Below are 44,173 nucleotides of genomic sequence, written 5' to 3'. Positions count from 1 at the left end.
CGCGTGCTACTTTCAGTATTGAATGAGAAAAATACAAGAACAGGTGGCGAAAAACGATTCGTTTTTCGCCACCTGTTCTATTTTAGGGACTTATTGGACAGCCCCTTCTTTATTGCTTATATTTGATTGGGTTGGCATTTTTAGCGATATTGCTGCGCAAATGAATGCGATAACGACTATTCCTGCTCCAACTGTAGCAGTGCTGACGACTGATTCTGTTTTTCCTAATACGAATCCACCTACGCCTGATCCAATCGCAATGCCGATTTGGAGTGCTGAATTGTTAAAGCTTTGGTGAATATCCGATGTTACGGGATCTGTTTCAATAATATAGTCTTGTTGCGGCGGGGAAAGTGCCCAGCTCAATCCTCCCCAAATCATCATAACGATGACGAAGACAATTGTTGAGAAAGTTGAGTAAGGCAATATGAATAAGCTGATCGCAAATGCCCCTAAAATGAGTAAGATACTTTTTTTGGAACCAATACGGGCTGCAAGACCACCGCCGAATGCTCCCCCTGCAACTGCTGCGATACCGAATAAAAAGTAGAAAACGCTAATCCAGTAAGAACTTAGCTGTAGCGTCGTTTCTAAAAACGGTGTGAAGTAGGCATAGACAGTATAATGTCCAGCTAACATGAACATTGTTGCTAAATGGGCACCAGCAAGTTTTTTATTGCCAAGCGCTTTTATTTGAACAGACAACGATTGCGCTTCTCCTGTTGGAACAGCTTCCAAAAATATAGAAATCAATATGAACGAAACAATTGAAAGAACTGCAATCCCTAAGAAAACAGTGCGCCAACCAAACGCATTCGTCATGACGATGCCGATTGGTACGCCTAATACGAGGGAAGAGCTAATACCCATATAAATATAGCCTAATGCCTTTGCACGAAACCTTGGCTCAACAATTTTAGCGGTAATTGTCAAAGAAAGGACGATGAGCAAAGCAGCGCTCATTGCCGAAATGATACGAGCAAACATCATAAAGGCGTATGTAGGGCTCATAAACATTAAGACATTGCCGATGAAAAAGATGCCAAGCGTAATGAGATAAAGTTTTTTTCTCTCTATTTTCGCGGTAAGTGTCAACAAGACGGGCCCAGCAATCGCATAAACAAGTGCATAGATCGTAATGAGCTGCCCCGCCGTTCCAATTGAAACATTCATATCATCAGCGATAATCGGTAAAATTCCGCCTACAATCAACTCGACTAAACCAATAATGACCGTTGAGGCAGCAAGTATGAATACTCTAAAATCCATAAAAAGACCTCCTATAGAACAAATAAAAAAATCCTAACTACAAAATGAGCATTGTAGTCAGGATTTAACGGTTCCTGGTAGAGACCCTCAAACCATATTATTGAGGTTATACATCTTCATTATGAAATTTCCATTTTCCAATCTATCATGATTTTGAATAGTTAGCAAGTGTTATTAGGAAAATGTTATTGGGAGCTACTATTTACTTCTAAATTTGCAATAACACTCTATTTACTTTTCAAATAAAACATGAAAAGTTACTACACAACGGATAACAGACCCTAAGGATGGCGACAGCCCTTGTTTTCAATGAAAAAGGCGAAGAAATAAAATAACATTTCTTCGCCACTTATAGCTCTTCAATTAAACGTCAACTTCAATGCCGACCTTTTCTTTCACTGCTTTTTGATAAACTCCTTGGGCAACAGCGAGATCAAAATAGGAAGCTCCGACTGATTTAAAGAACGTAATTTCTTCATGATCGGTTCTTCCGGGAATTTCTTCTACGACCAAACTCATCAATTCACCATGTAGTTCATCGAATGTCCAGTCATTCTGGTTATTTGCGTAAATTAATTCACCTGCTTCTTCTTTAACTCCAAATTCATCATCTATAACAATTTTACTGCAGCGTTTAATAAATGTATGATCCATTTCCCGCATATGAGGCAAGTAAGAACCTACGCCATTGACATGCGTGCCAGGCCGAATATCATTTCCGTCAAAGACGGGTGTATTCGAGCGGGTACTACAACAAATAACGTCTGCCTTCTGAACAGCAGCTGCTACGTCTTTTTCAATTTCAATTGTAATTGTTTCATTGATACCAAAGGATTTTAAGCGTTCCTTAAACCGTTCTGCTTTAGAGGCAGTCGGATTTACTAATAGTATTTTTGTGATTCGCCGTACTTGCAATACGCCTAATACTTGCTCAAAAGCCATTGCACCCGTACCGATAATGGTCAGTACAGATGCATCCTTTCTTGCGAGAAAATTGGTAGCAATCCCACTTAAGGCTCCTGTTCGAAGTCGTGTCAAATAAGAAGCATTCATTAATGATAAATGAGTGCCGTCCTGCGCGTCAGATAATAGAATGACACCTTGTGTAGTCGGTTTGTTTACTAAAGGGTTTTCTGGAAAGATCGTAACAGTTTTAATCGTCGTTATTTCATTTGATAAATCAGAACTTGGCATATAGAGCACAGATGCACTATGCTGCGGAAATTCAATTACTGTACGGTGTGGATTGGCAATTTTGTTTTCTGCTTTCGCACGCAAAATATGTTCTATATCAAGGATTGCTTCATTCATTCCGTAAATAGCCTGGATTTCTTTTTCATTGATAATTAACATTGAAATCGCTCCTTTAACATTATAGATCGAGCGCTTCGTTTTTCCTGTCTTTTACTGCCCAAATGGCAATGAGTGAGATAACAGCAGTGAAAATAATATAAAGCGCAACTGGAATATATGAATCATTAAAATTTGCGAGCAATGCTGTTGCGACAAGCGGAGCTGTACCTCCAGCAACTGCTGCTCCAATTTGATAACCTAAAGAAATGCCTGTATAGCGAACTTCTGCCGAGAATATTTCGGAAAACATCGTTCCGAGAACTGCCGTGATAGGTGCCCATATAATCCCAAGCCCTATTATTGTGGCAATGATTAATAATGCGACGGACCCTTGTTTAATGAGCCAGAAATAAGGAAATGCATATAGAATCATTCCAATTGTTCCCCATACATAAAGAGGCTTCCTTCCAACTTTATCGGATAATCTCCCCATCAGTGGGATTAAAATCGTTGTAATAATGGTTGCAATCATGACGGCATTTAAAGTAGCAGTCCTTGTATAGCCAAGATAACTCGTGGCATAGGAAACGACAAATGTTCCAAAAATGTAGAATGGGGCTGTTTCAACAACTTTTGCACCGATGGCAATGAGCACTTCACGCCAATGGGTTTTAAAAGTCGTGACAATTGGGATCTTCGGAATTTCTCCGCGTTTCTGTACTTCTTTAAATGACGGTGTTTCGTCTATTCCTTTCCGAATCCATAGTCCAAATACGACGAGCAAAGCACTCATGATAAATGGTACACGCCAGCCCCAAGTCATGAATGAATCATCTGGCAGCAATGTCATAATTGACAAAGCTAATGTACCGAGCACCATCCCGATTGTAACGCCCATTTGTGGTACAGCGCCAAAAAGCCCTCTCTTTTCAGGTGGTGCATATTCTACGGCGAGCAGAAGAGCACCGCCCCATTCGCCCCCAATACCTAATCCTTGAATAAGACGCAGCGTAATCAACAGGATTGGCGCCCAAATACCAATTGCTTGATAGGTAGGCAATAATCCCATCCCAAAAGTGGCAATTCCCATTAAGCTTAGCGTTAATACAAGCGTCTTTTTCCTACCGATTCGATCACCTATATGGCTGAAAATGATGCCACCGAACGGACGTATAAAAAAGGCTAAGGCAAATGATGCGTATGATAGCAAAAGTCCTACTGTCGGATCTTCATTGACAAAAAAGATTTGGTTGAATACTAACGCGGCTACTGTTCCGTACAGGAAGTAGTCGAACCATTCGATCGAACTTCCGACTAAGCTGGCAACTAATACTCTATTTAACTGTTTCTTCTCCACAAACTCTTCCCCCTTTTGTATAATTGAAGTGACACTTCAATTAATGAGTAAAAAAATATGTAAGCGCTTTACATACTAAATTGAAGTAGTACTTAAATTGTATTAAGCTTATCATAGTTATATACTAATATTCTGTCAACATAAAATTTTTAGGAGAAATTAAAATGGCTGCGAATCATTTAGGAAATAAGATTAAAAGAATTAGAACAAAGCGAAGTATGACACTAAAAGAGCTTGCTGAGAAAACAGGTTTTTCAATTAGTTTTTTATCACAATTGGAAAGAGGAAAATCTTCAGCGACGTTGGAATCCTTGAAAAAAATCTCTATCGCCTTTGGGGTCAACCCGAGTTATTTTTTTGAGGAAAATGAATCAAGTGACGATCAAACAAATAGTTTTGACCAGCGGATGGAAGAACATAATATTTATTATAAGGATTTAGGCACCATGGTTCGTAGGCGCGATTTCGCACCGCTGTTAGTCATTTTAAAACCTGGGCAAACAGAAGGGAATCTTATTACGCATAGAGGACAGGAATTTATTTATGTTATTGAAGGAACATTGACTATACGTCTTGAGGATGAAATTTATACCCTCCTTCCGGACGAATCAATTATGCTTGATTCAACAAGACCGCATTATTGGTACAATTACACAGAAAAAGACGTGAAATTTCTTTGTGTATCCTCTGAAGTAAAAGGCGATTAATCAATCTACTGTTTTATTTATTGTTTCCCACTGCCTATATACACTATATAATTATAACAGCCGTTTTCAGCGGGAATTCTTTGAAAAGAAAAGGTGTAAAATAGATGAGTTTATTAACAGTATCGAATTTGAGTCATGGATTCGGGGATCGCGCGATTTTCGAAGATGTGTCATTTCGTTTATTGCAAGGGGAGCATATCGGGCTAATTGGTGCGAATGGGGAAGGGAAGTCCACATTCATGAACATCATTACCCGAAAATTGGAGCCTGACGCTGGAACGATTAGCTGGGCAAAGCGGGCTCGTGTCGGATATTTGGATCAGCATGTCGTGTTGAAGCAAGGCATGACGATTCGTGATGTATTGCGGACCGCATTCCAATATCTTTTTGATGTCGAAGCAGAAATGAATGAACTATTTGAGAGAATGGCTAATGCTGATCCTGATGAGTTGGAGCGTCTGCTTGAAGAGACGGGCCAAATGCAAGATGAATTGACGAACAATGATTTTTATATTATAGACGCCAAAGTGGATGAGGTCGCGAATGGTCTTGGATTGGATGAGTTCGGCATGGATCGTGACGTGCAAGATTTAAGCGGAGGACAGCGGACGAAAGTACTGCTTGGCAAGCTGCTCCTTGAGAAACCAGATATTTTATTATTGGATGAGCCGACGAACTATTTAGATGTTGAGCATATCGAGTGGCTTCGCAACTACTTGCAAAATTACGATCATGCATTCATCTTAATTTCGCATGATCTTCCTTTTTTGAATAGCGTCATCAACGTCATTTATCATATGGAAAACCAGCAAATCACCCGCTATCCAGGCGATTATGATGAATTTATGCGCGTGTATGAGATGAAGAAACAACAATTGGAAGCGGCATATAAGAAACAGCAAAAGGAAATCGCCAATTTAAAAGATTTTGTTGCACGCAACAAAGCGAATGCCGCGACGAGCCGAATGGCGATGTCCCGACAAAAGAAGTTGGATAAAATGGAAATGATTGAATTGGATGAGGAGAAGCCAAAGCCACAATTTGATTTTAAAATGGCACGTACCCCTGGAAGATTTCTATTTGAAACGAAAAATCTTGTTATCGGATACGACGAGCCGCTTTCGCAGCCATTGAATTTAACGATGGAGCGAGGACAGAAAATTGCGTTGTCCGGAGCGAACGGCATCGGGAAAACGACATTGCTAAAAAGCATATTAGGAGAAATCCCGGCACTATCGGGAACTGTCGAGCTTGGTGAACATCTTGAAATCGGCTATTTCGAACAGGAAACGAAGGAAGAAAATAATCGCACTTGCTTGGAAGAGGTTTGGGAAACCTTTCCTCATTATACACAATACGAAGTGCGAGCAGCGTTGGCGCGCTGCGGATTAACGACGAAGCATATTGAAAGTAAAGTAAAGGTGTTAAGCGGCGGAGAGCGTGCAAAAGTGCGTCTTTGCAAATTAATGAATGCCGAAACGAATTTACTCGTGCTGGACGAACCGACGAATCACTTGGACAAAGATGCGAAGGATGAATTAAAGCGAGCGCTCAAAGCGTATAAAGGCAGCGTGCTTTTAATATCCCATGAGCCTGAATTTTATAAAGACGTTGTTACAGATGTTTGGAATGGCGAGAAATGGACGACGAAAATGTTTTAATTCAAAAATCTGTTTGTAAGATGTTGAAAAACGCATAGTAGTGGAAATAGGGTATAGGACATTTTAGTTCTATGCCCTTATTTTTATTGTTTCCGTTGTGTTGCGAAGTATCTATGTTGTAATGCCCACGTTTTATATTATGTTGCAGTGGTTATACGTTACGTTGCACCTTTAGGATCGAGTCGCAGTTTCTTTAACCTAAAGCAGTCCTTTTATGTTGTTCAATTCAAAAAAAGCATGGATCATTCTAAATGAATGACCCATGCTTCTGCAAGGAATAATCCAATCGTTGGGTATTTATTGCTCCTTCAAAATTTGTTCAACGGTTGATTCCACTTCTGCGCGAGCCATTTTTTCTTGGCCGCTATTTAACGCGTTGAGTGTTTTCTTTGCGAGTGCAAGAGGTATTTTGCAGAACAGTAAAATGTTTTTAGTTTTAATGGATGTAATATAGGCATCGGCCTTCGCCAAGTTTTCTTCCGCATATTTGAACAAATCATCGCGTGTCCATCCGTCCGGCATGAAGTGGACACCACGGTCGGCGTCTTCGTCTTGGTTGCGAAGCATATTAACGGCTTGGAGTCCACGGCCATATCCAATCGCCAACTCACGGTCGGTTTTCGTGCCATCATAAGCTTCCCATATATCTGATAGCATGACTCCTACAAGTCCTGCCACATAATATGTATAGTCGTCCAAGTCTTCTTTCGTTTGTATATTGAACCCTTTTTCAACCCAGCTTGCCATGCCATCAGCCATGATGCTCGTCGATTCCTTCACTTTTTCGATCAAATTGGCAGGGCAGACAGATAGCCAGTCGCCTAATCGGATAGTCACTTCCGGAAGCAAGTGTTCATAAGGCTGGAGTAACTGGCGGTATGCGCTGTCATCGAATTTTGATTGCAACAGCTTGCTTGTAGAACGCAGCAAATGCTGTTTCACTTCGGGTTGCAAAGTTTCATGATCTTCAATTTCATCGATTGCACGCATGCATAAATAAGCTGAACCTACTGTCTTTCTAAGCGTATTGTTAAGCAATTTTATCGGAATATAAAAGGTCCTGCTCGTTAATTTGAGGACATGCATTGCATCTTTGTGCAATGTTGCTTCGTTTCCCAAGAAAGTCCCTCCTCATTTGATCGGATAAGTGGTTTTTACATTTATTCTTTTCATTATACACTACTTTCCCAAGTGATTTCCATTCCTTTTGTTGTTAGGCATCGCAAGCCGGATCTTCAAATTATAAATGGATAAACATTCGCGAGAGGACTTACTTGCGAATGTTTATTGAGTGAAACTTACTAAACATTTACACGGAAAAGATATTTGCTTAACAATCGCTTCGTACAATATGGGCTGTAAGGAGAAAAGAAGAGGAGGGTTCAGCCGGAAATGATATGACGAAAATCCTTTAGCCTGTTGACTATTTATAAATCGACTGGAGGGAACGAAATGAAAAACATTGGAAGAGTATTAGTGTTGATAGGAGTAGTATTCATGCTTGGTGCTTGTTCAAATAAGAAGGATGAAAGTTCGGAGCATAAAGTTTCAGCTGACAGCGGAAGAACGGAAATCACTTATTGGTATGCGTTTGGAGATAAGATCGGAGAAAACAATGAAAACTTAGTGAAGATGTTTAATGAATCTCAGGATGAAGTCTTTGTGAAAGCAGAATTTCAAGGTGGCTATGAAGATTTACATGCTAAGACACAAGCAGGGTTTGCCGCTAAAAATGCACCTGAAGTTACTTTGAATGAAATTGCTTCAATGGGTGTTTTTGCAAGATCGGGAATGACAGAAGACTTGACGCCGTTTATCGAACAAGATCCCGACATTCAGTTGGAAGACTTCAACCCTGGACTTATGGGCAATTCATACGTGGATGGCAAAATTCATGGGCTTCCCTATTTGCGCAGTACACCGATTCTTTATATGAATGTTGATATGTTAAAAGAAGCAGGGCTCGATCCAGCAGGCCCGAAAAATTGGAAGGAATTCGAAGACTATTTACGTGCACTGACAGTTGAAGGGAAAAGTGTAGGGATGAGCATGCCAGTTAGCATCTGGTTTTTTGAAGCTTTCATCGGTGCGAATGGAGGGGATATGCTAGCAGAAAATGATTCAGAAGTCACTTTCAATAGTGAGGCTGGAGTGGAGGCTCTTGAGTATTGGAAACGTTTAGCACAGGAAGGCATTTTGAAGATTCCTGCAGGAGATGAAGCATCTGCCCAAGCGGCACAAGATTTTGCGAATGGGCGCTCAGCAATGATTTTTGCTTCAACTGCAAACTTAACAAACAATATTGCGATTGCAGAGGAAAATGGTTTTGAGCTAAATACTGCTTTCATGCCTGCAAATAAAATGAATGGCGTTCCGACAGGGGGAGCAAACCTTGTTATGACTGCTGGATTGACTCCCGAAAAGCAAGAAGCAGCATGGAAATTTATTAAATGGATGACTGCAAAGGAACAGACAATTTATGCAAGTACATATACAGGATATTTGCCGAGCCGATTGTCTGCCGTTGATTCTGAAGATATGCAGAGTTTGTATAAAGAGACGCCCCAATATAAAGTTGCTGTCGATCAGTTGCAATACGGCAAAGCACGTCCAATGGCTGAAGCTTATCCAGAGATTTCAACTATTCTATCAGATGAGATTACGAGATGTCTTTTAGAAGATGACTTCTCTCCGAAAGAGGCTTTAGATCAAGCAGCTTCTTTAGCAAATGCGCTTTTAAAATAATTTGAAACGGGGGAGAGGTGATTCTTCACTTCTCTTCCGTTCAAAAGGAGATGTTCATAATGAAGTGGATGGATGAGATAAAAGTTGTTATTTTCGATTTGGACGGTACGTTGTATCAGGACGATACGTTTTTAGGGCGGTACATTGCGCATATGTTAAAGGATAACTTCAATGAGGAAGAAATTGCAGCCGCTGTTCATGAAGCGTATGACATTTTGGAAGGGAATCACCCTGTCCATTTTGGCTGCTATTTCGATCGGATTCAACATGATGTTTTTCTACATGAGAATTTTATACCAACGTCTTGTTATTCATGGGAAGGAATGAAACGCGAGCGGCATGTAGAGGATGATTCTTCTTTGCTATTTATTGGGGATGTTTGGGGCATTGCACATTTGTACGCGGCAAAGTTTAGCATCTCACAAGAAAAACGGATAGAGGCGTTTGAAAAGGTGCGGTACGAAATGATTGAGAAGCCATATGCCTTCCAACGTCATGACCGTTTGTTTGAAAGTATCAAATCGCTACATGCCGAGAAGAAAATTTTTATGACGAATACTGCGGGAGAGACAGGTCCTGCATTTGTATCTTATTTAAATATCGGATCACTTTTTAATGAGTATATATTTGATGCCAAGAAACCGGTAGGAATGGATCGCATTGTAAAACGATTCGTAAAGAAAGGGTATCAACCAAGTGAAATCTTGTCTATCGGCGACAACCCATTCAATGATCTATTGCCTGTTAAACGGTTGGGCGGTCGTACATGCCTCATTTCTCCATATAAGCATTATGGACAATACGAATGGGATGTTGCAGTGCAAACAGTTGAAGAATTATCCGATGTTTTGATGCACATGTCGGCCGTGAAACTGTAACGAAGGAGAGGATTAGAATGGCGGAAATCAGATTAACGAACGTTGTAAAAAAGTTCAATGAAGACGAAGTTGTGAAAAACGTAAATCTGACGATAGCTGATGGCTCATTTACAGTGATCGTTGGTCCTTCAGGATGCGGAAAGTCAACCACGCTCCGAATGATAGCGGGGCTCGAAACTCCGACGAGCGGTGATATTTGGATCGGGAATGATTGTGTAACGAATGTAGCGCCAGGAAAGCGGAATATAGCGATGGTGTTTCAAAACTATGCTCTGTATCCTACGATGACTGTGCGAAAAAATATTGAATTCGGTTTAGTTAATAAGAAAGTTCCAAAAGCAGAGCGGGAAATGTTAATACAAGAAATTAGCGATATTGTCGGGTTGTCGGAGCATTTAGATAAAAAGCCTCAGCAACTTTCTGGTGGGCAGCGGCAACGGGTAGCATTAGCACGTGCGATGGTGAAAAAACCGAAAGTTTTCATTTTGGATGAGCCTTTATCCAACTTGGATGCGAAGTTGAGAGGGCAAATGAGACGTGAATTGATCCAGTTGCATAAGCGGTTAGGTACGACATTCATCTATGTTACTCATGATCAGGTGGAAGCAATGTCGATGGGTGATCAAATTATTTTGCTAAATAAAGGCGTTATCCAACAGGTGGATTCTCCGATGAATATGTATCATGATCCAAACAATATTTTTACTGCAGAGTTTATCGGCACGCCTGCTATGAATATTTTGAAGAGGGAACACCTTGAATTTTTACTGCCTAATTTATTTGAAGATGTTGCTTATATCGGGTTCAAACCAGAACATGCAAAGATTATGTCAGAATTAGAGGAAATGCCTGATCATCTCATTATGAAGAGCGAAATTGTGACAACGGAAACGTTGGGTGCAGAAACGATTTACACAGTTACAAATCAGGCTGGAACGATGAATATTAAAAGTTTTTCCGAACCGATCACAAACAAAAAGCATGTGTATATTGCGTTGCATTATGACAAGCTTTATTTTTTTAATGCACAAGAAGAGCGGATCCGTACTATTACGTTGGATGAAAAAACGATTGACTCGAAGCCGGCGATTATCGGAGGGGTGTAGGATGAATTATACAAAGGTTAGGCCGTATTTAATGATCCTGCCGGCAATTATTATATTTGCATTATTTTTCCTTTATCCAATCGGCTATATGATTTTTTTAAGTTTCCATGATTGGAATTTTGTGAGCCCAGAAAAGGATTTCGTTGGGATAGACAATTTTAAAGTATTACTATCTGATGCGAAGTTCATGCAAGTGTTACGAAATACTTTCGTCTATTCAATTTTAACTGTGTCATTGACGATTAGCATATCCCTTTTGCTGGCGCTTTGGTTGAATCGGCAGGGAACAATTTACGGGTTTGTCCAAGGGGCAATTTTCAGTCCGCATATTATTTCCCTTGTATCCATCTCAATGCTATGGATGTGGCTTATGGATACGGATTACGGATTATTGAATTGGTTTCTTAATTTGTTTGGCATATCAAATATTCCATGGCTAACCGATCCGAAAACGTCATTGCTTTCTCTTATTATTGTAGCTGTTTGGAAAGGGATCGGTTACTATACACTTATTTTTATTGCAGGGCTGCAAAGTATCCCGAAGGATATTTATGAGGCGGCAGCTTTAGACGATACTGGCAAATGCCGGACGTTTTTTAAACTGACATTGCCGATGTTATCACCAACTTTGTTCTTCTTGACAATTATTGGGTTAATCGGATCCTTTCAAGTGTTCGAAACGATTTCAATTATGACAGGCGGCGGGCCGATTAATTCGACCAATACAATTGTGTACTACATTTACGAAAATGGCTTCCGTTTCTTTAAAATCGGCCATGCATCTACAGCCGGCGTTATTTTGCTACTACTTGTCGGCGTATTTACGATTTTGTACTTTAAGCTGCTATCGAGAAAAGTACATTATCAATGAGGGGGACGAATCTATGAAAAAGAATCCGATTTGGATGGTCTTGAATGCAGTTGGCCTGCTTTTGCTCATTTGCATATTTGCGCTGCCTTTCGTCTGGATGATTTCAACTTCATTTAAAACATTAGGTGAAACGATGACATTCCCGCCAAAATGGATACCGAATCAATTGCTTTGGGAAAATTTCGCAAAAGCATGGAATTCGGGACCGTTTTTAAAATACTTCATAAACAGTACGATCGTTTCAATAGGCATTTTACTGCTCCAATTTGCGACGATCATTCCTGCAGCGTATGCATTTGCCCGTTTCAAATTTAAAGGAAATCAATTTTTCTTTGGCATCACGATGATTACATTGATGATTCCGACACAGCTTATTTTCTTGCCGGTTTATTTGCAAATGAGTTCCTGGGGATTGCTTGATACGCTTTGGGCACTTATTTTGCCATTCGCTTCTAGTGCTTTTGGAATTTTTCTCTTGCGGCAATCGTTTAAGCAAGTGCCGGAGGAGTTGCTTGAAGCAGCCCGTTTAGATCAAGCGAGTGAATGGAAAATTATGCTGCGTATTATGGTGCCGATGGCGAAACCGGTATTAATTACATTTGGGATGTTCAGCTTCATCGGGCATTGGAATGACTATTTTTGGCCGTTAGTTATGACAACTTCTGATGCTGCACGTACATTGCCGCTCGGTATTACAAAATTGCGTGAAGTCGATGGAGGAGTCGCTTGGAATATATTAATGGCAGGAAATCTTATTCTTGTAGTGCCGATTTTATTCGTGTTTTTCTTCGCGCAACGACAAATTATACGGGCTTTTGTCTATACCGGCGTGAAATGACCGTTTGATTGTGAGTTTGAAAAAATGATGTCAAGAGAGGTTGATGTTTGAATGGAACAGCTGATGATTTCGTTCGTCGTCCCTTCCTATAATGAAGCGGGGAATGTTGAAAAGGTAATGGATGCTATTGCGAAAGAAATGCAACATCAGCAAGCGGGTTTTGAAGTGTTATTTATTGATGACGGCAGTTCGGATGGAACGATGGATGAAATTCGGCATGTGCTGCATTCGTATTCGGAAGCCGGGTATGTTTCATTCACGAGAAATTTTGGCAAGGAGGCAGCGATTTTAGCCGGACTGCAACATGCGAAAGGACAGGCAGTGATCGTTATGGATGCCGATCTACAGCATCCGCCTTCTTTAATTCCTGAACTATTGAAAGGCTTTGAGGAAGGATATGATCAAGTCGTCGCCAAACGAAACCGAAATGGTGAATCAAAAATGAGAACCTTTTTATCTAAGAGCTATTACAAGTTCGTTAATAATGCGATTGATGTGCGGTTAAGTGATGGAGAAGGAGATTTTCGACTGCTTAGCAGGAAGGCAGTTGACTCGCTGTTGCTATTAAGCGAGAGCAATCGTTTCTCAAAAGGGCTTTATGCGTGGATCGGTTTAGAGCAGAAGACAATCTCCTATGAAAATATTGTAAGGCAGCATGGGGAAACGAAATGGTCATTTGGAAAGCTGCTTAATTATGCGGTTGATGGGATTGTATCTTTTAATACGAAACCATTGCGACTATGCTTCTATATTGGTCTTTTCACATTAAGCTCCGCTCTTATTTATATTGTAGCTACTTTCGTTAGTATTTTTCTGAATGGAATCGATGTGCCTGGATATTTCACTACAATTTCTTCTGTTCTTTTTTTAGGGGGAATCCAGTTGGTCTCGTTAGGGATCATTGGTGAATATGTAGGCAGAATTTATAATGAGACGAAAAAAAGACCGCATTATTTAATTGGCCAAGCTAGCGTGGAAATGAAAGGAAAACAGGATCAGCATGCGACGATTCATCGATCATGAGTTTTACAAGTTTATGATGGTCGGCATTGTAAACACAGGTCTTTATTACGGATTGTATTTGGCAGGACTCCATATAGCTATATTTCCATATATTATTGCGCATAGTTTGGCGGTTGTCATTAGTATGGGAGCGTCGTTCTTTTTGAATTGCTATGTAACGTATCAAGTGAAACCGACATGGAAAAAGCTTGTACGTTTTCCGCTAACGCAGTTCGTGAACATTTTCGTAACGTTTATTTTATTGTTCATGTTAGTTGAATGGTTTGGCATGAATGATAGCATAGCACCGATTGCGGCACTTTTTGTAACGGTGCCAATTACGTTTGTTGTGACGGGGAAGGTGTTGAAGACATCATGACCATTTTCGAAAGACATCGCAAATTATTTGTCGGAGTCGCTTGCCTGCTTGTAGCTATCCTGAGTCACCACTTTTTCATATCCGAGTTTTTCAAAGGACGGTATATGACAGGGTTAAATGATGGGCTTTCGCAAATGATTCCGTTCAAGTATTTCTTATACAACTTATTTACGGAAGGGGAATTTTTTTATTCGGAAAGCTTTGGCTTAGGTGGGGGTGTCTTTTCACAATTAGGTTACTATTTTTCAACATCACTCATCTTTTATGCTACGGTTCTTCTAACATTTTTACTGGAGCAGATCGGCGTCCTTTCTACTCCTGATTTGTTTTATTGGGCAAATATCATATTAATGATTAGTATTTTACGGATGACATGCATCCTCTTATTAACTACATATTATTTTAGAAAAATACGATTCAACTTACTCTCGGCGTTTGTTGCTGCAACAGTATATGGAACGAGCATTATGTATTTCCGTCACGTCACGTATTGGGAATTCTTTGCAGATGCGATGCTGTTTCTTCCGCTCCTTCTCATTGGAGTGGAAGCTATTATAAAAGATGGAAAAGTTAGTTGGTTCATCTTTGCTGTCGCAATTAATATGATTGACAATTTCTATTTTGCGTACGTGAATTTTTTAATTGCATTCATCTACATTCTTTTTCGCTGGCTTTTTCCGCTGTTTCTCGAAGAAGTGGAGAAAAGGAGGCAAATCAAGCTGTTCCTCCTTGGAGGTATAACAGGGGCTTTGCTAAGTACACCATTTTTCATCCCTGCTGCGTACGGTTACTTGAACAATTATAGGCCACCTTATGAAGATTCGATTCCGTTATTTGGGGCTGTCGATAATTTGTTATTGCACGGTCGTCTCGTTATTTTGCCTGCGTTCGTGCTCTTTAGCTTATTAATTAAACCATTCTATAAAAAACGTTCGTTTCGATTTTTTGCCGCTTTAACAATCACATTATGCATATTGCATTACAGTCCATTTATTGGGAGTCTTTTTAACGGTCTATCTGCACCGCAATATCGATGGGAACATTTCCTTTCGCTTGTTGCTGGAGGAGTGGCTGGAGTCGCACTGCAACATGTGAAAATGGTCCGATTACGGGATATTTATGTTGCTGCTTTCGCTGGTAGTATGCTTTATCTTCTCTTTTTCATTGGGGATCCGAAGCTGAAAATAAAAATATACGAATCTTATTTAATGATTTGTGCTGCTATTACGCTGCTTCTCTTTTTCTTATTTGTTCAATATAAAAAAAGATGGACTGCCTGGTTGATAATTGGATTCCTTTTGTATACATCTATTTTGACTGCAAATAAATTTCAAGAAGAGAAATTAACATATCGAGATAATGGAAAGGGCAAAGGACCTGATTATGGTATTACACGGACCTATATGGAAAGTGAAGAGTACTATGGAATCGATCAGCGAAAATTGATAAAAAGAGTACAAGATATGGCAGATCATCCTCTTGATCGGATTGATTGGATGGTAGAGACGCGCAATAATACGCCAATTGTTCAGGATTTTAATGGGATTAGTGTTTATTCGAGCATTTTGAATCATCATCTTTTGTCATTCTATTTGCATGATCTTTCGATTGATATGAGAAGGGAAAGTGTAAGCAGATATGCGTCTCTTGGCGATCGTGCAAATTTGTATGCTGTATTGAATGGTGCTTACGTTATACGGCAAGATGGGGGAGATCCTGTTCCGTTCGGATTTTCCGAAGTTGCAAGGGAAGGGGAATATGTAGCTTACCGGAATGACTATAAGCTGCCTTTTGTTAGGACGACTTCGATCTTATATTCTGAAAAGGATTTGGAAGAAATGCCTGTGTTGGCAAAAGAACATGCAATGTTAGAAGGCGTAATCCTTCCTAAGATTGAAGGGGGTTCTTCCCGTCTTCCGGAAGTAGAGGACGTAATGGAGCAAGTCGCGGTTGAGCCGGTTGGAGGAACATACTCAGATGGCGTGTTGGAAGTGAAGGATAACACAGGTGGTGTAGATATCGTCTTGCACGACAAATCGATCGTGAAAGAAGATGCTTTTTTAACGTTTTTTATTAAACGTAAAAGCAATGACAAGGATTTTATATTATCGCTAAACGATTTTAAAACAGAACGGAAGAAAAACGATTCGATTTACCGTACAAATGTAAATGAAGTGACGATCCGGGTGCAAGCAGACGAACGAATACGACTCCGTTTACCTAAAGGGAATTATATCTTGAAAGATTTAAAGTTATATATGGAAGATTACTCATTGCTGAAAAATAGAAAAGAAGAAAGCAGAGGAATGCCTGCTGCAACTGTAAAATGGAAGGGACGTAGAGCGACGATTATAGTCGATAATGTGCATGGCGATTCACATATGATTCTTCCACTTCCTTACGAGCGTGGCTGGACAGCAAAAGTGAATGGGGTAAAGCAGGAGATTCTACGTGCTAATTATGCTTTCACAGGATTGCAAATCGAAAAAGGGAAAAATACCGTTGAGCTAACCTATTTACCACCATTCTTCAAGGTTTCTTGGATAATAGCAAGCTTTACGGCAATTTGCTTATTCGTGATTTGGTTAAGGCAGAGAACATATAGGAAAATCGGATCGCATTTGTAGATTTATATTGTCTTTTTATAAAAATAGACAGATGAAAGAAGTTGAATTGTTTCTTTCATCTGTCTTTCGTATTATTATGAAATAAATCAAAAGAATCGTTTCATACGGTTGTGCTTGCATGAACGAGAGAGACTTCGCAGTTGCGATGTTCGTGTTCACCACGTGCGTCCGCTCTATGAGTGAAATGATTGATATTATCATAAATTCGCTGGGCATTTTGCCGAAGTGTTTCATCGTCCACATCAATCGCAGTTACAGTAATTGATTCATCCGCAATGTTAATTAGCCGGAAAGCAGGTTGATCTAAGCAAGCAGCTGTTTGCACAAATGTCCAGTTTCCTTCTTTGACGATGGAATCACAATGCATGTGGCCATTGAAGTACATGCCAATTCCTTTCTTTTGATGAAGCAAAGAACGCATATTTATCGAAGGATGAATGGAGCCATTTTCCCTCTCAGACCCTGCTGTTGTATTGTGAACAGGATGGTGTGCGAAAATTAATAACGGTTTTTCTTCAGAATTTTGAATTACATGCTCTAACCAATCGAGTTGCTCGTCATCCATCCAACCGCCCCAGCATTCATGGTCAAGTTCACGGGCAGTATCTAAAAAGGCGAAGATCGCTTGCTCGGTTTCGAATGAGGAGTATCGTTTTTGACCTGTTATGGTAAGCAATTCATTTTTCGTCATCGAATAATTATCGTGGTTTCCTAAGACGTGAATGAACTCTCGTCGTTCGCCAATTAGTGAGTAAATGTTCTCTAATTCATGGCGCATGCCGTAGTTCGTCAAATCTCCTAATGATACGTGAAGCTCGGCGTCAACTTTCAAAAATTGATCGATAAATTTTTCATAGAATGCCGAGCGTGCCTCCAATAGACCTGAAATTCTCTCGTCAATAGCTGGATAGTGTAGATCGCTGAACAATGCAATTTTCATAGTTTGTGTCTTCTCCTTTCAAGATGTATTCATTTACAATCGTAAGAAATTATTATGAAGGCCATATAGGATTTGTGTTAATGGCTTGTAAAATCAATTGAATTAATATAAAAATACAAGGAGTTGAGTATTGTATGACAAAAGTATATTGGACAAAACTTAAAATAAATGAGTGGGAAATTCATATGGCCGCGACTGATAAAGGGCTTTGCTATGCGGGGACTCCTTTGGAGACATTTGACGATCTCAATCGCTACATTACGAAATGGTTGCCAACATTTGAATTGATTGAGAGTGAAAAGGAGATGGGTCCGTATATTGAGGACATGCTATCTTTTTTCAATGGTTCAAGCAAACAGTTTACGCTACCGATTGATCCGTATGGAACTGATTTTCAAAAAAGTGTATGGCAAGCATTGACGGAAATTCCTTACGGACAAACCGTTTCTTATTCGGACATCGCAAATCAAATCGACAAGCCTTCAGCTGTCCGGGCAGTAGGTAGTGCGATTGGTGCAAATCCTATCTTAATTGTCGTTCCATGCCATCGTGTAATTGCTAAAAACGGTAAGCTTACAGGCTTTCGAGGTGGTTTGGAAATGAAAAGACAGTTATTAGAGCTGGAAAGTAGATAGGTGATAGTTCATGGTAGTTTCTTTTAGGAAACTATGTCACTATGAAGTGCGTACTTCCAAATTTGCTTGCAAATGAGCATAATATATGTATAACAATCAATAGTTGAGTTACACTATTGAAGTAAGAATCAAATCAAAGGAGCTATACATCATGAAAATTACAGTGAAAGCTATTATAGGGAGCACAAGCCCTACTTCAAATAATCTTAAATTAGTCGAATACCTTCGCAAAAAGTATGCTGATCGTTTAGAGATCACACCTGTATTCATTAACGATGTTGACATGTTTTCGGTAGAAAAGGAGAGCGACCCTTCAGAAAACGTTAAAGAATTTATGGAAAATGTTAGAGAGTCGGATGCAGTGCTATTTGCAGTGCCGGAATATAACTTCTCAATTCCAGGGGCTCTGAAGAATGCGCTTGACTGGCTATCTCGCAGCAATTTTGCAATCAAGGACAAACCTGCTTTCATCATCGGTTCTTCGATGGGTGTCTTAGGAAGTGTTCGTGCACAAATTCATTTAAGAGAAATTTTATCAAATCCAATGCTTTCACCTGCATTGCTGCCAAATAATGAAGTTTACATCGGTTCCGTTCACGAAAAATTGAACGATAAAGGTGAATTGATTGACCAAGGAACAATCGATTTCCTCGACATGGTTGTCAATAACTTTATTGAATTCTATGAAAAAAATCGCGTTGCCGCACAAGTATGATTTTTTAAAAGAAGAGTTTGCCTAAATAGGCAAGCTCTCAGCTTGTTGACAAACGCTCGCATACTGCGTTGCTCGTCTCGCTCGTCCCCTCATGAACCTAAGTTCTATTCGAGTCTTCGCTCGACTTCGCGCCTTGTCTGGCAAGCGTTTTCAAGCCAAGCTGGGCAAACACTTATCCCATAACTAAAAACCTTTAAAAGACTGTAGACAAAGTAAAAAGATACTTTGTCTACAGTCTGAGAGTTTGCCTAAATAGGCAAGCTCTTTTTATTTTCTTGGAAGGAAAATAAAAACTTTATAAAAAGTATTGACAATTGCAAATTGGAAATGGTATCCTCAGGTAGTTAAATCATCAATTAGGAAATGGAGGTACGGAAAATGACTAATTTATTTACATCTCAATTTAACCAAATACAAATTCCGTGCCTGCCGAAGGTTTATTCTGCAAAAAATTAACCTTGGATGGCATGATTGCCGTTCTTTTTTTATGAGTACACGCTTATGTTAAAAGGCGTGTGCTTTTTTGCGTCTTCATTTTCCGAATTTTGGTGTTTCCACGCTTCGGCGTGTAACATAAATAAATTGAAAAGGAGTGTTGAGTATGTTTGCAATTCAAGCGCGAAAGTTCACAAAGGAATGGTCTATAGGAAGCGGGTAGCAAGGTTTCCATAGGCCGAGCAGTAGAAAAATAAAAAAGGAGGAAGAATAAAATGATTGGAAAACAAATTGTATTGTGGAAAAACGAAACGAAAAACAAATATAAAAAATTGGTGGAGTGGGAATCTCCGAGTTGTATTGAACATGATAGGCATTTGCGGAAATTAAGTTTTCTTTCATAATCAAGTTCTCAGGTTCCTCTCCAAGAGGAGAATAAAAAAATGTATTTTACTGATAGGGAAGTCGTCCAACGACATATGCAAGATATACAACAAGAAGTGAATGAGTACCGGATGGAGCGCAAAGCTAAAAACAATAGCAAAAGAACGAAGTCATCGTTCCGGGCTCTATTATCTTATTGGTTTTTGTAAGAAATAAAAAAGGCCGATATGAGGCCGTATTAGCTTGACGACAAGCGCTCACATACTTCGATGGGTTCGCAGGAAGCGGGTTAAGCAAAGCGAAGGCAGTTGAACATTGAAGAGGGCATTATAGGCTCTTCTGTGTGTGAAGCGTTATAAGTAAGTTGAGCAATTTGATCACGACTGTAGACAAAGTCAATAATGTATTGCTTTGTCTACAGTTTACGATAACTAATCATTATCCATGTTTAATTACCGTCGTTCGCTTTTCGGATCGAAAGCATCACGCAGGCCGTCACCGATAAAGTTAATGCTTAATACAGTTAGTAAAATGGCGAGTCCTGGAGGAATCCATGCCTCAGGGTGATAACGAAGTATTCGGAGCCCTTGCGCTTCAGAAATCATATTTCCCCATGTTGGTGTTGGCTGAGGGATGCCCATGCCGATGAAACTTAAGCCCGATTCAACGATAATCATCGTTGCCATCATTAACGTAGCGTTGACAATAATCGGTCCTATCGCGTTTGGCAGGAAATGACGCAAAATGATTCTGAAGTCACTCGCACCGATTGCTCTGGCACCTAAGACGAATTCTTGCTCTTTCAGTGAAAGGAAAGTGCCGCGAATGATTCGGGTCAAGCTCGGCCAGCTGACAATCGCTATGATGACAACGAACAAGCCAATCGTAACCTTTTTCATGATCGCAATAATTGTCAAGGCCAAAACGAGGAACGGCAATGCTAAGACAAGATCACTTAACCGCATTATGATGCTGTCGATCTTGCCGCCATAATAGCCACTGATCACGCCTAAAATTAGACCGATGAGTAGAGTGGATAACATCGTGCTAAAACCGATAACGAGTGAAATTCTGCCGCCGTACAGCAGACGAGCAAAATTATCTCTCCCAGAGCTGTCTGTACCTAAAATATGTTCGCTATTTGGACTTTGTTCGACTTTCATCAAATTATGCTCCAACGGATCGTGGTCGGTCAGCAACGGCGCAAAAATAGCAGCACAAATCATAATCGTCAAAACTACCATACCTGCAATTGCAAGTTTATTTTTCAAAAATCGCTGAAGAGATAATTGAAAGGGGCTTCTATGTTTGCGTACCATTTGTGTTGTGCTTTCTTGAGGTTGCAACTCATCTTCATTAATTGAATGCATATCAAATCACCGCCCTAATCATAACGAATCCTCGGATCAACAATGCTGTAAAAGATATCGGCTAATAAATTCCCCACTAAGACAGCTACCCCTAATAGAAGAACGATTGCCATAACGACAGGATAGTCACGGTTCACGACTGATCCAATGAATAAAGTGCCAATGCCGGGGAAATTGAAAACTTGCTCCGTAATTACTGCTCCGCCAAGCAACGGCCCTAATTCCATCCCTAATAAAGTAATGATTGGAATTAACGCATTGCGCAAAGTATGCTTATATAGTACATTGCGATCTGACATCCCTTTTGCTTTTGCCGTCCGAATATAATCGCTCCCCAATACATCCATCACTTCTGAGCGCATATAACGCATATACCCAGCTGTACTTGCAAGACCTAATGTCAGCCCGGGCAATATCATATGATGAAGCCGATCTTTAATTTCTGCAATGCCGGTTAATTTATTATTAGAAATTGTACCTTGAGCAGGAAACCAACCTAATTTAATGGCGAATAAATAGATAACAACTAAACCGAAAAAGAAATTAGGAACAGCGAGCCCGAAAAATCCAAATGTTGTTGTTCCATAATCCATTAAAGAATAAGGATGCCTTGCAGAATAGATCCCGATCGGTATTGCAACGATCAATGTAATGCCGAGAGCAAAGATTCCTAAATAGACAGTGTTCATAAAACGTTCTTTAATAAGGCTTTCTACTGATCTTCCTTTGTACGTAATCGATTCTCCGAAATTGCCGCGAATGACTTTTTTTGCCCAATTTATGTATTGGACAGGGATTGGTTTGTCCAAACCTAATTCAGCCCGCTGTTTCTCGTAAACTTCCATGCCGACATCAGGATCAAGAATCTTGCCTGAAAATGGATCGCCTGGAGCAGCTTTTGCGAGGCCGAAGACGATAATCGATAGCGCGAACAGCATCGGGATAAATAAGAGAATTCTTCTAATGATAAATTGAACCATCCATCTTCCTCCCTTAAAGGGGGAGAGTATGCATTTGCATACTCTCGCGTATCCTCCCTCAATTATTCTGCGTCTTCAACCCACCACTCATGGGAATCCTGATACATCGTGTGTGGAAGAATTTTAATGCCTTGAATGCGGTCATTGTATGCCCATAGGCTGTTTTGTGCATATAGAAGCAATGCAGGCAAGTCTTCAGAGAAGAGTTTCTGCCACTCAGCATAAACTTCCTCACGATATTTTTGATCAAATGCTTCTGGCGCTTTTACCGCTTTTTGAAGCAGTTCTTCCGACTTTGGATTGTTCCATCGAGAGAAGTTGTAACCCGCTCTTGTTGCCCATAATCCGGATGGGTCTGGATCTGTACTGCTCAGATTCCAGCCGATCAAATATAGATCCCAATCTGTATTGTCATCTGTTAGTTCAGGAACGTAAACAGACATTTCAGATGGCTGGCGCAAGTTCACTTTAATGCCGACCTTTTCTAAATCGGCTTGGATGATCGGAGCTGAGCGCTCGCGCAATTCATTTCCAAGAGGGTAATCCATGTTCAAGACCCACTCGTTGCCATCTGGATCTTCTCGGAAACCGTCTCCATTCACGTCAACATAACCCGCTTCATCTAACATCGCTTCAGCTTTTGCTGGATCATAATCATATTTTGTAACTGCATTTTCATCGTATGCCCACATTTGTTGGGCAATCGGCGAGTTAATCGGTTGCCCTCTGCCGTGCAATAATCCTTCGCCATGCCCTTCACCGACTAACCCGACACGGTTGACAGCGTAAGCGATCGCTTGACGCACTTTCGGATCAGACAGTTTTTTGTTCGGAACCCAGTTATCAGGTGTCAACGCGCCTGATTCAACGTCTGCTGTTGTTCGATGGTTATGTTTAAAGCCTAAAAGTTGATAGCCGAAATCAGCTTGCTCTACAATGACAACATTGCCAAAGTCATTGACGATATCATAATCTGCAGGTGCAATGCCGCCAGGACTTGCCACAAAATCAATTTCTCCTTTTTCAAGTAACCCGATCATGACCGATTGTGCAACGACTTTCCAAACGATTTCATCTAATAGCGGTGCACCTTTCCAATAATCGTCATTGCGGGATAAAACATATTGCTCACGTTCGATCATATCCGTAAATTTGAATGGCCCTGTACCGATTAATTTATTTGGCTGCAATGATTCAGGAGCTTCCGGAATGTCTTTTACCGGAATATCTTTAAAAATATGCTCCGGGATGATCGGGAAGCTTGCATAATAAAGAGGAGAGACGTTCGGCTCTGCAAACTTAAACGTTACTTTATAGTCTCCGTCTGCGACAACACCAACAAATTCATCTGTTTCGCCTGATTGATATTCGTCGTAGCCTAATAACGGCTGCACATAGTTTGCTCTTACACCGCCAGCAGACTCATAATCCGGATCAGACATCGCTTTGTACGTATAGACGACATCATCAGCTGTAAATTCCTCGCCGTCATGCCATTTAACTCCTTCTTGCAAGAAAAATGTGATCTCTGTCTGATCATCATTTGTCTCCCACTTTTCAGCTAAGCTTGGTATGAATTCCAATGATTCGTTTTGACTTACCAATCCTTCAAATACAAAATCGATAATGTTTGCTTCATAGGAATCTTCATAGAAAATCGGGTTGAACATACCAGCCGGCGCAGAGTACATCGCACCGACAATTGTACCTCCCTTTTTCGGACCTTCTTCTGCAGCTTTTTCGTCTTCTTCTGTTTCTGCCACTTCTGACGGTTTTTCCGTTTCGGTAGCAGTATCACCCGTTGCATCATCCTTAGAATTACATGCAGCCAACACCATGCCAAACATCAACAATAGAACGATAAGAGTAAATCTGTGCATATATAGCTTTGTCAACATCATGTCCCCCTTTACTTTTTTTCGACACATCAATGAAGAGTGGATATGGATCGATGCATCACCTCCTAAATTCGCAGTAATGACTGTGACACCGGAGTAAAACAACTATGCATTTGATAGATTATATCGTTCCTTCGCTATATAAATGACAAGCGACAAAATGATCTGTTTGAATCTCTTGCAACTCTGGACGGTCAATGGCACATCTATCAAAAGCTTTCGGACAACGCGTTCTAAACGCACAGCCTGAAGGTGGATTAGCAGGGCTTGGCAAGTCGCCCGGCAGTTTAATTTTCTCCTTTTTGGTTTGTGGGGTTTCATTTAGATCAATCATTGGAATTGCAGAGAGTAATGCCTTTGTATATGGATGCATTGGGTTTTCATACAACTCTTTTTTCGGGGCAATTTCTGCAATCCTCCCTAAATACATAACTGCCACACGATCACTAATATGTTTGACGACGCTTAAGTCGTGGGCGATGAATAAATACGTTAAACCCAATTCATCCTGCAAGTCTTTCATTAAATTCAAAACTTGCGCTTGAATGGAAACGTCCAATGCAGACACTGGCTCATCGCAAATGACAAATTTCGGTTCCAATATGAGTGCCCGTGCGATGCTAATTCGCTGCCTTTGTCCTCCAGAAAATTCATGAGGGTATTTTTGCAAATCATCGACACGTAAACCGACTTTCTCAATCATCGCTTTTACACGTTCTTTTCTTTCTTTTTTAGAAATCGATCCTTGAACAATTAAAGGTTCCTCCACTAATTGTTCCACGCTCATTTTTGCATTCAATGATGCAAAAGGGTCTTGGAAGACGATTTGCATGTTTTGGCGGATTGGCCGTATTTGACGCTGACGTAATTTCGTAATGTCTTCGTTATTAAAAAGGATTTGCCCTTCTGTCGGGTCTAATAATCGTATGAGGACGCGTCCCAATGTCGATTTCCCGGAACCCGATTCACCGACGATCCCTAATGTTTCCCCTTTGCGTATGCTAAAGGAAACGCCGTCAACTGCTTTAAGTTGTCCAATCGTACGCCGCAAAACGCCGCCTTTTATTGGAAAATATTTTTTTACATCCCGAATGACGACGAGTTCATCGCCGGTTTTTTTCTCAATCGCTGTTGTTTGGACCATCGTCATTTCGCTTCACCTCCAACGTCGTATAGGAAGCAGCGTACGTAGTGATCTATGTCGTATTGAAACAGTTCGGGGTTGGACTGACTGCATTTTTCCATCGCATACGGGCAACGGGTAGAGAATCGGCAGCCGACAGGGAAATTGTAGGCGGGCGGAACGGTTCCTTTAATCGTTCCTAAACGATCTACATCTTCCTCCAAATTTGGCAAACTGCTCAACAAACCTTGTGTATAAGGATGCTTTGTCAATTTTAACAGTTGCTTCGTCGGGGCTTGTTCAACGATTTGTCCACCGTACATGACGATGACCCGATCAGTATATTCATAAACAACACCTAAGTCGTGTGTAATGAGAAGAAGTGCCATATTGTAGCGCTTTTGCATTTCGATTAATAAGTCTAAGATTTGAGCTTGGATCGTTACGTCTAATGCTGTGGTAGGTTCGTCTGCGATGATGAGTTGAGGTTCACATGAGATTGCCATGGCGATCATAACACGTTGTCGCATTCCCCCGGAAAGTTGGTGGGGGTATTCCTTGATGATTTCAGCGGGGCGGGGAATGCCAACAATCTTTAACAATTCAATCGCCTTTTGCTTGGCGATATTTTTGGATACTTTCTTATGCTTACGGATCATTTCAATTAGTTGATTACCAATGGTGAAGACAGGATTTAAGGCTGTCATCGGTTCTTGAAAAATCATGCCAATTTGGTTGCCGCGGACCGAAGTCATTTGTTTAGCCTTTAATTCAAGCAAGTTGCGGTCATTCATTTGAATAGTTCCTTCTACGATGCGTCCGGGTTTATTAATAAGCTGCATAATTGAAAGGGCGGTAATGCTTTTTCCACTGCCTGATTCTCCAACGATTGCAACAGTTTCTCCCGGATAAACTGAAAAAGAGACGCCGTCAACCGCTTTTGCGATCAAATCTTGTTCCAAGTAAAAATACGTTTTTAACGCTTGGACATTCAAGACGGGTTGATTCATAGAGACCCTCCATTCGTGTTAGTAGCAAAAAAAGAAGAGCGGTAATCAATTATTCTATGATTAGTCTGATAATTATATACAATCCTAATCATAACACTCAAAGTTGTCAATCACTTTTTTGTAATATATCGGAAAAGATGGTTCGAACTTATTCTACAGGAATCAACAGGAATTTATTTCGATTTTATGAAGTTTCGATTTATGAAATAACTGTATAATAGCAATGGAAGTATTGAAGTTATGTGGCTTTAGCAGGATTATGCGTTGTTGGAGAGCTTTATCTATGCATAGAGTGAGTTAATGGTTTTTAAAGAGGTTTATGTGTTTTTCTGTCGATTGATATGGAAAAAGCCCAGAGGCACCGGGCTCAGCTTGTTGACAAACGTTCGCATACTAAGTTGAGGCCAGTAGGACGCTGGTCATGCAACCGTTGCTGCAGGAGCAACGAGCTTAGGTTGCCTCCTTTGTTCCTTCCCTCATGAACATTACGTTCTATTCGGGTCATCGCTCGGCCTCGTGTGAGCCTGCACGAGGCGAGTCATGCAGTCAATCGAGCGGCGAAGGGTTCGATTTGTTGTATTTACGCGCATTTTGCGGAAATTAAGGCACTACGGACGTCGCGCACCTATATTGTCTTCCACGTGGCAAGCGTTCTCAAGCCAAGCTGGGCAAATTCCTCTCACATGACTACGAACCTTAAAAAGACTGTAGCCAAAGTGAAAAAACACTTTGGCTACAGTCTGGGCACCGGGCTTTTTTATGGAAGGATAGCAAACGATCTAACCGGGAAGCCCGATGCTTTTTCTGGCTTCGGAACAATATTAAAGATGATTGCTCCTTTAGCTGGCAATAGATGTAAATTCGTCATTAGTTCAATTTGGTATGTGTCTTGCTCCAATACATAATATTCACCGATCAGTTTACCGTTTTTGCGGAAATCAATTGCAGAGTCGGTATCGAACGTTTCGTGTCCGATAGCTTTGATTTTCCTATGTTCGAATAGTAATTTGAGTGCTTCTGGACCCCATCCGGGAATGTGATTGTTTCCATCGGCATCTTTGTTATTAAATGCTTCGTGGTCGGGCCATCTTTTGCTCCAATCCGTGCGAAGGGCAACAAAGGTGCCTTCTTCTATTTCTCCGTGCACAGCTTCGAAATCCAAAATATCTTGAACAGATAATGTGAAATCATTGTTTGCTGCTGCTTCTGCGGATTTGTCTATAACGACTAAAGGCAATACTAATTCTTTCAGCTGTAGCTCTTCCAAATAGCGTGTGTCGCGCACAAAATGGATTGGCGCATCAATATGTGTTCCGTATTGTCCAGAAAACGAAAAGTTTTGTGCGAAAAAGCCATCGTCATGTGTGAACAGCGTTTTAAATTCTGCGTCATCGAACATGAAAAAATGCGGTGAATTCGGACCGAAAGTATGCGTCAAATCAACCCATTTTTTACTTTTCAATAAACGAAGTGCTTCTTGAATTTCTGATTCCGCTTTTACTGTCATTGCAATCACTCTCTTTCATAATTAAATGAACCCTTAGCGGGGAACTGCCGTTTCCGTTGCTTGATAAGCTGCGTCGATCGCTTGGTGCAAATCTTCGATCAGATCTTCCGCTTCTTCAAGCCCTACAGAGAAGCGTAGAAGACGGTCATCAACACCGCGTTTCACGCGTTCTTCTACGGGGATATCCGCGTGTGTTTGCGTTGTCGGATAGGTGATAAAGCTTTCCACGCCTCCTAAACTTTCTGCAAACGTAATTAAGTTCAAGTTTTTCAAGAAAGGGTCGACATAGCTGCTTTCTTTTAGCCGGAATGACAGCATGCCTCCGACACCTGCATATAGCACATCCGTAACAAGCGGATGAGTTTCCAAATAGGCAGCAATTTCCTTTGCGTTCGCATCATGCTGTCTCATTCGCACATGTAATGTTTTTAATCCGCGAATGACTAAAAATGCATCGAACGGAGAGAGGGTTGCACCGATGGCGTTATGTTGTTCAAATAATTGCGCGCATAATGCTTCTCCTTTCGCAACGACTAATCCTGCCAACACATCATTATGGCCCCCGATATATTTAGTGGCGCTATGGATGACGATGTCTGCTCCCAATTCAATAGGACGCTGATAATAGGGTGTTAAAAATGTATTGTCGACAATGAGGTAAAGTCCGTGTTTTTTCGCAAGTTCAGCATATGATGCAATGTTTATTTTTATCATTAAAGGGTTCGTTGGCGTCTCAATGAAAAGTGCTTTTGTCTGTTCCGTAATTTGTTGTTCAACTTCTTCTACGGTTTTGAAAGAAGCATAGGAGGTACGGATATTATAATTTGTGGCATATTGTTCGAAAAGCCGATATGTGCCGCCGTAAATATCATCGGGGGCAATCAGCTCGTCGCCTGATGCAAATAGGGAAAGCACTAATTGGATGGCAGCCATTCCTGAGCTGCACGCATAGCCTTGATCACCAGATTCCAATTGGGCGATGCCATCCTCTAAAATGGTCCGTGTTGGATTTTTTGTCCGAGTATAGTCATAGCCGGTGGAAAGTCCTAAACCATCATGTTTGTATGCGGTAGATAAATAGATTGGCGGATTGACCGCACCTGTTTTTTTGTCGCTTCGATTGCCCAATTGCACTAAGTTCGTATGTATACTTCTTTTCGTCAATGAAACCCATCCTTTCGCTGCATATAAAAAGCCCCCTTCCAAGATAGAAGAGGGCCTCAACACGCGTGATCGTCGTTGAATTCAATCTTCTTATCTTCAAGACAGAATCTGCCTTTTGGAATTAGCACCATACCAATACGGGCTGGTTGCTGAGACTTCTACGGGCCAATCCCTCCGTCTCTCTTGATAAGAATGAAGCTATGCATTTTTGATTTATCCAAAGTTATCATATATTCGAAAATTTAGCAAGCCTTCTTTCAGAAATCTCTTTATAGGTTTCTGCTATACTGTAGGTATGCAATTTTGATACGATTTGGAGGTCATGGAATGGCTTGGCTTTATGTTTTATTGGCAGCGGTCGTTGAAGTGTTCTGGGTGATCGGTCTGCGTTATTCGGAGACACCGTTAGAATGGGCAGGAACAATCATTGCAATCATTATTAGTTTTTATTCGATTATTAAAGCATGTGAAAAATTGCCTTCTGGAACGGTATATGCTGTTTTTACTGGATCTGGCGCCGCTGCAATTGTACTGATAGACTTTTTATTTTTCGGAGCGGAGTTTTCTTTTATTAAAATATTATTTATCGGTATCATTATAATCGGTGTAATTGGTATTAAAATGACGACAGTCGATCCTGTAGATGAAGGGGGCGATTGAAGTGGCATGGGTATATTTAGTTTTGGCCAGTTTTGGAGAAATATTTGGCGTGATGAGCATTAATCTTTATTTGCAGAAAAAGAACTATGTTTGGCTTCTTTCAATCATCTGCACGTTTTCCGCCGGTTTCTTCTTTTTGTCTTTGGCGATGCGCGAAATTCCGATGGGAACAGCATACGCGATTTGGACTGGATTAGGAGCTGCAGGCGCAGTGCTTATGGGCATTTTGTTTTTTAAGGAATCTGCCGGATGGAAAAGGATTGTATTTTTGCTGCTTATTATCGGAGGAGCGGTAGGACTAAAAGTATTTGGATAAAAACGATGGGATGTCTGTTGCGGCATTCCATCGTTTTTTATTTTTCTATAGTACGCAATAATTGCATGCGGTCATTGAAGAGCGTCCCACTGATTCTGAGTAGTTTGTACTACTAATTTTAGTATGTTTATCCTAACAATTATTCTCTTACATGGATTAGATTTAAAGGTATGCCTTTATTGGAACTTTTATCTGTTTTAAATTTGGCGTCTTTTCTTTTAATCTGAAAGGAATCATATAATTTTTCATCTTCACTTGATGAAAAACTGCCAACCCAATAAACATAGTTTTGAATGCTTTCTCCTTTACAAAATAGAATAAGCACACGATCTTCTCGATATGCTACTGAAAAGTCGTTGATTCGATTTACATCAATTCCATATTCCTTCTTTATTTTAGCTTTTTCCGTATACGGGAAAACTAAGATTATATTATCCCAATCGCCATTCACTGCTTTACCAAAATCAACATATTCATTCTGTTGAACTTCTTGTTTAATCTTTGAGCGAATCGCATCATTTTCATCTATTTTATATATATTGTACGCTACGACTGCTATTGTTATTGTCAAAGAGAAAAAAAACACGTACTTTAAAAGTTTTTGGGAATTTAAACTCATTTTTTAGCCCCTGTACTATTTGTTTTTACTAAAGAAGTTTTCACACCAATATCAGTTCCACGGAATCTTTTCATTTCACCATTTTTTACAGCTTCATTTATCATCTGAAGTGCCATTCTATCGAACAAATCAGCATTACCTGCGAATTGTGCAAGTTTAGGCCCATAACTAATTCCAACATTGTTATTATTCAAATCCATACTTCTTGCTAATGCAGAACTTGGAAAGTCATCTTCATGAGCTATTCCAAATCTCCGCGAAAAGTCTGAACCTGCAACCCCAGCCGAAGAAACAGCCATCCATAAAGAGTGTCTAAACGCATCTGCATTATCATCTTCTCCACCTGAATAATACTTTTGATAATGATACATAGCAAAATTACCCGCAGATAGAACAGCTACACCTTTCACCAAGCTCTCATTAAACACTTTCTTTTCATTGGGACCTAATTTGTTTTTTATTATTGGTAAGTCACCATAAGAGTATGGTGAAATATCTGGACTTGCATTTATTAATTCTCCATCTGCGTTGATAATGTTTGATTCAATACCTCGTTTTATTACTTCAACCTTTAACAAATTATTCAATTCATCTTCTGAAAAGGTAGGGTTTTCATTTTGCATTTCTCGAGAGTACCTCTCCAAACTATCAATATCTAGCTTTTCGACTATTGAAGCATAGTCAAGATCTTGCTTTGATACTTCAATATAATTGAAGTCGTTTTTCAAATTGTTAGACGTTGATTCAAGTGCCAAAGCATTCACACTAGTAGACATTAATGTAATGACAGCTACAGCTAAACCCGTTGATAAAAGTTTGTTTTTCATATTTTTCTCTCCTTTTTCCAAGTAATCCTTATATGTATAAAAGGACCTTACTTAGTATTATGAGTAATATTATACCGCCAATGAGTTAACGTCAAGTATTATTTGGTTAACTCATTGGTGCAATTTAAATGAATGGGCTGTTTTTTTGCGATTATCTAAACTATGAAATAGAACCGGTGTAGCGTTTGCTACACCGGTTCTATTTCATCAATGAATTTCTCTTTTATCTTGTCCGCAAAACTTTTCATTTTCGGCTTTTAATTGTCTATTTCCTCTGGCCATCTTTTCCCTCCTATTTGACTAGGTTACATCGTGTTAAAGGTCCAAAGCTTGAATAGCCGCATCCATATCATCCTGTGTAATACCTATATACCGTAACGTAACACTCTCAGAACTATGGTTAAACATCTTCATCAAGAGAGTAATATTCGTACCCCGTTTAATCTGATGATAACCAAACGTTTTGCGAAGTGAATGCGTTCCTATATTTTCAATCCCTAACTCTTTCGCTGCATCACTAATGATGGTCCAGGCCTGGACCCGACTAATCGCTTGATTCGTCCCTTTTCGGCTCCTGAATAAATAGGCTTCCGGATCCCCTTCATAATATTGGCTAGCATATGCCTCAATCGCTTTTTTGACCCCTTTGGAAAGGGCCACCTTATTTTCCTTCCCTGTTTTTTGTTCAATTAAAATTAAGTGCGAACGCACACTGTTTTTATGATCTAATATATGTTTGAATTGTATCCTGATTAAATCAGAAATACGATAGGGTGAATTGATGCCAATCGTAAATAAAAGATAGTTCCTTTCGCTTTGTGCAAAAAGAATTTTTTTCATGCTGCTAATCTTATTGAGATCCCGAATCGGTTCAACGAATTTCATGCTTCCAGTAGACCTCCTTATGTATTTCACCGTACAAGTATCAACCTAACATAATATAATTGTAACATATGTTGTGTTAGATTCAAATTGAAAACGAAAAAAATGCAGGAATAAAAAACAGCTTAATCCCTTGAAGCATAAGGGATTGAGCTGTTTTATCGAATTTAACATATTTACATTGTGTCTCATTCATTGAGGAAGAGAAAGCTTGACTCTATAATTTGCAGGAGAAGTTAATAGATCGCTCGCACCTTCAGCGACCAACTTACCGTCCATCATTACCCATACATGATCGGCGATTCTGATGGCTTGCTCCAAATTATGAGTGATCCAAACGACTGATATACGATCTGTCCGGTTAAGGCGGAAGATTAGTTCTTCGATGTCACGAGCAGAATTGCGATCTAAGGAAGAGGTGATTTCATCCAATAATAAGATCGTCGATTGATTGACTAATGTTCTTGCAATCGATAGTTTTTGGCGTTGTCCACCAGATAAACTTTGAGCGTCCTGCTGGAGGATTTCAGCATCCAAGCCGACTTGTAATAAAAGATTCTTTGCTGTTTTTTTCGATAATGTTTCGCCATGCAATCGGGCAGGCAAGGATAAGTTTTCATAAACCGAGCCTTGAATAATTGGAGAATTTTGCAGAACAATGCCAACTTGCTTCCGCACATTCCTTGGGTCAAGTTCGTTCAAAGGTTTGCCTTTCATATAAATCACACCGCTGGTAGGCGTCAACAAGTTATTGCATAACTTGAGTAGCGTTGTTTTTCCGGCACCAGATGGACCGACTAATGCAGTAATTTTCCTCTTTGGGAAAACGCCTGTTATTCCTTGGATGATCGGTTTGCGATCAATGGTAAAACTGACATCTTGAAATCGTAGAGCATGTTCGTTAGGCACATCTAACATATAAAAAGCACCTCTTTGAAAGATTTCCTTTCGCTATTCTATCACATGCCGATCAATTATAGTGAAGACGTATTAAATGGGGCTATGATAGGCATAATGGTTCAGGCTAGTTAGGGGCATATTCGCCTTTTTTTTAGGGTAAATAGTGTATACTGAGAACAACAGATGATTGTGGAAGAAGGGATAGGCAATGAGCACGAAATATGCAGATGACAGTTTAGCTTTACATACGGATCTTTATCAAATCAATATGACAGAATCTTATTGGGCGGATGGTATTCATGAACGCAAAGCGGTTTTCGAATTGTTTTTCAGAAATTTGCCATTCGGAAATGGCTATGCAGTGTTTGCCGGGTTGGAACGTATTTTGGATTATTTAAAAGGATTCCGTTTTAGTGAAAGCGACATTGCATATTTAAGGGAAGAATTAGGATATAAAGAAGATTTTCTTGAATATTTGAAGGATGTCCGTTTTACCGGAGATGTTTATTCGATGGTTGAAGGGGAACTAGTCTTTGCAAATGAGCCAATTTTAAGGGTAGAGACGACGTTGGCAGAAGCGCAATTAGTAGAAACGGCATTGCTGAATATCGTGAATTTCCAAACGTTAATTGCAACGAAAGCGAGCCGCATTAAGCAAGTTGTAAAAGATGAAGTTGTGATGGAATTCGGCAGCCGCCGAGCCCATGAAATGGATGCTGCGATGTGGGGAGCGCGTGCTGCTGTAATCGGCGGAGTGGAAGCGACGAGCAATGTGCGCGCAGGTAAACGTTTCGGCATTCCAGTTGCAGGAACTCACGCTCATGCAATGGTCCAAGCGTATAAGAGTGAATATGAAGCTTTTCATTCGTATGCAAAGCGCCATAAAGATTGCGTCTTTTTAGTCGACACGTACAATACATTAAAAATAGGTGTACCTACAGCGATTCAGGTGGCGAAAGAGTTGGGGGATAAAATCAATTTTGTAGGTGTACGTTTGGATAGCGGAGATATTGCGTTTTTATCAAAAGAAACACGAAGGATGCTTGACGAAGCCGGTTTTAAGGATGCAAAAGTGATCGTTTCAAATGATTTAGATGAATATACGATTTTAAACTTGAAGGCCCAAGGAGCAAAGGTGGATGTATGGGGGATCGGTACGAAACTCATTACCGCGTACGATCAGCCAGCTTTAGGGGCGGTATATAAAATCGTATCGATTGAAAATGAACATGGAGAAATGGAAGACACGATTAAAATTTCTTCAAACGCTGAAAAAGTGACAACACCTGGACAGAAAAAACTGTATCGCATTATCGACCGAGAGAACGGCAAAGCTCAAGGCGATTATATAACGATGTGCGACGAAAATCCGCAAGATGAAGAGCGCATTAAGATGTTCCATCCTGTCCATACATTCATTTCGAAGTTTGTAACAAATTTTGACGCGGTGAATTTACATGTACAAGTAGTAGAAAAAGGAAACATCATCTATAAGAATCCGACGCTGAATGAAATGCGAGCATATGCTCAGAGCAACTTAAACTTGCTCTGGGATGAATACAAACGTTCATTGAACCCAGAGGAATACCCTGTTGACCTTAGCCAGAAATGCTGGGATAACAAGATGCGCAACATCCAAGAAGTGAAGGAAAAAGTAGATGCCTATTCGTTACGATAAGGAGGGAATGGCTTTGACACTTCAGCAGGAAATTATCGAAGCATTGAAAGTGAAGCCGACAATTAATCCCGAGGAAGAGATTCGAAAGTCGATTGACTTTATGAAGGAGTATGCGAAAAAGAATACATTTATCAATGGTTTTGTCCTTGGCATCTCTGGAGGTCAAGACTCAACGCTTGTAGGGAAATTAGCGCAAATGGCTGTCGATGAACTAAACGAGGAAGACGGGTCGGACCGATATAAGTTTATAGCAGTCCGTCTGCCTTACGGAAGCCAATTCGATGAAGATGACTGTCAAGACGCCCTTCAATTTATAAAGCCGTCATTGATCTATACGGTAGATATTAAGGAAGCGGTCGATGCAAGTGAAGCTTCATTGGCAAAGGCAGGAGTCATCCTATCCGATTATTCAAAGGGAAACGAAAAAGCGCGTGAACGGATGAAAGTCCAATATTCAATCGGCGCAGCGCACGGTTGTGTCGTCTTGGGGACAGATCAGGCAGCGGAGGCATTAACCGGATTTTATACGAAGTTTGGCGATGGGGGCGCAGATCTCATGCCAATTTTCCGTCTGAATAAAAGACAAGGTCGTGAATTGCTGAAGGCATTAGGATGTCCGGAACATTTATACACTAAGATACCGACCGCAGACTTGGAAGAAGACCGTCCCGCACTTCCGGATGAAGTCGCGTTAGGTGTCACATATGATGAAATTGATGATTTTTTAGAAGGCAAGCAAGTGGATGAAAAGGCGAGAAAGACAATTGAAGCACTGTATCTCCGCTCTGCTCACAAACGGCATATGCCAATTACAGTTTTTGATAGTTTTTGGAAATAATGCGAAACCCTCTGACATGTAGATGATAATGTCAGGGGGTTTTATTATAATTGGACTGTTGGTACTTATGATCGTTTGAACTAATGTGTACCTTACAAGCAAGCCATCGCTGTTGTAGGAGTTTCGTTATTACGGTATTATGGAGTTACATTTTGTCAATTTTCGGACATGTTATCTGTACTTCGGCATAAGATTGCGCTCTTGTAGGCAATAGTATAGGAAGAATCGTATAGGCCAGTAGAATTTAAGCTGCTGAATAAAAAAAGCTCCGGCGGACGTCCCGTATTTAGAAGTTTAACAAATGTGATAAAATGCTTAAAAACACCGTGGCGCAATTATCAAGAGTAGTACGTATTGGAGGAATTGAGATGACGAATGCACAACTGATCGATGATGTTTTAGCAAATATCTCTAAAGTGATGATTGGCAAGCAAGACATCGCCGAACTAAGCGTAACCGCGTTATTGGCGGGTGGGCACGTGCTATTGGAAGACGTTCCAGGCGTGGGCAAGACGATGATGGTGAAAGCGTTAGCAAAATCAATAAGCGCTTCATTCAAACGCATTCAATTTACACCTGACTTATTGCCTTCTGACGTATTAGGCGTTTCTATCTATAATCCGAAAGCGATGGAGTTCGAATTCCGTCCAGGTCCAATTGTCGGCAATATTGTGTTGGCCGATGAGATTAACCGCACCTCGCCAAAAACGCAGGCTGCTCTATTAGAAAGTATGGAAGAGTCATCAGTGACAGTTGACGGAGAGACACTCCAAATTCCGCAACCTTTTTTTGTTATGGCGACGCAAAATCCGATTGAATACGAAGGCACATATCCATTGCCGGAAGCTCAATTAGACCGTTTTCTATTTAAACTAAAAATGGGCTATCCGAAAAGGTTGGAGGAAATTGAAGTGTTGGATCGCGCTGAACGATCGAAACCGATTGATGAACTGAAACCTGTCATCACTTTAGAGGAATTAAGAAACTTCCAGCGATCGGTGGCGGATATCAATGTCGATCGTACGGTCAAGTCTTATATTGTTGAATGCGCAGCTGAAACCCGGACTCATCCATATGTCTATTTAGGCGTCAGTCCGCGTGGATCCCTTGCGCTAATGAAGTCTTGTCAGGCGTATGCGTTAATTCAAGGAAGAAACTATGTAACTCCAGATGATGTAAAATATTTAGCCCCGTTTGTATTTAGCCATCGAATTATTTTGCGTCCGGAAGCGAAATATGAAGGAATTGAGAAAAGCGAAATTATTGAGCGGATTTTAACTAAGGTGAGTGTCCCGATTGATCGGATTCGGTTGAAATGAGAAAAAGCAAAAAACTACTTTCTATGACGGGTCGTTTTGTCTTTATTGTCGGCATCTTGCTATCTGCTTATGGTTTTGCGATGTTCCAAGGGGGCAAAGTAAGCTGGACGATTTTTTACATTTTATTTCCGTTTATTTTGTATTCGATTGCACTATTTGTTTATCCGATGAATACGATTACGGCTGAACGCAAAATTCTTACAAAAAATATTGAGAATGGCGGTAAACTTACTGTAACAGTTACGTTGAAAAGGAGATTTTCTTTTCCTCTTTTATATACGATCGTCACTGAAAAATGGGGAAGCCATCAAATCGAATTAAGGGCGAAAAACAAGTCCAGCTACCTATTTGTATTCGGTATGCGCAAACAAGTGGAATGGACATATGAAATCGATCGGTTGCCGAGGGGACAGCACATTACTGAGGGCATCCATATAGAACTCTCAGACTTTTTCGGGTGGATTCGCAAAACTGCATTCATCCCGTTAAGGGAGAGCATTATCGTCTTTCCTAAAACAGTCCCAATGAATTATATGTCGCTTGATGCGCAATACGATCGAGGGGCGATTGCATCTCCTTTTACTTTAATAAAAGATACAACAATGGCGACAGGAGTACGGGAATATCAAGCAGGCGACCGTGTCACATGGATTCATTGGAAATCATTTGCACGCACTCAAAACTTAATGACGAAGGAATTCGAAGACCGACAATCTGAAGATTTATTAGTTGTTTTAGATGAACGGGCTTCAGAGCAATTTGAGGAACAGATCGAATTGGCAGCCTCCCTTGTGAAAGAGGCGATCCAGCAGCAGGCGAACGTGTCGTTCATTTCTGTTGGTGAACATAAAGTTGAATATCCGTTTATCCATTCGGCTGAGCAACTTCATGATCTACTTGTCTATCTGGCAAAAATAGAGCCTGTTGAGAGCCCACCACATTCGATGGATTGGACACCATCAATGAGGATTGGGGGTAGTATTGTTTTTATTACTGGAAGTCCAGATTGGGAGATTTTGCAATCTTTAGGAGGCGCTACACGCGCAAACTCCTCTATTATTTGTTTCGTTGTTGTAGGGGAGGGAAAGCGGGTTCCGAAGTCTCTGTCTGAACGCATATCATATGCGAGAATGAAGGGCGTAAAAATAATAACGTTAAGAAAAACGCAGTTTGCGAATGCTTTTCGCGAGGAGGCGATGTAATGGGGGAGGATAGGCTCGATAAACGATTTTTGTTGCTCATGTATGCCTTGTCATTTCTATTGCTAAGGGAATGGTTGCTTCCTGTAATGGCATTGACAGATACGAACTATTTAGGGGTTTTCCTCGTATTTATCGCACTCTCTTTTTTGATCGGCATTGTTCGTATGAGATGGTGGTTTTCGATTCCGATCAAGGCTTTCTATATTCTTTGGTCTCTTCATTTTATTTATTTTCATACGCCGTTGTTATCAATTCAGAAAATCAATATTCTGTTTACCAATTTATTTTCTAATGTCTCCATGATTGCAAATGGAGATTGGGATAATATTACGAATCCATTTCGGACGTTGCTGTTTTTTGTTTTGCTTTGGATGACGATTTATTTAATTCGACATTGGGTAGAAGTTAGAAAGAATATTTTATTGTTCTATGCCGCGACGGTCGTTTTCATTGCCTTTCTTGATACATTTAGCCCGTATGAGGCAGATGGCGCTATTTTTAGGATTATGGTTTCAGGATTGTTGCTCATCGGATTTTTGTTCATTATGAAACTATATGAAAAGCATGAACGGCAAATGTCAGGCAGACTTTTTGCATTGCTGTCATTGCCGATGCTATTTGCGGTTGGAATTAGTGGAGCCTTTGCGAGTTTAATGCCTGAACGAGCTCCTGCGTGGCCAGATCCTGTTCCGTTCATTAAGTCAATGGCTTCTGGAGAAGGTGCGGGGCTAGGGAACGGAGCATATATGGCGCAAAGCGGTTACGATCCCGACGATTCAAAGTTAGGCGGACCGTTTGCGAAGGACGATACTGTTGTGTTTAAGGCGACTGTTCCACAAAAACAGTATTGGAAAATTGAAACGAAAAATACGTACACATCCAAAGGCTGGGAACAAGTCTCAGGTGAGGTAGAACCAGCCATCTATGCTCCCGGTACATTGATTGCGAATGATTCCTTGGAAACAGAGGACATGGCGGGAAAAACGGTCCAGGCTGAAATACAGATGTCGGAAGTTCTGCCGTTCATAGTTTATCCATACGGAACAACAAAGATTAATACGAGGTCTGATGTTGTCCTCTTAAACGAGGAGGATTCCGGACGTTTTTGGGCAGTTGCCAATGGAGAGAAAATTGCTCTGGACACTTTCGTGACGGAATTGAAAGAACCAGAGTATAGTTTGAAAGCGTTAAGGGAAACCTCAATGGCAGATTATGAATTAGAACGCCAAAATTTTTCTCAGTACTTGCAATTACCCGAACAGCTTCCTGACCGTGTAAGGGAATTGGCGAAGTCTATAGCGGAGAAAGAGGAAAGTGTCTACGAAAAAGCGAAGGCCATTGAACGTTATTTTGCAAGAAATGGGTTCACTTATGACCAATATAATGTCGCAACCCCAAAAGGAAATGAAGATTATGTAGATCAATTCCTTTTCGAAACGAAAAATGGATATTGCGATAACTTTTCCACTTCGATGGTCGTTATGCTACGGGCTGTTGACATTCCAGCCCGTTGGGTGAAAGGTTTTGCTCCTGGTGAATCCAAATTGAATAGCAGAGGCGAACGAGAACATACGATTACGAATAACGAAGCCCATTCATGGGTAGAAGCGTATATGCCGGGGATCGGTTGGATGCCGTTTGAACCAACAATCGGCTTCTCGAATTTATCAGGTATCCGCTTTGACTTGGATTTAGATATTACCGACCCAGAGGCACCCGATATGGGAGAAAAAGAGCTTCCGGAAAAAACTGAGCAGCAGAGGATTGATCCTACAAAAGCTTCAAAAGGTGTAAGCACCGTAGTAGAAGCGGCAAGCAAGTGGGTCAATAACAATAAATGGTACGTTATGATAGGTATGCTAATTATCGGATCTGCAATTTGGAAGTTCTATTCCGTCCGGGGCAAATGGCTCCCGAAAGTTGTACTGCGAACATTAAAAACCGAACAAGGAGATTGGCGTTCTTTCGTCAAGCAGTATAAGAGCCTCCTGAAACAACTTGAAAGGTTTGGTTTAAAGCGGACGAATGGGATGACTTTGTCGGAATATGCAAAGACTGTAGATACGTATTTTGGCGGAAATAAAATGTCAATGCTTACAAAGGAATATGAAAAGGGCCTCTACGGTGGCCAAACGGATATTGAGGACTGGCATGTGTTGCAGAAAATATGGGAAGATTTAATCAATAGGGCTACGGGTTGATTTTTGACGTATTCGAGAGTAAGATATGAAAAAAGAACAAACCGATAAAGCCCTCATATAAGTCTGATAATATGGTTCGGACGTTTCTACCAAGCCACCGATAATGGCTTGTCTATGATGGCAGGGATAGATCTGCCTATGCCTGCTATTTGTAGATTGTCGAGACGCGTGGAAAGAAGGCCTTTCTTACGCGTCTTTACTGATTTTGAGGGTAAATCGAATTTAATTGGAAGAGGTGGATCGATTGTCAACTGCTCCTTTGTTAATTGAACAGGAAAAAATTGTGGTGATTGATTATGGAAACTCTTATAACCAGCTTTTAACGCGGACAATCCGTGAATTAGGGGTATATAGTGAGTTATATCCGCATACGGTAACTGCTGACGAAATTAAAGGAATGAATGCTGTCGGCATCATTTTGTCAGGCGGGTCAAATTCGCTTGAAGAGGCGTCAGCTTTAGGTATCGATCCTTCAATCTTTGAACTTGGTTTGCCGATTTTAGGTATCTCAGCGGGTGCACGTCTTGTTGCAAAACATTTTGGCGGTAAAATGAGTTCTATGAATGAAATGGATGAAGCATCTGAAGTGCAAGTGAATGGCCAATCGAAATTATTTAACGGCCTTGCAGCGCAACAAACTGTGCTTGTTGACAAAGGGGAGGCAGTCGAATTGCCAGCAGGCTTTACGACAGTTGCTTCATCAGTTGCTCGTCCAGTCGCAGCCTTCGAAAATGAGGACAAGCATGTGTACGGATTATTCTTCCATCCGGAAGCTCCAGAAACCGAAAATGGAAAAGAAATGCTTCGTCAATTTATAACTGCAGTTTGCGGAACAGGAAACAGCTGGACAATGGAGCGTTTCATTGAAATTGAGGTAGAGAAAATCCGCGCACAAGTCGGAGATAAGAAAGTATTATGTGCTTTGAGTGGCGGCGTTGACTCTTCTGTTGTAGCTGCTTTGATCCACCGTGCAATTGGCGATCAATTGACTTGTATTTTTGTTGACCATGGACTTCTTCGTAAGGGAGAGGTTGAAAGTGTAGTCGATACATTCAGCAATCGATTCAATATGAACTTTGTGAAAGTTGATGCACGCAAACGCTTTTTGGATAAGCTGAAAGGTGTAACAGATCCTGAACAAAAGCGAAAAACGATTGGAAATGAATTTATTTACGTATTCGATGAAGAGTCTGCAAAGCTAAAGGGAATCGACTTTTTAGCACAAGGAACAATTTACGCTGACATCATTGAAAGCGGTACTGCAACGTCAGAAACGATCAAATCGCATCATAATGTAGGCGGATTGCCTGAGGACATGGAGTTCGAATTAATCGAGCCTTTGAAAGCCTTGTTCAAGGATGAAGTTCGTGCAGTTGGGGCTGCGTTAGGTCTTCCTTCTGAAATTGTTCATCGCCAACCATTCCCTGGTCCTGGTCTCGGCGTCCGTGTGTTAGGCGAAATTACTGAAGCTAAATTAGATATCGTCCGTGAAGCAGACTGGATTCTTCGTGATGAAATTGCGAAAGCCGGTTTAGATCGGGAGATTTGGCAGTACTTTGCAGTTCTACCTGATATTCGCAGTGTCGGCGTAAGGGATGGTAAACGTTCATATGATTACGCGGTCGGTATCCGTGCAGTCCATTCAGTCGATGGGATGACAGCGGACTGGGCGCGAGTTCCTTGGGACGTTCTCGAAAAGATCAGTTCCCGCATTACGGCAGAGGTTGATCATGTGAACCGGGTTGTCTACGATATTACGGCAAAACCGCCTGGCACAATCGAGTGGGAATAAGAAGTAAAGGTTTGAAAAACAACTGAATATAGAGGTATCGTATAATCATGGGGATATGGCCCATAAGTCTCTACCGGAGCACCTTAAATGTTCCGACTACGATTTTTTTAAGGATCTCTTGTTCCTTTTAGATGAATGGCTTTTAGGAAGTATACGATTATGCGTATACTTCCTCAGACTGTAGACAAAGTATTTTTTCACTTTGTCTACAGTCTTTTAAAGGTTTTTAGTTATGGGATAAGTGTTTGCCCAGCTTGGCTTGAAAACGCTTGCCAGACAAGGCGCGAAGTCGAGCGAAGACCCGAATAGAACTTAAGGTTCATGAGGGGACGAGCGAGACGAGCAACGCAGTATGCGAGCGTTTGTCAACAAGCTGAGGAAGTATACGATTATGCGTATACTTCCTTTTTCTTTGGACAATCTGATTTAAAAGAGAGGCTTATATGAAGAAATACTTTGAATTTGACAAGTTGGGAACGAGTTATAGAAGGGAAATTATTGGTGGTTTAACGACGTTTTTGGCGATGGCCTATATTTTGGCGGTGAATCCTCTTACGCTTTCGCTAGATGCAGTGCCGGATTTGCCAGAAGCGATGCGTATGGATAAAGGAGCAGTATTTGTCGCCACTGCTGTTTCTGCCGCGATCGGTTCGTTGTTCATGGGGCTGATTGCAAAATATCCGATCGGTTTAGCGCCTGGAATCGGATTGAGTGCATTTTTTGCATTCTCTGTCGTATTAGGCCATAGGATCCCATGGGAAACAGCATTAACAGGAGTTTTATTCTCAGGAATTATTTTTATCATTCTGTCGCTTACTGGCTTGCGGGAAATGATCATCAATGCAATCCCCGCCCAACTTAAATTGGCAGTAGGTGCTGGGATAGGGCTGTTTATTACTTTTTTAGGATTTCAAAATGCCAATATTATAGTCGCTGATCCAAATACATTAGTAACGTTAGGGAGTTTATCCTCGGGACCGACATTATTAGCTATTTTTGGCTTAGTCGTAACCGTTATTATGATGGTGCGGAAAATTAATGGTGCTATCTTCTATGGGATGATTTTGACGACGGTTTTAGGGATGATTGTTCATTTAATTGAAGTTCCAAACAAAATTGTAGATAAAGTGCCAAGTATGGAACCGACATTCGGGGCGGCATTCGAAGCAATTTTCAATAATCCAGCATCGTTAATGACTTCCCAGTTTTGGGTCGTTGTCATTACATTTCTTTTTGTCGATTTTTTTGATACAGCTGGAACATTAGTAGCTGTTGCGAACCAGGCAGGATTGATGAAAAATGATCGGCTCCCACGGGCGGGCAGAGCATTGCTCTCTGATTCAATGGCAACTGTCACAGGGGCAATTTTGGGTACTTCAACGACTACTTCCTATATCGAGTCGTCAGCAGGCGTAGCAGCAGGAGCAAAAACCGGGTTTTCTTCTATTGTAATTGGCGTTTTGTTTCTACTATCGTTATTCTTTTCACCACTATTGTTCGTCATCACTCCAGAAGTGACTGCTCCCGCATTAATAATAGTTGGTGTATTAATGGTTTCGACTTTAAGCAATATTGAATGGTCTAAATTTGAAATCGCAGTGCCAGCTTTCTTTACTATTATTACGATGCCATTGACATACAGCATTGCGACTGGGATTGCAATCGGATTTATATTTTACCCAATTACAATGATTGTGAGTGGTAGAAGAAAAGAAATTCATCCGATTATGTATGGTCTCTTTATTATCTTCATTCTTTACTTCATTTTTATAAAGTAGTTTTTAATGGGATGAAATTAGGTTCGCGTCTGGTTTCATTCCTTTTCTAATTGAAATCAAAAAAAGTTCAATGAAACTGTTGACACTTTAAAACACATTTGATATAGTAGTAAAGCAGTCGGGAGAACAACAAAAACCGACAGTGAATGACAAACAAATGAACCTTGAAAACTGAACAGCAAAACGTCAACAAATAAAGTCTCAAAGCCGACCCCGTCGGCGGAAGAGACAAAACGAATCTTCGGATTCGAAATTGACATCTTAACA

39 protein-coding genes and 4 riboswitches are annotated in these 44,173 nt (G+C 40.6%); of the genes, 22 read left to right on the top strand and 17 right to left on the bottom strand.

Going from position 1 to position 44,173, the window contains the following annotated elements; translation table 11 throughout:
* Positions 1-90 precede the first annotated feature (90 nt).
* From WFH04_RS13610 to WFH04_RS13600, 3 genes are all read right to left on the bottom strand, one after another.
* The gene (locus WFH04_RS13610; RefSeq protein ID WP_336824604.1) at positions 91-1,269 is read right to left on the bottom strand and encodes an MFS transporter; all 1,179 of its coding nucleotides are present in this window, start codon (positions 1,267-1,269) and stop codon (positions 91-93) included.
* Between the two features lie 34 nt (positions 1,270-1,303).
* Positions 1,304-1,403, bottom strand: a riboswitch (purine riboswitch).
* A 229-nt stretch (positions 1,404-1,632) separates the two neighbouring features.
* Positions 1,633-2,622, bottom strand: coding sequence for an ornithine cyclodeaminase family protein (locus tag WFH04_RS13605; protein WP_336824603.1), 990 nt, complete (start codon positions 2,620-2,622; stop codon positions 1,633-1,635).
* Positions 2,623-2,641: 19 nt separating this feature from the next.
* A complete protein-coding gene (locus tag WFH04_RS13600) occupies positions 2,642-3,919 on the bottom strand; it encodes an MFS transporter (RefSeq protein WP_336824602.1) in 1,278 nt (425 codons plus the stop codon).
* Positions 3,920-4,083: 164 nt separating this feature from the next.
* Between WFH04_RS13600 and WFH04_RS13595 the strand changes: the two genes are divergently transcribed.
* Together WFH04_RS13595 and WFH04_RS13590 are read left to right on the top strand one after the other, a co-directional pair.
* Complete coding sequence (locus WFH04_RS13595; protein ID WP_336824601.1) at positions 4,084-4,626, top strand: helix-turn-helix domain-containing protein; 543 nt, start codon at positions 4,084-4,086, stop codon at positions 4,624-4,626.
* Between the two features lie 104 nt (positions 4,627-4,730).
* Complete coding sequence (locus WFH04_RS13590; RefSeq protein WP_336824600.1) at positions 4,731-6,287, top strand: ABC-F family ATP-binding cassette domain-containing protein; 1,557 nt, start codon at positions 4,731-4,733, stop codon at positions 6,285-6,287.
* A gap of 297 nt (positions 6,288-6,584) precedes the next feature.
* Here WFH04_RS13590 and WFH04_RS13585 read toward each other — a convergent pair whose 3' ends face one another.
* Positions 6,585-7,406 (bottom strand): squalene/phytoene synthase family protein, encoded by an 822-nt coding sequence (locus WFH04_RS13585; protein WP_336824599.1) that lies wholly within the window; start codon positions 7,404-7,406, stop codon positions 6,585-6,587.
* 333 nt (positions 7,407-7,739) lie between these two features.
* Between WFH04_RS13585 and WFH04_RS13580 the strand changes: the two genes are divergently transcribed.
* Genes WFH04_RS13580 through WFH04_RS13545 form a run of 8 tightly spaced genes read left to right on the top strand, consistent with a single transcriptional unit; the run spans position 7,740 to position 16,733 of the window.
* Entirely contained in the window at positions 7,740-9,032 is a 1,293-nt protein-coding gene (locus WFH04_RS13580; protein WP_336824598.1) for an ABC transporter substrate-binding protein, read from the top strand.
* A 59-nt stretch (positions 9,033-9,091) separates the two neighbouring features.
* On the top strand, positions 9,092-9,910 hold the full coding sequence (locus WFH04_RS13575; protein WP_336824597.1) for an HAD family hydrolase: 819 nt from the start codon (positions 9,092-9,094) through the stop codon (positions 9,908-9,910).
* Positions 9,911-9,927: 17 nt separating this feature from the next.
* A complete protein-coding gene (locus WFH04_RS13570) occupies positions 9,928-11,016 on the top strand; it encodes an ABC transporter ATP-binding protein (RefSeq protein WP_336824596.1) in 1,089 nt (362 codons plus the stop codon).
* Position 11,017: 1 nt separating this feature from the next.
* Positions 11,018-11,887 (top strand): carbohydrate ABC transporter permease, encoded by an 870-nt coding sequence (locus tag WFH04_RS13565; protein ID WP_336824595.1) that lies wholly within the window; start codon positions 11,018-11,020, stop codon positions 11,885-11,887.
* A 13-nt stretch (positions 11,888-11,900) separates the two neighbouring features.
* Entirely contained in the window at positions 11,901-12,725 is an 825-nt protein-coding gene (locus WFH04_RS13560; RefSeq protein ID WP_336824594.1) for a carbohydrate ABC transporter permease, read from the top strand.
* Positions 12,726-12,776: 51 nt separating this feature from the next.
* A complete protein-coding gene (locus WFH04_RS13555) occupies positions 12,777-13,748 on the top strand; it encodes a glycosyltransferase family 2 protein (RefSeq protein WP_336824593.1) in 972 nt (323 codons plus the stop codon).
* The gene (locus WFH04_RS13550) at positions 13,726-14,106 is read left to right on the top strand and encodes a GtrA family protein (RefSeq protein WP_336824592.1); all 381 of its coding nucleotides are present in this window, start codon (positions 13,726-13,728) and stop codon (positions 14,104-14,106) included. Before WFH04_RS13555 ends, WFH04_RS13550 begins: the two co-directional genes overlap by 23 nt.
* Entirely contained in the window at positions 14,103-16,733 is a 2,631-nt protein-coding gene (locus tag WFH04_RS13545; RefSeq protein WP_336824591.1) for a YfhO family protein, read from the top strand. The genes WFH04_RS13550 and WFH04_RS13545 overlap by 4 nt, the downstream gene beginning before the upstream one ends.
* A 100-nt stretch (positions 16,734-16,833) precedes the next feature.
* Here the strand turns inward: WFH04_RS13545 and WFH04_RS13540 are convergent, their stop codons facing one another.
* Entirely contained in the window at positions 16,834-17,673 is an 840-nt protein-coding gene (locus tag WFH04_RS13540; RefSeq protein ID WP_336824590.1) for a metallophosphoesterase family protein, read from the bottom strand.
* Between the two features lie 134 nt (positions 17,674-17,807).
* Between WFH04_RS13540 and WFH04_RS13535 the strand changes: the two genes are divergently transcribed.
* The 3 genes from WFH04_RS13535 (at position 17,808) to WFH04_RS13525 (ending at position 20,051) form a co-directional block, all read left to right on the top strand.
* Positions 17,808-18,308 (top strand): methylated-DNA--[protein]-cysteine S-methyltransferase, encoded by a 501-nt coding sequence (locus tag WFH04_RS13535; RefSeq protein WP_336824589.1) that lies wholly within the window; start codon positions 17,808-17,810, stop codon positions 18,306-18,308.
* A gap of 151 nt (positions 18,309-18,459) precedes the next feature.
* Complete coding sequence (locus tag WFH04_RS13530; protein WP_336824588.1) at positions 18,460-19,023, top strand: NADPH-dependent FMN reductase; 564 nt, start codon at positions 18,460-18,462, stop codon at positions 19,021-19,023.
* Positions 19,024-19,901: 878 nt separating this feature from the next.
* Positions 19,902-20,051 carry a hypothetical protein gene (locus WFH04_RS13525; RefSeq protein WP_336824587.1) on the top strand — a complete coding sequence of 50 codons (150 nt, stop codon included), beginning with the start codon at positions 19,902-19,904 and terminating at the stop codon, positions 20,049-20,051.
* Between the two features lie 243 nt (positions 20,052-20,294).
* Here WFH04_RS13525 and opp4C read toward each other — a convergent pair whose 3' ends face one another.
* The 7 genes from opp4C to WFH04_RS13490 form a co-directional block, all read right to left on the bottom strand.
* Complete coding sequence (gene opp4C, locus WFH04_RS13520) at positions 20,295-21,212, bottom strand: oligopeptide ABC transporter permease (protein ID WP_336824586.1); 918 nt, start codon at positions 21,210-21,212, stop codon at positions 20,295-20,297.
* 14 nt (positions 21,213-21,226) lie between these two features.
* On the bottom strand, positions 21,227-22,192 hold the full coding sequence (locus tag WFH04_RS13515; protein WP_336824585.1) for an ABC transporter permease: 966 nt from the start codon (positions 22,190-22,192) through the stop codon (positions 21,227-21,229).
* 62 nt (positions 22,193-22,254) lie between these two features.
* A complete protein-coding gene (locus WFH04_RS13510; RefSeq protein ID WP_381481582.1) occupies positions 22,255-24,087 on the bottom strand; it encodes a peptide-binding protein in 1,833 nt (610 codons plus the stop codon).
* Positions 24,088-24,211: 124 nt separating this feature from the next.
* Positions 24,212-25,234, bottom strand: coding sequence for an ABC transporter ATP-binding protein (locus WFH04_RS13505; protein WP_336824605.1), 1,023 nt, complete (start codon positions 25,232-25,234; stop codon positions 24,212-24,214).
* 2 nt (positions 25,235-25,236) lie between these two features.
* Positions 25,237-26,223 (bottom strand): ABC transporter ATP-binding protein, encoded by a 987-nt coding sequence (locus WFH04_RS13500; RefSeq protein ID WP_336824583.1) that lies wholly within the window; start codon positions 26,221-26,223, stop codon positions 25,237-25,239.
* A 757-nt stretch (positions 26,224-26,980) separates the two neighbouring features.
* On the bottom strand, positions 26,981-27,730 hold the full coding sequence (locus tag WFH04_RS13495) for a cyclase family protein (RefSeq protein ID WP_336824582.1): 750 nt from the start codon (positions 27,728-27,730) through the stop codon (positions 26,981-26,983).
* Positions 27,731-27,763: 33 nt separating this feature from the next.
* Positions 27,764-28,894: a methionine biosynthesis PLP-dependent protein gene (locus WFH04_RS13490; protein ID WP_336824581.1), complete on the bottom strand. Its 1,131-nt coding sequence runs from the start codon at positions 28,892-28,894 to the stop codon at positions 27,764-27,766.
* An 87-nt stretch (positions 28,895-28,981) separates the two neighbouring features.
* Positions 28,982-29,087, bottom strand: a riboswitch (SAM riboswitch).
* Between the two features lie 134 nt (positions 29,088-29,221).
* Between WFH04_RS13490 and WFH04_RS13485 the strand changes: the two genes are divergently transcribed.
* Positions 29,222-29,554, top strand: coding sequence for a DMT family transporter (locus WFH04_RS13485; RefSeq protein WP_336824580.1), 333 nt, complete (start codon positions 29,222-29,224; stop codon positions 29,552-29,554).
* Position 29,555: 1 nt separating this feature from the next.
* Positions 29,556-29,870, top strand: a complete 315-nt coding sequence (locus WFH04_RS13480; protein ID WP_336824579.1) for a DMT family transporter — start codon at positions 29,556-29,558, stop codon at positions 29,868-29,870.
* 139 nt (positions 29,871-30,009) lie between these two features.
* Here the strand turns inward: WFH04_RS13480 and WFH04_RS13475 are convergent, their stop codons facing one another.
* The 4 genes from WFH04_RS13475 to WFH04_RS13460 form a co-directional block, all read right to left on the bottom strand.
* Positions 30,010-30,489, bottom strand: a complete 480-nt coding sequence (locus tag WFH04_RS13475; protein ID WP_336824578.1) for a hypothetical protein — start codon at positions 30,487-30,489, stop codon at positions 30,010-30,012.
* On the bottom strand, positions 30,486-31,316 hold the full coding sequence (locus WFH04_RS13470; RefSeq protein WP_336824577.1) for a DUF6973 domain-containing protein: 831 nt from the start codon (positions 31,314-31,316) through the stop codon (positions 30,486-30,488). Before WFH04_RS13470 ends, WFH04_RS13475 begins: the two co-directional genes overlap by 4 nt.
* 315 nt (positions 31,317-31,631) lie before the next feature.
* The gene (locus WFH04_RS13465; RefSeq protein ID WP_336824576.1) at positions 31,632-32,201 is read right to left on the bottom strand and encodes a site-specific integrase; all 570 of its coding nucleotides are present in this window, start codon (positions 32,199-32,201) and stop codon (positions 31,632-31,634) included.
* A 189-nt stretch (positions 32,202-32,390) separates the two neighbouring features.
* Positions 32,391-33,116 carry an ABC transporter ATP-binding protein gene (locus WFH04_RS13460; protein WP_336824575.1) on the bottom strand — a complete coding sequence of 242 codons (726 nt, stop codon included), beginning with the start codon at positions 33,114-33,116 and terminating at the stop codon, positions 32,391-32,393.
* A gap of 190 nt (positions 33,117-33,306) precedes the next feature.
* Between WFH04_RS13460 and WFH04_RS13455 the strand changes: the two genes are divergently transcribed.
* From WFH04_RS13455 to WFH04_RS13425, 7 genes are all read left to right on the top strand, one after another.
* The gene (locus WFH04_RS13455) at positions 33,307-34,776 is read left to right on the top strand and encodes a nicotinate phosphoribosyltransferase (RefSeq protein WP_336824574.1); all 1,470 of its coding nucleotides are present in this window, start codon (positions 33,307-33,309) and stop codon (positions 34,774-34,776) included.
* A 13-nt stretch (positions 34,777-34,789) separates the two neighbouring features.
* Positions 34,790-35,614: an ammonia-dependent NAD(+) synthetase gene (nadE, locus tag WFH04_RS13450; protein ID WP_336824573.1), complete on the top strand. Its 825-nt coding sequence runs from the start codon at positions 34,790-34,792 to the stop codon at positions 35,612-35,614.
* 368 nt (positions 35,615-35,982) lie between these two features.
* Positions 35,983-36,933 carry an AAA family ATPase gene (locus WFH04_RS13445; protein ID WP_336824572.1) on the top strand — a complete coding sequence of 317 codons (951 nt, stop codon included), beginning with the start codon at positions 35,983-35,985 and terminating at the stop codon, positions 36,931-36,933.
* Entirely contained in the window at positions 36,930-38,135 is a 1,206-nt protein-coding gene (locus tag WFH04_RS13440) for a DUF58 domain-containing protein (RefSeq protein WP_336824571.1), read from the top strand. Before WFH04_RS13445 ends, WFH04_RS13440 begins: the two co-directional genes overlap by 4 nt.
* A complete protein-coding gene (locus tag WFH04_RS13435; protein WP_336824570.1) occupies positions 38,135-40,336 on the top strand; it encodes a transglutaminaseTgpA domain-containing protein in 2,202 nt (733 codons plus the stop codon). Before WFH04_RS13440 ends, WFH04_RS13435 begins: the two co-directional genes overlap by 1 nt.
* Before the next feature lie 33 nt (positions 40,337-40,369).
* Positions 40,370-40,471: riboswitch (purine riboswitch) on the top strand.
* Between the two features lie 109 nt (positions 40,472-40,580).
* Entirely contained in the window at positions 40,581-42,128 is a 1,548-nt protein-coding gene (gene guaA, locus WFH04_RS13430) for a glutamine-hydrolyzing GMP synthase (RefSeq protein WP_336824569.1), read from the top strand.
* Between the two features lie 17 nt (positions 42,129-42,145).
* Positions 42,146-42,247: riboswitch (purine riboswitch) on the top strand.
* Between the two features lie 324 nt (positions 42,248-42,571).
* A complete protein-coding gene (locus tag WFH04_RS13425; RefSeq protein ID WP_336824568.1) occupies positions 42,572-43,906 on the top strand; it encodes an NCS2 family permease in 1,335 nt (444 codons plus the stop codon).
* Between the two features lie 56 nt (positions 43,907-43,962).
* Here the strand turns inward: WFH04_RS13425 and WFH04_RS13420 are convergent.
* The coding region (locus WFH04_RS13420) for a hypothetical protein (RefSeq protein ID WP_336824567.1) at positions 43,963-44,173 on the bottom strand (211 nt) is incomplete at its 5' end.

The sequence above is a fragment of the Sporosarcina sp. USHLN248 genome, assembly GCF_037144575.1.
GTDB lineage: Bacteria > Bacillota > Bacilli > Bacillales_A > Planococcaceae > Sporosarcina > Sporosarcina contaminans.
This window is presented reverse-complemented; position numbering and strand designations above follow the sequence as displayed.

Coding starts and splice junctions, on each gene's coding strand:
- WFH04_RS13545 (WP_336824591.1), top strand. CDS start 14,103: ATGACCATTTTCGAAAGACATCGCAAATTATTTGTCGGAGTCGCTTGC.
- WFH04_RS13515 (WP_336824585.1), bottom strand. CDS start 22,192: ATGGTTCAATTTATCATTAGAAGAATTCTCTTATTTATCCCGATGCTG.
- WFH04_RS13475 (WP_336824578.1), bottom strand. CDS start 30,489: ATGAGTTTAAATTCCCAAAAACTTTTAAAGTACGTGTTTTTTTTCTCT.
- WFH04_RS13500 (WP_336824583.1), bottom strand. CDS start 26,223: ATGAATCAACCCGTCTTGAATGTCCAAGCGTTAAAAACGTATTTTTAC.
- WFH04_RS13550 (WP_336824592.1), top strand. CDS start 13,726: ATGCGACGATTCATCGATCATGAGTTTTACAAGTTTATGATGGTCGGC.
- WFH04_RS13465 (WP_336824576.1), bottom strand. CDS start 32,201: ATGAAATTCGTTGAACCGATTCGGGATCTCAATAAGATTAGCAGCATG.
- WFH04_RS13610 (WP_336824604.1), bottom strand. CDS start 1,269: ATGGATTTTAGAGTATTCATACTTGCTGCCTCAACGGTCATTATTGGT.
- WFH04_RS13425 (WP_336824568.1), top strand. CDS start 42,572: ATGAAGAAATACTTTGAATTTGACAAGTTGGGAACGAGTTATAGAAGG.
- WFH04_RS13540 (WP_336824590.1), bottom strand. CDS start 17,673: ATGAAAATTGCATTGTTCAGCGATCTACACTATCCAGCTATTGACGAG.
- WFH04_RS13595 (WP_336824601.1), top strand. CDS start 4,084: ATGGCTGCGAATCATTTAGGAAATAAGATTAAAAGAATTAGAACAAAG.
- WFH04_RS13470 (WP_336824577.1), bottom strand. CDS start 31,316: ATGAAAAACAAACTTTTATCAACGGGTTTAGCTGTAGCTGTCATTACA.
- WFH04_RS13455 (WP_336824574.1), top strand. CDS start 33,307: ATGAGCACGAAATATGCAGATGACAGTTTAGCTTTACATACGGATCTT.
- WFH04_RS13485 (WP_336824580.1), top strand. CDS start 29,222: ATGGCTTGGCTTTATGTTTTATTGGCAGCGGTCGTTGAAGTGTTCTGG.
- WFH04_RS13560 (WP_336824594.1), top strand. CDS start 11,901: ATGAAAAAGAATCCGATTTGGATGGTCTTGAATGCAGTTGGCCTGCTT.
- opp4C (WP_336824586.1), bottom strand. CDS start 21,212: ATGCATTCAATTAATGAAGATGAGTTGCAACCTCAAGAAAGCACAACA.
- WFH04_RS13440 (WP_336824571.1), top strand. CDS start 36,930: ATGAGAAAAAGCAAAAAACTACTTTCTATGACGGGTCGTTTTGTCTTT.
- WFH04_RS13575 (WP_336824597.1), top strand. CDS start 9,092: ATGAAGTGGATGGATGAGATAAAAGTTGTTATTTTCGATTTGGACGGT.
- WFH04_RS13445 (WP_336824572.1), top strand. CDS start 35,983: ATGACGAATGCACAACTGATCGATGATGTTTTAGCAAATATCTCTAAA.
- WFH04_RS13525 (WP_336824587.1), top strand. CDS start 19,902: ATGTATTTTACTGATAGGGAAGTCGTCCAACGACATATGCAAGATATA.
- WFH04_RS13605 (WP_336824603.1), bottom strand. CDS start 2,622: ATGTTAATTATCAATGAAAAAGAAATCCAGGCTATTTACGGAATGAAT.
- WFH04_RS13555 (WP_336824593.1), top strand. CDS start 12,777: ATGGAACAGCTGATGATTTCGTTCGTCGTCCCTTCCTATAATGAAGCG.
- WFH04_RS13505 (WP_336824605.1), bottom strand. CDS start 25,234: ATGGTCCAAACAACAGCGATTGAGAAAAAAACCGGCGATGAACTCGTC.
- WFH04_RS13570 (WP_336824596.1), top strand. CDS start 9,928: ATGGCGGAAATCAGATTAACGAACGTTGTAAAAAAGTTCAATGAAGAC.
- WFH04_RS13580 (WP_336824598.1), top strand. CDS start 7,740: ATGAAAAACATTGGAAGAGTATTAGTGTTGATAGGAGTAGTATTCATG.
- WFH04_RS13460 (WP_336824575.1), bottom strand. CDS start 33,116: ATGTTAGATGTGCCTAACGAACATGCTCTACGATTTCAAGATGTCAGT.
- WFH04_RS13435 (WP_336824570.1), top strand. CDS start 38,135: ATGGGGGAGGATAGGCTCGATAAACGATTTTTGTTGCTCATGTATGCC.
- WFH04_RS13495 (WP_336824582.1), bottom strand. CDS start 27,730: ATGACAGTAAAAGCGGAATCAGAAATTCAAGAAGCACTTCGTTTATTG.
- WFH04_RS13535 (WP_336824589.1), top strand. CDS start 17,808: ATGACAAAAGTATATTGGACAAAACTTAAAATAAATGAGTGGGAAATT.
- WFH04_RS13565 (WP_336824595.1), top strand. CDS start 11,018: ATGAATTATACAAAGGTTAGGCCGTATTTAATGATCCTGCCGGCAATT.
- WFH04_RS13590 (WP_336824600.1), top strand. CDS start 4,731: ATGAGTTTATTAACAGTATCGAATTTGAGTCATGGATTCGGGGATCGC.
- WFH04_RS13530 (WP_336824588.1), top strand. CDS start 18,460: ATGAAAATTACAGTGAAAGCTATTATAGGGAGCACAAGCCCTACTTCA.